General features: G+C 42.2%; 63 protein-coding genes, 1 other RNA gene and 1 pseudogene. 34 read left to right on the top strand and 31 right to left on the bottom strand.

Translation table 11 applies throughout. The annotated features are described in order from the left end of the window. Window positions 1-14 precede the first annotated feature (14 nt). The 6 genes from priA to nrdR all read left to right on the top strand — a co-directional run bounded on the left by priA (window position 15) and on the right by nrdR (window position 4,989). The gene (gene priA, locus HZC34_00425; protein ID MBI5700300.1) at window positions 15-2,054 is read left to right on the top strand and encodes a primosomal protein N'; all 2,040 of its coding nucleotides are present in this window, start codon (window positions 15-17) and stop codon (window positions 2,052-2,054) included. Window positions 2,055-2,109: 55 nt separating this feature from the next. Next, window positions 2,110-2,568 (top strand): nucleotidyltransferase domain-containing protein, encoded by a 459-nt coding sequence (locus HZC34_00420; GenBank protein ID MBI5700299.1) that lies wholly within the window; start codon window positions 2,110-2,112, stop codon window positions 2,566-2,568. Next, window positions 2,552-2,983, top strand: coding sequence for a DUF86 domain-containing protein (locus HZC34_00415; GenBank protein MBI5700298.1), 432 nt, complete (start codon window positions 2,552-2,554; stop codon window positions 2,981-2,983). Before HZC34_00420 ends, HZC34_00415 begins: the two co-directional genes overlap by 17 nt. Window positions 2,984-2,988: 5 nt before the next feature. Next, a complete protein-coding gene (def, locus tag HZC34_00410; protein MBI5700297.1) occupies window positions 2,989-3,489 on the top strand; it encodes a peptide deformylase in 501 nt (166 codons plus the stop codon). 109 nt (window positions 3,490-3,598) lie between these two features. After that, a complete protein-coding gene (locus HZC34_00405) occupies window positions 3,599-4,540 on the top strand; it encodes a methionyl-tRNA formyltransferase (GenBank protein ID MBI5700296.1) in 942 nt (313 codons plus the stop codon). Continuing rightward, on the top strand, window positions 4,540-4,989 hold the full coding sequence (gene nrdR / locus HZC34_00400) for a transcriptional repressor NrdR (protein MBI5700295.1): 450 nt from the start codon (window positions 4,540-4,542) through the stop codon (window positions 4,987-4,989). The genes HZC34_00405 and nrdR overlap by 1 nt, the downstream gene beginning before the upstream one ends. A gap of 1 nt (window position 4,990) precedes the next feature. Here nrdR and HZC34_00395 read toward each other — a convergent pair whose 3' ends face one another. Beyond that, window positions 4,991-6,493 (bottom strand): phosphodiester glycosidase family protein, encoded by a 1,503-nt coding sequence (locus HZC34_00395; protein MBI5700294.1) that lies wholly within the window; start codon window positions 6,491-6,493, stop codon window positions 4,991-4,993. A gap of 37 nt (window positions 6,494-6,530) precedes the next feature. Between HZC34_00395 and HZC34_00390 the strand changes: the two genes are divergently transcribed. Then, on the top strand, window positions 6,531-8,084 hold the full coding sequence (locus tag HZC34_00390; protein MBI5700293.1) for a sodium-dependent transporter: 1,554 nt from the start codon (window positions 6,531-6,533) through the stop codon (window positions 8,082-8,084). 78 nt (window positions 8,085-8,162) lie between these two features. Here HZC34_00390 and ispH read toward each other — a convergent pair whose 3' ends face one another. Continuing rightward, window positions 8,163-9,011, bottom strand: coding sequence for a 4-hydroxy-3-methylbut-2-enyl diphosphate reductase (gene ispH, locus HZC34_00385; protein ID MBI5700292.1), 849 nt, complete (start codon window positions 9,009-9,011; stop codon window positions 8,163-8,165). Between the two features lie 68 nt (window positions 9,012-9,079). On the opposite strand from ispH, the gene HZC34_00380 reads away from it, so the two are divergent. Both HZC34_00380 and glmS read left to right on the top strand, forming a co-directional pair. Beyond that, a complete protein-coding gene (locus HZC34_00380) occupies window positions 9,080-10,420 on the top strand; it encodes a sugar ABC transporter substrate-binding protein (GenBank protein ID MBI5700291.1) in 1,341 nt (446 codons plus the stop codon). A 14-nt stretch (window positions 10,421-10,434) separates the two neighbouring features. Continuing rightward, window positions 10,435-12,273 (top strand): glutamine--fructose-6-phosphate transaminase (isomerizing), encoded by a 1,839-nt coding sequence (gene glmS / locus HZC34_00375; GenBank protein ID MBI5700290.1) that lies wholly within the window; start codon window positions 10,435-10,437, stop codon window positions 12,271-12,273. A gap of 114 nt (window positions 12,274-12,387) precedes the next feature. On the opposite strand, the gene HZC34_00370 is transcribed toward glmS, so the two are convergent. Further along, complete coding sequence (locus HZC34_00370; protein ID MBI5700289.1) at window positions 12,388-12,729, bottom strand: hypothetical protein; 342 nt, start codon at window positions 12,727-12,729, stop codon at window positions 12,388-12,390. Between the two features lie 109 nt (window positions 12,730-12,838). Here HZC34_00370 and HZC34_00365 point away from each other — a divergent pair, with 109 nt between their 5' ends. The 6 genes from HZC34_00365 (at window position 12,839) to HZC34_00340 (ending at window position 19,556) form a co-directional block, all read left to right on the top strand. Continuing rightward, window positions 12,839-13,006: a nucleotidyltransferase domain-containing protein gene (locus HZC34_00365; GenBank protein MBI5700288.1), complete on the top strand. Its 168-nt coding sequence runs from the start codon at window positions 12,839-12,841 to the stop codon at window positions 13,004-13,006. Between the two features lie 20 nt (window positions 13,007-13,026). Beyond that, window positions 13,027-13,179: a hypothetical protein gene (locus HZC34_00360; protein MBI5700287.1), complete on the top strand. Its 153-nt coding sequence runs from the start codon at window positions 13,027-13,029 to the stop codon at window positions 13,177-13,179. A gap of 197 nt (window positions 13,180-13,376) precedes the next feature. After that, window positions 13,377-15,218, top strand: a complete 1,842-nt coding sequence (locus tag HZC34_00355; GenBank protein ID MBI5700286.1) for a beta-galactosidase — start codon at window positions 13,377-13,379, stop codon at window positions 15,216-15,218. Between the two features lie 76 nt (window positions 15,219-15,294). Beyond that, window positions 15,295-16,521 carry an ATP-binding protein gene (locus HZC34_00350; protein MBI5700285.1) on the top strand — a complete coding sequence of 409 codons (1,227 nt, stop codon included), beginning with the start codon at window positions 15,295-15,297 and terminating at the stop codon, window positions 16,519-16,521. A gap of 281 nt (window positions 16,522-16,802) precedes the next feature. Further along, window positions 16,803-17,060 carry a hypothetical protein gene (locus HZC34_00345; protein ID MBI5700284.1) on the top strand — a complete coding sequence of 86 codons (258 nt, stop codon included), beginning with the start codon at window positions 16,803-16,805 and terminating at the stop codon, window positions 17,058-17,060. 81 nt (window positions 17,061-17,141) lie between these two features. Next, window positions 17,142-19,556, top strand: coding sequence for a glycosyl transferase (locus tag HZC34_00340; protein MBI5700283.1), 2,415 nt, complete (start codon window positions 17,142-17,144; stop codon window positions 19,554-19,556). A 16-nt stretch (window positions 19,557-19,572) separates the two neighbouring features. On the opposite strand, the gene dapB is transcribed toward HZC34_00340, so the two are convergent. The 11 genes from dapB to HZC34_00285 are packed head-to-tail and all read right to left on the bottom strand — an operon-like array spanning window position 19,573 to window position 28,019. Further along, window positions 19,573-20,253, bottom strand: coding sequence for a 4-hydroxy-tetrahydrodipicolinate reductase (gene dapB / locus HZC34_00335; protein ID MBI5700282.1), 681 nt, complete (start codon window positions 20,251-20,253; stop codon window positions 19,573-19,575). After that, window positions 20,240-20,701: a dUTP diphosphatase gene (dut, locus tag HZC34_00330; GenBank protein ID MBI5700281.1), complete on the bottom strand. Its 462-nt coding sequence runs from the start codon at window positions 20,699-20,701 to the stop codon at window positions 20,240-20,242. Before dut ends, dapB begins: the two co-directional genes overlap by 14 nt. A gap of 30 nt (window positions 20,702-20,731) precedes the next feature. Continuing rightward, entirely contained in the window at window positions 20,732-21,994 is a 1,263-nt protein-coding gene (locus HZC34_00325; protein MBI5700280.1) for an insulinase family protein, read from the bottom strand. Next, window positions 21,991-22,596, bottom strand: coding sequence for a nicotinate-nucleotide adenylyltransferase (locus tag HZC34_00320; GenBank protein ID MBI5700279.1), 606 nt, complete (start codon window positions 22,594-22,596; stop codon window positions 21,991-21,993). Before HZC34_00320 ends, HZC34_00325 begins: the two co-directional genes overlap by 4 nt. Then, a complete protein-coding gene (locus HZC34_00315; GenBank protein MBI5700278.1) occupies window positions 22,593-23,837 on the bottom strand; it encodes a glutamate-5-semialdehyde dehydrogenase in 1,245 nt (414 codons plus the stop codon). Before HZC34_00315 ends, HZC34_00320 begins: the two co-directional genes overlap by 4 nt. Next, complete coding sequence (proB, locus tag HZC34_00310) at window positions 23,834-24,589, bottom strand: glutamate 5-kinase (protein ID MBI5700277.1); 756 nt, start codon at window positions 24,587-24,589, stop codon at window positions 23,834-23,836. The genes HZC34_00315 and proB overlap by 4 nt, the downstream gene beginning before the upstream one ends. A gap of 46 nt (window positions 24,590-24,635) precedes the next feature. Then, window positions 24,636-24,878: a 50S ribosomal protein L27 gene (gene rpmA, locus HZC34_00305; GenBank protein MBI5700276.1), complete on the bottom strand. Its 243-nt coding sequence runs from the start codon at window positions 24,876-24,878 to the stop codon at window positions 24,636-24,638. Further along, window positions 24,868-25,182, bottom strand: a complete 315-nt coding sequence (rplU, locus tag HZC34_00300; protein MBI5700275.1) for a 50S ribosomal protein L21 — start codon at window positions 25,180-25,182, stop codon at window positions 24,868-24,870. The genes rpmA and rplU overlap by 11 nt, the downstream gene beginning before the upstream one ends. Before the next feature lie 16 nt (window positions 25,183-25,198). Next, entirely contained in the window at window positions 25,199-25,504 is a 306-nt protein-coding gene (locus HZC34_00295; protein MBI5700274.1) for a DUF2344 domain-containing protein, read from the bottom strand. Then, the gene (locus HZC34_00290) at window positions 25,492-27,138 is read right to left on the bottom strand and encodes a radical SAM protein (protein MBI5700273.1); all 1,647 of its coding nucleotides are present in this window, start codon (window positions 27,136-27,138) and stop codon (window positions 25,492-25,494) included. Before HZC34_00290 ends, HZC34_00295 begins: the two co-directional genes overlap by 13 nt. Next, window positions 27,114-28,019 carry a cation transporter gene (locus HZC34_00285; GenBank protein MBI5700272.1) on the bottom strand — a complete coding sequence of 302 codons (906 nt, stop codon included), beginning with the start codon at window positions 28,017-28,019 and terminating at the stop codon, window positions 27,114-27,116. Before HZC34_00285 ends, HZC34_00290 begins: the two co-directional genes overlap by 25 nt. Window positions 28,020-28,199: 180 nt before the next feature. Here HZC34_00285 and HZC34_00280 point away from each other — a divergent pair, with 180 nt between their 5' ends. Next, a complete protein-coding gene (locus HZC34_00280; protein MBI5700271.1) occupies window positions 28,200-29,273 on the top strand; it encodes an anthranilate synthase component I family protein in 1,074 nt (357 codons plus the stop codon). Window positions 29,274-29,354: 81 nt separating this feature from the next. Here HZC34_00280 and HZC34_00275 read toward each other — a convergent pair whose 3' ends face one another. Next, window positions 29,355-30,140 (bottom strand): hypothetical protein, encoded by a 786-nt coding sequence (locus HZC34_00275; GenBank protein ID MBI5700270.1) that lies wholly within the window; start codon window positions 30,138-30,140, stop codon window positions 29,355-29,357. A gap of 41 nt (window positions 30,141-30,181) precedes the next feature. Here HZC34_00275 and HZC34_00270 point away from each other — a divergent pair, with 41 nt between their 5' ends. From HZC34_00270 to HZC34_00250, 5 genes and pseudogenes are all read left to right on the top strand, one after another. Beyond that, on the top strand, window positions 30,182-30,589 hold the full coding sequence (locus HZC34_00270; GenBank protein MBI5700269.1) for a hypothetical protein: 408 nt from the start codon (window positions 30,182-30,184) through the stop codon (window positions 30,587-30,589). Between the two features lie 284 nt (window positions 30,590-30,873). Continuing rightward, complete coding sequence (locus tag HZC34_00265) at window positions 30,874-31,188, top strand: nucleotidyltransferase domain-containing protein (protein ID MBI5700268.1); 315 nt, start codon at window positions 30,874-30,876, stop codon at window positions 31,186-31,188. Then, a complete protein-coding gene (locus HZC34_00260) occupies window positions 31,178-31,552 on the top strand; it encodes a HEPN domain-containing protein (protein ID MBI5700267.1) in 375 nt (124 codons plus the stop codon). Before HZC34_00265 ends, HZC34_00260 begins: the two co-directional genes overlap by 11 nt. 57 nt (window positions 31,553-31,609) lie before the next feature. After that, window positions 31,610-31,789, top strand: coding sequence for a 2-hydroxymuconate tautomerase family protein (locus HZC34_00255; protein MBI5700266.1), 180 nt, complete (start codon window positions 31,610-31,612; stop codon window positions 31,787-31,789). Between the two features lie 454 nt (window positions 31,790-32,243). Next, a pseudogene (locus HZC34_00250) lies at window positions 32,244-32,821 on the top strand (flavin reductase family protein). Here HZC34_00250 and HZC34_00245 read toward each other — a convergent pair. The 3 genes from HZC34_00245 to HZC34_00235 are packed head-to-tail and all read right to left on the bottom strand — an operon-like array spanning window position 32,793 to window position 34,947. Continuing rightward, a complete protein-coding gene (locus HZC34_00245; protein ID MBI5700265.1) occupies window positions 32,793-33,251 on the bottom strand; it encodes a hypothetical protein in 459 nt (152 codons plus the stop codon). The pseudogene HZC34_00250 and the gene HZC34_00245 overlap by 29 nt on opposite strands. Then, window positions 33,209-33,769, bottom strand: a complete 561-nt coding sequence (locus tag HZC34_00240; GenBank protein ID MBI5700264.1) for a hypothetical protein — start codon at window positions 33,767-33,769, stop codon at window positions 33,209-33,211. Before HZC34_00240 ends, HZC34_00245 begins: the two co-directional genes overlap by 43 nt. 11 nt (window positions 33,770-33,780) lie before the next feature. Continuing rightward, a complete protein-coding gene (locus HZC34_00235) occupies window positions 33,781-34,947 on the bottom strand; it encodes an LL-diaminopimelate aminotransferase (GenBank protein ID MBI5700263.1) in 1,167 nt (388 codons plus the stop codon). 111 nt (window positions 34,948-35,058) lie between these two features. On the opposite strand from HZC34_00235, the gene HZC34_00230 reads away from it, so the two are divergent. After that, window positions 35,059-35,931: an ATP phosphoribosyltransferase gene (locus HZC34_00230; GenBank protein ID MBI5700262.1), complete on the top strand. Its 873-nt coding sequence runs from the start codon at window positions 35,059-35,061 to the stop codon at window positions 35,929-35,931. Here HZC34_00230 and HZC34_00225 read toward each other — a convergent pair. Next, a complete protein-coding gene (locus tag HZC34_00225) occupies window positions 35,928-36,518 on the bottom strand; it encodes a YIP1 family protein (GenBank protein ID MBI5700261.1) in 591 nt (196 codons plus the stop codon). The genes HZC34_00230 and HZC34_00225 overlap by 4 nt on opposite strands. Before the next feature lie 171 nt (window positions 36,519-36,689). Here HZC34_00225 and HZC34_00220 point away from each other — a divergent pair, with 171 nt between their 5' ends. The 8 genes from HZC34_00220 (at window position 36,690) to thiE (ending at window position 45,652) form a co-directional block, all read left to right on the top strand. Next, window positions 36,690-37,991 (top strand): hypothetical protein, encoded by a 1,302-nt coding sequence (locus HZC34_00220; protein MBI5700260.1) that lies wholly within the window; start codon window positions 36,690-36,692, stop codon window positions 37,989-37,991. Further along, window positions 37,992-39,521 carry an MBL fold metallo-hydrolase gene (locus HZC34_00215; GenBank protein ID MBI5700259.1) on the top strand — a complete coding sequence of 510 codons (1,530 nt, stop codon included), beginning with the start codon at window positions 37,992-37,994 and terminating at the stop codon, window positions 39,519-39,521. Window positions 39,522-39,700: 179 nt separating this feature from the next. Continuing rightward, complete coding sequence (locus tag HZC34_00210) at window positions 39,701-40,615, top strand: NAD-dependent epimerase/dehydratase family protein (GenBank protein MBI5700258.1); 915 nt, start codon at window positions 39,701-39,703, stop codon at window positions 40,613-40,615. A gap of 44 nt (window positions 40,616-40,659) precedes the next feature. Next, window positions 40,660-41,778 (top strand): glycosyltransferase, encoded by a 1,119-nt coding sequence (locus HZC34_00205; protein MBI5700257.1) that lies wholly within the window; start codon window positions 40,660-40,662, stop codon window positions 41,776-41,778. Then, a complete protein-coding gene (locus tag HZC34_00200) occupies window positions 41,735-43,075 on the top strand; it encodes an S-layer homology domain-containing protein (GenBank protein MBI5700256.1) in 1,341 nt (446 codons plus the stop codon). The genes HZC34_00205 and HZC34_00200 overlap by 44 nt, the downstream gene beginning before the upstream one ends. Window positions 43,076-43,138: 63 nt before the next feature. Continuing rightward, window positions 43,139-43,912, top strand: a complete 774-nt coding sequence (locus HZC34_00195; protein ID MBI5700255.1) for a thiazole synthase — start codon at window positions 43,139-43,141, stop codon at window positions 43,910-43,912. Then, the gene (gene thiH, locus HZC34_00190) at window positions 43,909-45,021 is read left to right on the top strand and encodes a 2-iminoacetate synthase ThiH (GenBank protein MBI5700254.1); all 1,113 of its coding nucleotides are present in this window, start codon (window positions 43,909-43,911) and stop codon (window positions 45,019-45,021) included. Before HZC34_00195 ends, thiH begins: the two co-directional genes overlap by 4 nt. Then, the gene (thiE, locus tag HZC34_00185; GenBank protein MBI5700253.1) at window positions 45,005-45,652 is read left to right on the top strand and encodes a thiamine phosphate synthase; all 648 of its coding nucleotides are present in this window, start codon (window positions 45,005-45,007) and stop codon (window positions 45,650-45,652) included. The genes thiH and thiE overlap by 17 nt, the downstream gene beginning before the upstream one ends. A gap of 102 nt (window positions 45,653-45,754) precedes the next feature. On the opposite strand, the gene bioA is transcribed toward thiE, so the two are convergent. Genes bioA through bioB form a run of 5 tightly spaced genes read right to left on the bottom strand, consistent with a single transcriptional unit; the run spans window position 45,755 to window position 50,259 of the window. Further along, the gene (bioA, locus tag HZC34_00180) at window positions 45,755-47,206 is read right to left on the bottom strand and encodes an adenosylmethionine--8-amino-7-oxononanoate transaminase (GenBank protein MBI5700252.1); all 1,452 of its coding nucleotides are present in this window, start codon (window positions 47,204-47,206) and stop codon (window positions 45,755-45,757) included. Further along, on the bottom strand, window positions 47,203-47,805 hold the full coding sequence (gene bioD, locus HZC34_00175) for a dethiobiotin synthase (protein ID MBI5700251.1): 603 nt from the start codon (window positions 47,803-47,805) through the stop codon (window positions 47,203-47,205). Before bioD ends, bioA begins: the two co-directional genes overlap by 4 nt. Further along, window positions 47,766-48,875 (bottom strand): 8-amino-7-oxononanoate synthase, encoded by a 1,110-nt coding sequence (locus tag HZC34_00170; GenBank protein MBI5700250.1) that lies wholly within the window; start codon window positions 48,873-48,875, stop codon window positions 47,766-47,768. Before HZC34_00170 ends, bioD begins: the two co-directional genes overlap by 40 nt. Before the next feature lie 9 nt (window positions 48,876-48,884). After that, a complete protein-coding gene (gene metG / locus HZC34_00165; GenBank protein MBI5700249.1) occupies window positions 48,885-49,226 on the bottom strand; it encodes a methionine--tRNA ligase subunit beta in 342 nt (113 codons plus the stop codon). 43 nt (window positions 49,227-49,269) lie between these two features. Next, entirely contained in the window at window positions 49,270-50,259 is a 990-nt protein-coding gene (bioB, locus tag HZC34_00160) for a biotin synthase BioB (protein MBI5700248.1), read from the bottom strand. Between the two features lie 68 nt (window positions 50,260-50,327). Here bioB and HZC34_00155 point away from each other — a divergent pair, with 68 nt between their 5' ends. The 3 genes from HZC34_00155 (at window position 50,328) to HZC34_00145 (ending at window position 52,473) form a co-directional block, all read left to right on the top strand. Then, window positions 50,328-51,014, top strand: coding sequence for an alpha/beta fold hydrolase (locus HZC34_00155; GenBank protein ID MBI5700247.1), 687 nt, complete (start codon window positions 50,328-50,330; stop codon window positions 51,012-51,014). Then, complete coding sequence (locus HZC34_00150) at window positions 51,011-51,757, top strand: methyltransferase domain-containing protein (protein MBI5700246.1); 747 nt, start codon at window positions 51,011-51,013, stop codon at window positions 51,755-51,757. The genes HZC34_00155 and HZC34_00150 overlap by 4 nt, the downstream gene beginning before the upstream one ends. Window positions 51,758-51,924: 167 nt before the next feature. Next, window positions 51,925-52,473 (top strand): hypothetical protein, encoded by a 549-nt coding sequence (locus HZC34_00145; GenBank protein MBI5700245.1) that lies wholly within the window; start codon window positions 51,925-51,927, stop codon window positions 52,471-52,473. A 119-nt stretch (window positions 52,474-52,592) separates the two neighbouring features. On the opposite strand, the gene ssrA is transcribed toward HZC34_00145, so the two are convergent. The 4 genes from ssrA to smpB all read right to left on the bottom strand — a co-directional run bounded on the left by ssrA (window position 52,593) and on the right by smpB (window position 54,146). Further along, window positions 52,593-53,025: a transfer-messenger RNA gene (ssrA, locus tag HZC34_00140) on the bottom strand. Window positions 53,026-53,029: 4 nt separating this feature from the next. Then, a complete protein-coding gene (locus HZC34_00135; GenBank protein MBI5700244.1) occupies window positions 53,030-53,494 on the bottom strand; it encodes a hypothetical protein in 465 nt (154 codons plus the stop codon). Further along, window positions 53,494-53,694, bottom strand: coding sequence for a hypothetical protein (locus HZC34_00130; GenBank protein MBI5700243.1), 201 nt, complete (start codon window positions 53,692-53,694; stop codon window positions 53,494-53,496). The genes HZC34_00135 and HZC34_00130 overlap by 1 nt, the downstream gene beginning before the upstream one ends. Beyond that, complete coding sequence (smpB, locus tag HZC34_00125) at window positions 53,691-54,146, bottom strand: SsrA-binding protein SmpB (protein ID MBI5700242.1); 456 nt, start codon at window positions 54,144-54,146, stop codon at window positions 53,691-53,693. Before smpB ends, HZC34_00130 begins: the two co-directional genes overlap by 4 nt. A gap of 19 nt (window positions 54,147-54,165) precedes the next feature. On the opposite strand from smpB, the gene lpdA reads away from it, so the two are divergent. After that, window positions 54,166-55,485, top strand: coding sequence for a dihydrolipoyl dehydrogenase (gene lpdA / locus HZC34_00120; protein MBI5700241.1), 1,320 nt, complete (start codon window positions 54,166-54,168; stop codon window positions 55,483-55,485). Between the two features lie 3 nt (window positions 55,486-55,488). Here the strand turns inward: lpdA and HZC34_00115 are convergent, their stop codons facing one another. The 3 genes from HZC34_00115 to HZC34_00105 are packed head-to-tail and all read right to left on the bottom strand — an operon-like array spanning window position 55,489 to window position 56,975. After that, window positions 55,489-55,803: a fructose-bisphosphatase class III gene (locus HZC34_00115; GenBank protein MBI5700240.1), complete on the bottom strand. Its 315-nt coding sequence runs from the start codon at window positions 55,801-55,803 to the stop codon at window positions 55,489-55,491. Beyond that, complete coding sequence (locus HZC34_00110; protein ID MBI5700239.1) at window positions 55,804-56,496, bottom strand: fructose-bisphosphatase class III; 693 nt, start codon at window positions 56,494-56,496, stop codon at window positions 55,804-55,806. Next, window positions 56,493-56,975 carry a fructose-bisphosphatase class III gene (locus HZC34_00105; GenBank protein ID MBI5700238.1) on the bottom strand — a complete coding sequence of 161 codons (483 nt, stop codon included), beginning with the start codon at window positions 56,973-56,975 and terminating at the stop codon, window positions 56,493-56,495. The genes HZC34_00110 and HZC34_00105 overlap by 4 nt, the downstream gene beginning before the upstream one ends. Window positions 56,976-57,198 lie beyond the last annotated feature (223 nt).

Below are 57,198 nucleotides of genomic sequence, written 5' to 3'. Positions count from 1 at the left end.
GGTATACTTAACCCATGTTAGCCGAAATAGTCCTATCAAAAACTCTCCCAAAGCTCGATAAAATATATCACTACGAAATTCCGGGAACTTTGAGTTCAACAATAAAGCTCGGACATCAAGTCCAAGTCCCATTTGGGAATTCTAATAGAATAGGATATGTTGTAGGTTTTGCCGAAAAAAGCGATTTCCCGAACCTAAAAATAATCACAAGCCTAGTATCAGAAAATCCTGTTTTCACAGAAAATGGCCTTAAGCTCGCAAAATTCATTTCAAAATACTATAACTGCTTTTTTACAACAGCTTTAAGGGCGATCCTTCCGCCTTCTGTAAAGAAAAAAGAGGTCGGAAAAAAGGTGAGGGTTAAGAAGCCGGGATTGTTATTGGGTGAAGAAAATTCGGCCAAAAACCCAATATCATTACCTCTAAACAATACGGGCATCCTCCCCCTCACCCAATCCCAACAACTTGCAATAAATACAATCAAAGAATCATTATGCAAACAAAAAGGTGAAACCTTCCTGCTCCATGGCCCAACAGGCACCGGAAAAACGGAAGTCTATTTAAAAGTAGTTGAAGAGGCTTTTAAAAATGGCCAAGGGTCAATTGTTCTTGTTCCAGAAATCGGCTTAATGCCGCAACTAGTCAAAAGTTTCAAAGAAAGATTCTATGACTCGGTTTCTATTATCCATAGCGGGCTAACCGATAAAGAAAGAAATTTTGAATGGGAAAAGATCATTAATGGATCATCGAAAATTGTAATAGGAACTCGTGTCGCCATATTTGCACCCGTAAAAAATCTAAAAGTCCTGATCCTTGATGAAGAATACGAGACAACTTATAAATCCGAACAAAATCCAAGGTATCACGCACGAACGATAGCCGAATTTTTGTCTAAAAACGCGGGAATCGTTTCGGTATTAGGATCCGCCACCCCATCTATCGAAGCATATTTCAAAGCACAAACAGGACAATATAAACTATTGGAATTAATAGAAAAAATAAATACCAATCCGCTCCCTTTGATCGAAATAATCGATATGCGCGAGCAGAAAAAAGGATTGCTGTCCCAAACACTGAAGAAAGAAATAAAAGAAACATTGGAACGCGGTGAAAAAGTAATATTATTTCTGAATAGACGAGGCTTTTTTACATACGCTATGTGCCGCGAGTGCGGATTTACGATCCAATGTCCCACCTGCGCTGTATCTCTTATCTATCATTATAAATCAAACCAGCTTGTATGCGGCCATTGCGGTTTTACATCGGGAATCAATCTAGTTTGCCCAAAATGCCAGAATTCATCGATCGCTTTTCTAGGCATTGGTACACAAAGGATAGAAGAGGAAGTTGGCGAAGTTTTTTGCAAAGCAAAGATCGTTAGGATAGATAGAGATTCGGTAACAAAGAAAGGTTCCCACGAAGAATTATTTGCAGCCTTTAGTGAAGGCGGCGCCAATGTCTTGATCGGAACGCAACTTGTCACAAAAGGAATTGATATTCCAAAGGTAACACTAGTTGGCGTCGTTTCTGCCGATTCGATGCTCAATGTCCCCGACTTCCGCGCCGCCGAACACACATTTGAACAGTTAGTTCAGGTTGCAGGGCGTTCTGGTCGATACAATCCTGGAAAAGTAATTATTCAGACTTGGAATCCTGATCATTACGCGATCAAATTCGCATCAAAACTGGATTATAAGGGATTTTATGATGAGGAAATAAAGAACAGAGAAGGCTTATCCTATCCACCTTTCTCTGAACTGATAAACATCATAATTCATGGTCATGACGAACAGAAAGTTATAAAAGTCTCTAATGATCTTAAAAGGTTTTTACAGAGCAGGGATCCGGGATCTGGGAAATTGGGATATTATCAGATACTCGGTCCCGTTGCGGCATCTATTGCTAAAATACGCGGTGAATATAGGTGGCAGATATTACTCAAAGGGAAAAATTTAGAAGTAATGCGTAATGCGATCAAGGAATCCACTTCAAAGATCATTGCGCCATATGAAATAAGGATAACAATTGATATCGAACCGATGAATCTGCTTTAAATGACCTGCTTTAAATGACCTTCCCAAAGCATATCAATTAAGCTATAATTTATTCATGAGGAAAATAAAACTAATAAACAAGCCCAAACCGGTCGATTTTGAAGAGATCATTCCGAAAATGCAGGCTATTTGCCAAGATCACGGCATCGACTTACTTTATCTTTTTGGAGGAACGGCTAAAGGATGCTCCAGCAGATTAAGCGATATTGATATCGCTTTCTATTCGAAAGTCGATTTAACTGGCAAAGATATTTTGTCGCTTAACAAATCATTTGTTGAAGTCCTAAAACGGGATGATCTCGATCTGGTTGACCTAAAGACAGCCAATCCTTATATCTGCTATATGGCAATTAAGAACGGGAAATTGTTATTTTGCCCAAATAATGGGATCAAAAGCAATATTGAAGCATCTATCCAAAAGAACTTTTTGGATACGATTTATCTAAGGGATAAATTCCATGCATACCAGTACAATGCCATAATGAAAGGGGGATTTTATGTCTCCACTAGATGAAAATGTTATAGACACCAGAATACAAAAAATAAGGTCTGCCTCAAATAAGCTTGCCAGGTTCAAAGAAATGGTCTTTGACGAGTTTAAGAATAATTCGGATAATATCGATATCGCGGAAAGGAACCTTGAAGTTTCGATCGAAGCGATGCTTGATGTCGGAAACCATATAATAGCTTCGCTCGGTTTGGGGAAACCGGAAGATTACTACGATATTATTAAATTACTTGGCGAAAAAGGCGTTATTAGCAAGGATTTTGCCAATAAGATCGCCCCATTAGCGGGGCTCAGGAACAGGATCGTACACGATTATTTGGAGATCGACCATAAATTGCTTTTGCAAAATATAAAAGACCATTTGGCCGATTTTGAATTTTTCTCAAAAGAGATCCTTTCTTTCACAAAAAAACAGGGCTAATTTTAGTGAGCATCTTAAACATTATAAGATACCCGAACCCGATGCTTCGCAAAAAGTGCAAAGCGATCAATAAAGTTGATTCCCGCATTCGAAAGCTGATCAATAATATGATAGAAACCATACACAAAGCGCCGGGAGTCGGGCTTGCGGCGCCTCAAGTTGGCGAAAACATCCAATTGTTTGTTATCGATATCGGCGAAGGGGCATTTACAGTTATAAATCCTAAAATAAAACAAAAAAACAAAGAATTCCAAACTTTTGAAGAAGGCTGCCTTTGTCTTCCGGGAATTGTGGGCCCAGTCGAGCGGCCATCGCAGGTAACGGTTGAGGGAATGGACAAGAACGGGAAACATATGATTATTGAAGCAAGCGGATTTCTTGCAACCGTTCTTCAACACGAGATCGACCACTTGAACGGCGTGGTCTTTATCGATCGTGTAAAAGACAAATCACTCATCAAAGAAGTCTCTAAACGCGAGGAAGAAAAGAAGAAGGAACTCCTATGATTAATGACCAAATCCCAATTACCAAATCCCAACAATGTATTTATTATATAAATAATGCCGAAGGCATACCACGTTGGTCATTGGTCATTGGTCATTGGGATTTTTTTCAATGCGCATAATATTTATGGGAACTCCCGACCCGGCAGCTAAATGCTTACAAGCATTGATCGATGCGCAGGAACAAGTAGTTTGCGTAGTTTCCCAGCCTGACCGCAAAAAAGGACGAGGCCTCCATTCATCCCCCTCGCCTGTTAAACTTTTAGCTGAAAAATATAAAATCCCAACAGAAACACCGGAAACAGTAAAAGATCAAATATTTTTCGATAAAATAAAATCCTTTGCCCCGGAATTAATTGTAGTCGTTGCATACGGGAGAATTCTTCCAAAAGCAATAATTGATCTCCCAAAATACGGGGCAATAAATGTCCACGCATCGCTTTTGCCAAAATACCGCGGCGCGGCGCCTATCCAATGGGCAATGCTCAAAGGCGAAATAAAAACAGGCGTAACTATCATGCATCTTGATGAAACATTAGACACTGGAGACATTCTACTGCAAGATGAAGCCCAAATAGATCCACAAGATAATTCTGAAACTCTTAAAGAAAAGCTTTTTAATATCGGGTCGCAAACTCTATTGAAAGCTATTTCACAAATTAAAAACAACACATCAAAAAGAACCCCGCAAAAACACGCCGATGCGACATACGCGCAACTTATCACAAAAGAAACAGGAGAGATCGATTTTAGGAGATCTGCAACAGAGATCAACAATCAAGTTAGAGCGCTTGTCCCCTGGCCTTGCACGCACACTTACTTTATGGGAAAATCATTAAGGATCCTAAAAGCAAACCCTGTACCGCTTGAGAAAAAGTTTGAGCCCGGATATGTAATGCTAGTTGGTGGGAATATTGTAATTGCTTGCGGTTCTGGCGCGCTTCAACTTGAAACAGTCCAATACGAAGGCGGAAAAGTTTTAAGCGCGTTGGATTTCGTTAACGGCCACAATTCAATTTTAACAAATATTCTTCCCGCCGGAGGAAGCGTTTAATGCGTTGCCCGTTCTGCAGTAAAGATAACGATAAAGTGCTTGAATCAAGAATAGTAAACAACGGCGACTCCGTCCGGAGAAGAAGGCAATGCCTTTCGTGCAAACGGCGGTTTACATCATCAGAAAGGATCGAGGAAAAATTGCCGTGGGTTGTAAAACGGGACGGCCAGAGGGAAAAGTACAGCCGCGGTAAACTTCTGTCGGGAGTGCTTCGCGCTTGCCATAAGCTGCCGATACCAATGGATAAGATCGAAAAAATGATAAAAGAAGTGGAAGAGGCGCTCCAGCACCAAGAAAGCCGGGAAGTCAAAAGCTCGCAGATCGGGGATATCACGCTAAAGAAGCTCCAAAATTTGAACCAGATCGCTTATGTGCGATTCGCGTCAGTCTACAAGAAATTCAAAGACGCAAGTGAATTTATTAAGGTTGTAAAAGAAGTGGCAAAATAAATCACTTGATCAATATCGCGTTCGATACACTTCTCTGCGCGCCGTCGACCGGATGGTTCATGACATTGCCGTAAATAGACATCGTGGTCGATCCGCCGCCGTCAAGATTGAGGGCGTCTTGCACTCCAAGCGACTGCATAAAATACGCAAGCTCGGTCAAGCTCATTCCAAGGCTTCTCGATCCGTTCTTCTTTTTCTTGCCTCGCGCGCGGCCGTCCACGGTAACAAACATCAAATGGCCCTTATCGGTTATGCCAATTGCGGTCCTTGCCGCACGGCCGCGCGATATGTCGCGCCTGAATTTTTCTTCATACTTCGAGATGTATATCCTCCCGGACTTGAGGAGCCTCGGACCTCCCCCGACCAAATGTAGCAGTTCACCGTGAATGCTTGTGGAATAAGGGATAACATTAATGACGATCTTTGTTTGATCACCTATCTGCACGGTCCCTGCCAGGTTTTCCGCATACAAAGCTCCAGCCGAAAGCACAAACCCGTTTTCAGGGATCCAAGTATTTCCGCTTCTTGTAGACTTGATCTTGCCGTCTTCTACAACGAGGTCTATGCCTGAAGCGTTTGTTTTTGTGAGCTCGCCATAATCAGGCGTATAAAGTATTATGTCCGATTGTGACGCCCGAGGCTCGTTGACCCCGGTTATCGTATACTTAACGCCGTTGATCTCAAAATATGAATCCAGCATTATGTTGTCTACATAATGTTTTTTGTCCTTAGTTACGACTAGCGCTGTCCTGTCGGAGATCGGATATGAAACAAGCCGGCCGTCGATCATTAAGATGCCAAGGGGATTGGATGTTTTAATGTCAAAATATGTCCCGTTAACTCCTGCAAGGGCGTTATATTCCTTTACAATATCCGAAACGCGGGATTTATAGAATCCGGGCTTTTTTTCTTTGGCCCAAGGGGTTAGAAAGCTTGCGACTGAAGATAGGAAAGATTTTGATGGCCGCCCAAGCGCCGGAAAAATATCCGCCTTCGCGGGATCAACATCCAATAACTGCGCCGTGACATAATCATCGCCATCACCTTTAATAACATAAAAATAGTCCACGCCGTTAGATATTGTTGCCGCTTTCTTTATTTGGGTAAAGGTCCGGTCAAAATCAACAACTATCCTCGAAGGAGATGCTAATGGGTATACTTTGTACGCCACAGGATATGAAAGAGGTATTTTGACCGAAACCCCGTCTGTGCTGCTTTTTGTTTCTATATTTTGTACGACCCAATCATTGACGGAAAGCAGATCGCCTACACTTTGTCCCCTATCGACATTCAATAAATTGATATTCAATTCGCTCTCGGAGGTTATATAGTTGAAAGTTGCCGGGCCATCGATATCGAGCACCACTCTTATCAGGTTGGGATACATTCCGACCCTTACTTCTTCAAGTGTTGCCGTAGCTTGAAATGCTGATACGGGAACTGAACTTAGGCCGCAAAATATAAGGGTCAAAACCAAAAATAATGCTAAATTATAGGATTTCATCTTATAATTTATTATAACATATGGTACAATTTTAAATATGCTGGCAGAGAAAAAACGCCAAAAATGGGGAACAAAACTTGGGATCATACTTGCTGTCGCGGGATCGGCTGTGGGTCTTGGAAATTTCTTAAGATTTCCGGTCCAGGCAGTACAGAACGGCGGCGGCGCTTTCATGATCCCGTATTTCATCTCTTTTCTTCTTCTTGGAATACCCCTTATGTGGATCGAGTGGGCAATTGGGCGGCATGGGGGACTTTTCGGTCACGGAAGCGCCCCATTTGCGCTCAACCGCCTTTGGAAGAACAGGATCGTCAAATACTTAGGAGTAATCGGCGTCTTTGGCCCGATCGTGATATTTATTTACTATACATATATAGAATCTTGGCTTTTGGGCTATGCGTTCTTTGCGATAACAGGGAAGCTTTTTGCGATCGCAACTCCTGAAGGGATGAAAGGTTTCCTTTCGGCATATCAAGGCTTGGCTCCAGGCAGCAATATCACAACCGCATATATATTTTTCATGATAACTTTCATATTAAATTTTTACTTTCTATATAAAGGCATTGAGGGCGGGATCGAACTCCTCTGCAAGATAGCTATGCCGATACTTTTTATTTTTGGAGCGATCGTTGCGGTGAGGGTTTTAACCCTTGGGGTGCCAAATCCCCTGCACCCCGATTGGAGCATCGTGAACGGATTGGGATTTTTATGGAATCCTGATTTCTCGATATTATCGAGCGCAAAAGTTTGGATGGCGGCCGCGGGGCAAATATTCTTCACGTTAAGTGTCGGTATCGGCGCAATATTGACCTATGCGAGTTATTTGAAACGCGGGGATGATATAGTTTTATCCGGGCTTTCAGCTTCGGCCACAAACGAGCTTGCAGAAGTTGTACTCGGCGGATCAATCGCGATCCCTGCAGCATTCGCATTTTTTGGCCAGGTCGGGGCGATGGAAGCCGCAAAAAGCGGGGCTTTTAATCTTGGTTTTGTATCTATCCCGCTTATTTTCGCGCAGATCCAATTCGGGGCGATATTCGCGGTTCTCTGGTTCCTCCTATTATTTTTAGCGGGCATCACGTCATCTGTATCGCTTGCGGAACCAGCAATTGCATTTATTTCCGACGAATTCAATTTGGACAGAAAAAAAGTAGTTTCCAGGCTTGGGATAATTTTATTTTTGCTATGCCAGCTGCCTATTTTCTTTCTGGGATATGGAGTAGTGGACGAGCTTGATTTCTGGGCCGGGACTTTCTGCCTAGTGCTTTTCGGAACGATTGAGACAGTGATATTTGTCTGGATATTCGGTATCGAAAAAGCTTGGGATGAAATGCATCATGGCGCCGAAATGCGGATCCCCGGATTTTACAAGCCAATAATAAAATATGTGACCCCCCTATTTCTTTTTTCAATTTTATGGTTTTGGATAATTCAGGAAGGCATACCGACAATTATGATGCACAATGTTCCCGATGCGCAAAAGCCATACGTATTGACAACAAGGATCGGATTGATATTGTTGTTCCTGTCGATAGCATTTCTTGTGCACATCGCTTGGCACAGGAAAAAAGCTTTGGGAGAGATCGAATGAACATTTATGGCTGGCTATTTATGTCGATATCCTGGATTTTCATAATCGTGTTGACGACCTATTGCTTTTATAGAGTGCTCATTGAGCCTGAAGAAGATTTATAACTTCGTCCATAACCCACTCTGGAGTTGAAGCGCCAGCTGTAATTCCTAATTTTTCTTTATTCTTGAACCAATTCTTGTCCAATTCTTTCGCTGTCTGTATTTGAAAGGTTTCAGTCCCGGTTTTTTTGCACAACTCGGTCAACCTCTTGGTGTTCGCGCTCTTTGTATCGCCAATAACGAGCATTAGATCGACTTTCTTCGCGAGCTCAACCGCCGCACCCTGCCTTTTGCTTGTCGCTCCGCAAATAGTCTTGTGTGCGATGACGTTTTTTGTCCTAACTTTAAGACTTGAAACGACTGAATCAAAATTTGCTTCCGATTGCGTAGTCTGGGCAACGACACCCACCCCATTTATTAAAACGCTATCAGGAATTTGGTTAAGATCTGTTGGCGATTGGACGACAAATGCCTTATTATTCGCCCAACCCAGTATCCCGCGGACCTCGGGATGTTCTTTGTCGCCGATTATGACGATTGTTAGCCCCTTTTCTGATAAATTTTTTGCCAATCGTTGCGCGTTTTTGACCCATGGGCATGTCGTATCGATAAGCTCATACCCCAAAGCCTTGGCGTCTTCATAAGTTTTAGGGGTTACTCCGTGAGCTGAAATAATTAATATGCCTTTTGGCTCAAGAGGTACTTCAGACAAATTGTTTACGGTTTTTACTCCAAGATTCTTTAATTTTTCGACAACTTGAGTGTTATGGACAAGATTCCCTAACATATATACAGGCTTTTTTGCGATCGTTTGCTCTAGCGCTATTTGATACGCTCTTTCAACCCCTTCGCAAAATCCCGCGTGCTCGGCAATTAATATCTCCATATATTAATATTTTCTCAAAAAAATGGTATAATTGCTATAGAGTAATCAAAATAAAAGGAGAAAAAGACGTGAGAAAGTTTATTGCCGTGTTCTGCCTCGTTTTGTTGTCGATGTCCCTTATTTCCTGCGCCCCATCGAAAAAAGAAGGCGGCCCTGTCACTTTAAAATTGTGGATGATGCCAAACTCCCTTGAGCCCCAAAAAGATATGGAAGAGGTTTTGAAAGATTTCGAAGATGTAAACCCGAATATAAAGATCAAAGTTACTGTACTTGACTGGGGAGCCGCGTGGACCAAGATCACAACCGCCGCTACATCAAATGATGTCCCGGATATCGTACAGCTAGGCTCTACTTGGGTCGGATCAATATCCGGCATGGGCGCGCTTTGGGACATGAAAGACAAAGCCGCAGAACTTGGCGGAGAAAAAGCTTTTGTTCCTGCTGCATGGAAAACAAGCGGTATCGTAGGCTCCGGACAAGTGACAGCTGTTCCCTGGATCGTTGACGCACGCGCTCTATTTTACAGAACCGACGTTTTCAAAAAGTTAGGATTAACCGCAAAAGATATTGATACCTGGCAATCGTTTGAAAGCTCTCTTAAGAAAATAAAAGAAGCGAAGCTTACAATAGAAGGATTGGAAATTTTGCCGTTAGGAATGTCCGGTAAGAATGACTGGAACGTTGTTCACAATCTTGCCCCTTGGATCTGGGCTTCAGGCGGAGATTTCCTGGCTCCCGACATGAAAACGTCTCTGTTAAACGACAAAGAAGCGGTTGATGCAATATTGTTCTACGTGAACTTGGCAAAACAAGGACTAGTACCGCCAGAATATTTGGAATTAAACACCGCTCAAGTAAGCTCGAACTTCAATAACGGATCAGTTGCAATGTATTTTGACGGCCCATATGAAGTAAGGACCCTGACAACTCCTCCTGCGCAAGGCGGAGCGTCCGATTCGATAACCGCCAGAAATTTTGCTGTCGTTCCTTATCCTAAGGGACCTAAAGGAAGATATACTTTTGTTGGAGGAAGCAACCTTGCAATATTCAATGCATCCAAGAACAAAGACGCCGCATTCAAAGTTTTGAAATATTTAACGATCGATCCTAAAGCCCAGCTGGCCTATACAAAAGCCTGCGGATTCCTGCCGGCTTATAAAAAAGTATTCGATGACCCTTATTTCTCCGTAGATCCTGCAAGAAAAATATTTAAAGATGCCATAATATATGGAAAAGCCTATCCTTGCATCACAGCTTGGGGAATGCTTGAGCCTATATTGACCAGGAGATTTGGCATTCTTTGGGATTATGTAACTGGATCAAAGGCAGAGATCGATCGAGCCGAGATACAAAATCAGCTTGAACTTGCAAAACGCGAAATGGAAGCGATCCTTTCGCAAGGAAAATAATCAGGTAAGTTAATATGTGCGGAATTTTCGGATATATCGGAACAAAAGAGTCCCTACCCTTCTTGCTCGAAGGCTTAAAGAAGCTCGAGTACAGGGGATACGATTCGGCAGGGGTCGCTACAATTGACGAAGGGCGTCTTTTCGTTACAAAATCCTTAGGCAAAATTGTCGATCTTGAAAAAGAATTGGTTAAACGCCCGATTTCCGGAAATATCGGCATCGGACACACAAGATGGGCGACGCATGGCAGGCCATCCGACGAGAACAGCCATCCGCATACCGATTGCCACAATGAGATCGCCGTCGTACACAACGGCATAATAGAAAATTATCTCCAGTTGAGGCGAAAGCTTAGTGAAGAAGGCCATCGTTTTTTATCGACAACTGATACGGAAGTTGTAGCACACCTTATCGAAAAGCATCTTAAAGCTCGCGGCGCCTCTCTTGAAGACGCGGTCAAAGCCTCGCTAAATGAGATCGAAGGTTCATACGCTTTAGCAGTCGTCTGCCAGAAAGAACCAAATAAAATAGTGACAGCTCGCCACGGAAGCCCGCTTGTAATAGGCGTTCTTGAAGGTGAATATTTCGTTTCGTCAGATATTCCCGCGCTATTGAAATATACAAGCCAAATAATATATATGAATGATTTCGAAGTCGCGACACTCACCCACTACGACATAAAAGTCCAATCGTTAACAGGCGATAAGATAGAAAAAGAAGTGGCCCTTATCTCTTGGGATCCCGAATCCGCTGAAAAAGGCGGTTACGCGCATTTCATGCTAAAAGAGATACACGAACAGCCAAAGGCCATCCGCGATACGATATCGGGCAGGGTCAAGATCGAGTCTTCTTTCATCCACTTCGACGAATTAAATTTCACCGAGGAAGAAGCTAAGAAAGTTAACAGGATAGTATTTACAGCTTGCGGAACGTCGTGGCACGCGGGTCTTATTGGCGAATATTTGGTGGAACAGCTTTTAAGGATACCGTCGGAGGTCGAATACGCCGCCGAGTTCAGATATCGCCACCCGATAGTAGACGAAAATACTTTAGTTATCGCAATATCACAATCCGGCGAAACAGCCGATACTCTTGGCGCAATTTGGGAAGCAAAAGCCCAGGGGGCAAAAGTAATAAGCATCTGTAATGTGGTTGGGTCTAGTGTCGCGCGCGAATCGCATGGCGTTATTTACACTTATGCGGGCCCTGAAATAGGCGTCGCGTCAACAAAAGCTTTCACAACTCAATTGACCGTAATTTACCTGTTCGCGTTGTTTCTTGCTAAAAAGCGAGGATCGATCCCATTATCCGAAGTCCAAAAAATGATATCTGACCTTATGGAAGTCCCCGATAAATTAGAAAGAGTTTTGCTTCGCGAAAAAGATATAGAAAAGATCGCGGGAAAATATTATAAAGCGAACAATGCATTATTTTTGGGACGGGGAAAAGGATTCCCTATAGCGCTTGAAGGAGCTCTCAAGCTTAAAGAAATATCATATATACATGCGGAAGGCTATCCGGCCGCCGAAATGAAGCACGGGCCAATAGCTTTGATCGACAAGCACATGCCGGTGATTGTTTTAGCGCTATCAGGCAGGAGATACGACAAGATTTTGGGAAATGTCGAAGAAGTAAAAGCCAGAGGCGGGATGGTTATAGCTGTCGCGGCCGATGGCGACGATTTGATCACGGAAAAAGCGGATGATATCATTTCAATTCCAACAATTACGGAAGCCTTATCGCCAATACTTGCCGTAATCCCTCTTCAGCTTCTAGCTTATTATATAGCTGTTAAAAGAGGCTGTCACGTAGATCAGCCTCGAAATCTTGCAAAGTCTGTTACTGTAGAATAAGCCTATCGCTCAACAACAAGCCCAGCTTTAGTTTACATTCTATCTTAGGCCCTTCCATTATTCCCCCTCAAATTTCCGAAAGTGTAAAAGACTAAAAGTATAAAGAGTAAATTATTATCTGTCCTCAACAAGACGGACCGCATCGTTGTCATAGCGATCCTCTGGATTGCGGTTGTTTCGGTTGTAGTTGAACAGGTGACGGAGAACATAAGTATCGTCAAAATATTTACTTTCTGTCCACGTCCAGTTGTTTCCTGATAATTTGTTTTTAGCTTTTAACCATTCATCTTCAGTTTGAACCATGAATGTCCTACCGGTTTGGGCGCTCAACCGTTCTGCAAATTTTCTTGAATCCAATAAACTCACATAAGTTAGGGCATCTCCAGCTTTTGAAGGGTTATCAAGAACAGCTTTAAGCTGAGCGGCATTATGTCCGACAAACTTACATCCTTCCATAACTTGTTTGAATAAGCCAACCGTGACTTTACCTAAACCCCTTTAATCTGGTACAATAAGTTACCGGCAAATGTTTTGAGGGATTTCACCTGGGAGGGAAGTATTTTTTATGATCGGCAAATTGAATGATATAGAAGAAGTTGCGCTAAAAGAATTCAGTGGTAATCTTAAATCTTTTGCAAAAAACAATATCAAACAGATACTTTTGTTCGGGTCAAAGGCTCGTGGAGATTTTAATAACGGATCAGATATAGATGTTTTTATCTTGGTAGAGTAGATAAGTCGGATTCAACTCTAATGAAAAAAATAGCTTCATTTGCCACAAAATTACTCCTCAAATATGGGATCTTGCTTTCACCCAAAATAATCGAAGAATCCCATTATTCTTTTTTAAAAGAACTTGGGACCGCTTTTGCAAAAAACATTGAAAGGGAAGGAATAAAAGTATGAATTCTTCCAATCTTAAAATAAGGATCAAATTGGAGATTGAGAAGTCGGAAGAATCGTTTAAAGCTGCAAAAGTACTATTCGATTCCGAGCTTTACAATGCAACCAAATTTATTGCGCGTATTTATGCCTGATAAGAATCTAATTTAGACACAGTAATCTCCTTGCCCCCCCGCCCCTTGACCCTTTATAATATAGCCATGCAATTCGGAGTCACATTTTATCCCGACCAATACCCAAGAGAGATCTGGGATAAAGAATTTTCTGAAATAAAAAAGATAGGCTTTGGCGTTGTCCGTTTCGCAGAAATGGCTTGGGACTTATTGGAAAAAACTGATAACAAATTCACCTTCGAAGACCTCGATCATGCGATGGCGCTATGCGAAAAACACAAACTAAAAGTATTGCTCGGAGTCCCAGTCTCTCAAGCCCCCCAATGGCTAGTGTCAAAGTATCCCGAAATCCTGCATATATCAAACGACGGCTATATCCACCCCGAATATGGGCCGCGTCCAAACGCCTGCAGGGACAATCCAATATATAAAAAATACGCCGAGCGATTAACAAGAAAAATGGCGGAAAGATACGCAAAACACCCTGCCCTTTTCATGTGGCAGATCGATAACGAGCCAAATTATCCGCCGCTTGATCTCACCCATAACAAAGATTATTGCCATTGCGCACAAACCAATAAGAAATTTATAAAATATGCGAAAGCTAAATATAAAACTTTGGACGAATTAAACTATGCCTGGGGCACAAAGTTTTGGACCCAGACTTTCTCCGACTTTGCGCAAATAAAGACTCCAAGGGTCGGCATGTGGGATGCGGGAAACCCTCATATATATCTTGATTGGTTCAAATTCAAATCGGAATCGTTGTCCGAATGGCTAAAGAACCTAAAAGCAATAATAAAAGAATACGATAAAGAAAATAAGATCGGTACAAATAGCTTTACGAGCATAATTAATAGGATCGCCGATCATAGAGTTATTGCCGAAGAGATGGATTGGTTCGGCTGGGATATTTACCCCAAGGGCACAGAAAATTCTATCGAATCCTTAGCCCAAATTGCTGATTATTGGCGTTCGGTTTGCGAATCGACGGGATCAGAATTTATTGTATCGGAACTTCAAGGCGGCCCCAATGTTAGATGGGGCAATGGTGACTGGGTGACAGGCGCTGATATTAAAGATTGGGTCGAAGTCATAAGTGAGCATGGCGCAAAATTGATATTGTTCCACAACTGGAGACCCCCACTTTTTGGATCGGAAACAGGCGGATTTGGAATAATGAAGCCCGACGGAACCAAAACAGAAAGATACGATGCGATAAAAGAGATCATAGCGACACAGAGACACAGTGACACAGAACCACAGAAACATAGCCACACTGCAATCTATTATTCCCGCCAATCAGACCTCGAAACATACCAAGAAGAAGGCCAATCAAGGCCGACACCTCCAACATGGTTCTCGGGCAGAGGCGATCTTGGAATGTTTTACTCGAACAATTCGATCGCAGGTGCTTATCGCCTTACATGGCAGAACAATATTCATGCCGACTTTATTTTCGACAAAGAATTTGAAGAAAAAATACCGCCATACAAAAGATTGCTTCTCGCAAACCCATACCTTTTAAGCGAAAAACAATTCGAAAATATCATGGAATTTGTGAACAACGGCGGATTTTTAATTTCCGAATGCAGGTTCGGGCTAAAAGACGAGCATGGACATTTATACGAAAAACCTCTTCTGGAAAGACTTCTTGAAGTTGAGCATCGATACACGGAGATCATAAAAGATAAATTATTTATTCCAAAATCTAACTCCTACGCATGCGGTTTTCGAGATATAGTTTCGGTTAAAGATAAAAAGTCGGTCGAAGTGATGCAAAAGTTCGAGGACGGCCACCATGCTCTTCTTGAGGCTAAGATCGGAAAAGGGCATGTGATCTATGCGACATTCCAACTGTTCGGAAGTATTTTGAAGTTTGAGAATAAAGATCTTGCGGTTTCACTCCATAAAGCGTTGATTATCTAAGTCGTTTCTGTCGCAGTGCGCCCTTCGCAAGGCTCGCGTACTTGACTAATTTATAGTAGTAGTATAAAATAGCCATATGTACAAAAAAAGACAGCTTGAACATTTAATCCTTAAGCTAAGCCGATTATCTCCCGTTATCCTGCTTGCAGGCCCCAGGCAAGTAGGGAAAACCACTCTACTTGAGCACTTAAGCAAAAAGAGCAAGCACGCATATGTATCACTCGATGAATTTGAATTCCGTTCCGCCGCCAAATCCGATCCGGCTTTGTTCCTTGAGAAAAACCCGCCTCCATTGATCGTTGACGAGATACAATATGCTCCGCAGCTATTGCCCTACATAAAAACCAGGGTTGATCGCGCAAAAGGAAAGCTTTCTTATTGGCTGACCGGCTCACAGCAATTCCATCTGATGAAAGGCGTGTCCGAATCCTTGGCAGGCAGAGTAGCCATCTTAAAATTGAGCGGCATTTCACTTTCAGAAGAAACAGGAAATAAATCTATCGGTTTGCTGAATATCCTTGAGAAAAACAAATTTCCCGTGAGCCTGCCCAAACCTCGGCTCATGGAATTATTCTCGCTTATTATTCGAGGGTCTTTCCCAAAGCTCATTGGAAAAAATATTCTTCCACTAGATACGTTTTACGGCTCCTATATTCAAACATATATTGACCGCGACCTAAGGGATTTGGTTCGGGTTGGCTCTTTATCGAGTTTTGAAAAATTTATCAGGCTTTGCGCAGCCAGAACAGCCCAACTCTTAAATCTTTCCGATCTTGCCCGGAACAGCGACATAACTGTCAACACAGCCAAAGAATGGTTAAGTATTTTAGAGGCTAGCGGCCACGTCTTTTTGCTTCGGCCGTATTATAATAATATTTCTAAACGATTGATCAAATCTCCTAAACTATACTTTCTGGATACGGGACTAGCTTGCTATCTGACTGGCTGGAAAGACCCAAAAACAACAATGAATGGCGCAATGGCAGGAGCGCTATTTGAAACTTTTGTATTTTCTGAAATCATCAAGAGCTTCTGGAATCGAGGACAGGAACCCCCCGTTTGGTATTACCGGACCAAAGAAAAAGAAGAAATTGATATTTTAATTGATGTAAACGGCAAACTTTATCCGATAGAAATAAAACTCTCTTCAAAAATTACGGATAGCGACCTGAAGGGGATCAACAGTTTGAAAAAGACAAAAATGCTACTTGGCAAATCGCTGTTTATTAATTCCAGCGCCTCTCGCTACCCAATCAAAAAAGGGATCGATGCCATTCCTTGGACAATACTAAAATACATTTAACGTCTCCATCCTTCGCAAAGCCACAATTCCAGCCAAATTCACACGATTATCTCCCGCTCTTAATTTCGCAGGATCTCCTGCTAATGTTGCTCTTTGCCTCACCAATTTCCAGTTTGCAGTTTCCCCTGCTCGGACTCTACATTCAAAAGCTGCCATGTTGTTTCCTCATATTTTTCCTAAAAACTCATCTTTGCCCCAAGCCATAATTGGGTGCTATAATGTTATCGACAGGAGTTTTGAGAAATTCCAGGTAATTTATAAATATTTTTGGAGGGCATAAAATGGTAGAAAAAATTAAGAAAGAAAATCTATTAAGGATCCCAAATTTGGTGCTAAAAAGAGTTGGCCTTCATCCGGGTGATTATGTCGAAGTGGCGGACGACGGATACAAAATAATTATCACCCCTAAGTCAGTTGACGAAGCCTTCTCCGATGAGGAACTTCTTAAGCTTGAAAAGCTATCAAAAGGTAAAAAGGGAAAAGCTTTTAAAAATAGCGAAGCATTGTCGCGACATTTAGACAAATTATCCAAAAAATGAAGTATTTTACGTCCCCTCCATTAGAAATATATAATCCTAATCCCATTTTGAAATAATACATGAAAGGAAGATTTAATTAGCATGAAATTCGGACATTTTGACGTAGAAAATAACGAATACGTGATAGAAAGGCCCGATACCCCGACCCCATGGATCAATTATATAGGAAAAGGACAATATGGAGGCATCGTTTCAAATACCGGCGGAGGCTATTCCTTCGACCGCGATCCAAAAAATAAAAGACTTCTAAGATATCGCTATAATTCGATACCGGTAGACCAACCAGGACGATATGTATATATAAAAGATGAATCAAAAGGGTTCTATTGGTCTCCTACATGGCAGCCGACAACACAAATCCCAATTTCCAAATCCCAAATCCCAAACAAATCACAAATCCAAAATGATGAAATAATGAACTATGAATGTCGGCATGGTTTGGGATATACGACAATTACAACAACTTATGAAAACATTGAATCAAAGATCACCTATTTCGTGCCTGGAGATGAAGCGCTCGAACTATGGCATGTAAAGATCAAAAATAAAGACAATAAAGCCCGCAAATTAAAGCTTTTTAGCTACGCCGAATTTTCTTTTTATGATTCCATGAAAGACCAAACGAATGTCGACTGGTGCCAGCAGATAAATCAGGGAACATTCAAGAATAATTCTATATTCTGGACCTCATTCATGAAAACCTTGGGCTATACTTTCTTTTCAACAAACGCAAAAGTTCATAGCTTTGACACGGATCGCGAGAAATTCATCGGAAACTACAAAACTCTTTTAAATCCTATCGCTGTAACAAACGGTACATGCTCCAATTCGGAAGCCTTGCGCGGAAATGGCATTGGATCGCTTTGCATAGAAGTTGAATTAGCCCCTAATGAAGAAAAAGAGATCGTATTTATTCTAGGGACCGCGGAAACTCCTGAAGTCGCACTTCCCATGATCAAAAAATATAGGGATTTGAACACAGTCCATGCTTCATTCGATAATTTAAAGAGGTCGTGGAGCGAATATATCTCCAAAATCGAAGTCAAAACGCCGGATACCGAAGTCAACGTAATGCTGAACACATGGAACCAGTATCAATGCAGATCAACATTCAATTGGTCGCGCTTTGTATCGCTATATCAGCTTGGCGTCAATCGAGGGATGGGCTTCCGTGATACGGCTCAAGATACATTGGGGGTTATGCATGCGATTCCAGAAGAAGCAAAGAATACAATAATCAAATTATTGAAGATCCAATATAAAGAAGGCTATGCCGCCCATCAATTTTATCCATTAACCGGAGAGATTGATATTGGAGATGCGGTTGAAGGCAGCAAAAAGTCGGCAAAATGGTATAGCGACGATCATTTGTGGCCAATACTCGCTACTTGCGCTTACATAAAAGAAACCGGCAATTTTAAATTCCTAGACGAAAAAGTAAAATCCTTGAACGGCGTTGGAACAGTACTTGAACATTTGCAGGCGGCGATCGAATTTTCGGCAACCCACACTGGAGATCATGGCCTAACTCTTGCCGGATGGGCAGACTGGGACGATACGCTAAACCTTGATACAGGAAAAGGCAAAGCAGAATCTGTTTGGAGCTGTATGCTTCTAGGGCGTGCACTTCTTGATATGATCGAACTCTGCCAAGTCATAAAAAAGCCAAAACTTGTAGAAAAATATAAAAAATTACACGAGCAATTCAAATCCGCCGTCAACAAAGACGGCTGGGACGGCAAATGGTATTTGAGAGCTTATACTGACGAAGGAAAAAAAGTAGGCTCCGACCAAAATGAAAAAGCTAAGATATATTTATTAGTCCAAAGCTGGGCTGTAATGGCCGGGTTTGCCGATGAAGAAAAATCAAAATTAGCTTTAGATTCTGCTCACAAAATGCTCAATTCAAAATACGGATTGGTCTTGATCGCGCCCGCATACAACCATTTTGACTTCAAAATTGGCGGAACAACAACATATCCTCCCGGAGCCAAAGAGAATGGAGGGGTTTTCCTCCAGACAAATCCGTGGCAGGTTATAGCTCAAGCAATGGTCGGCAATGGCGACCGCGCATATCAATATGGAACGCAAATATTGCCGTCAAAGAAAAATGATATCGCCGACCTCTATGAAGTTGAGCCATATGTCTATTGCCAGAATATTTTGGGCAAAGAACATCCTCAATTCGGGCTTGGCCGCAATTCATGGCTTACAGGCACTGCCGCCTGGGCATATGTCGCATGGATCCAGTATATATTGGGCGTCCGCGCGGAATATAATGGTTTAAGGATCAATCCATGCATACCGAAAAAATGGAACGGGTTTGAAATTAAAAAACAATTCAGGGGAGCTAATTATTTTATTGTTGTAAGGAACCCGGAAAACGCGGCACATGGAGTTAAACAGCTAATAGTTGACGGTAAAAATATTGACGGAAACTTGGCCCCGATTTTCGAGTCGGGAGATCATCACATCGAAGCTGTCTTAGGGAAATGACCTCGGTTCCGAACTTTTACAAGATGTTTTCCAATCCGTAAACTAGACCTTTTAGGCTTTTGACTTTTCGGATGGCAAGAATAACTCCTGGCATAAATGCCTCGCGATTGATCGTATCGTGGCGTATAGTCAATGTTTGCCCCAATCCCCCAAAAATAACTTCTTGAGAAGCTACAAGCCCCGGGAGTCTAACAGAGTGGATCGGGACCTCACCTCCCCCGCCAATCGTTTCTTTTATCATATGGGCTGTCTTAATAGCTGTCCCTGACGGCTTATCGACTTTTTGCGGATGATGCAGTTCGATTATTTCAACATTCTTTAAATGCTTGGCGGCTTCTTTTGAAAATTGCATCATAAGCACAGCGCCAATGGCAAAGTTTGGAGCGACCAAACAATTAACTTTATTTTTTTCACATAGTTTGGCTATTTCTTTAAGATCATCCGGTTTGAGCCCGGTTGTACCTACAATTGCGTTAGCCCCGGCGTTTAGAATATTTCCAATATTCCCCATTGCCGCATCAGGATGCGTAAAATCCACTACAACTTCAGCATTATATTTTTTTATGGATCCAGATAAATCGTCGGATACATCAAGTTGAGCCACAAGCTCAAGATCGGCTTCTTTCTCAACGGCTTTCACGGTCTCTGATCCCATTTTGCCTTTTGCCCCGTTAACTATAACTTTAATTTTTGCCATGTGACACTCCAGTGTGTCCAAAGCCTCCCGCCCCTCTTTCGGTCGAAGGAAGTTCGGACACTTCTTCAAATTCGATCCTCTCGATCTTATTGATTATCATTTGTGCGACCCTGTCTCCGCGTTTGACGACCAATTGTTCTTTGCTGTGGTTCATTAAGATGACTCCGACTTCGCCGCGATAATCTGCATCAACGGTTCCGGGGGTATTTAAAACTGAAACTCCCCGCTTTAAAGCTAATCCTGACCTTGGTCTTACTTGAGCTTCAAATCCTGACGGGATCGCAATGGATAATCCGGTTGGAATTAGCCTCCAATCGCCGGATCCTATAATTACCTCATCCCCTACCGCGGCATAAAGATCCATGCCTGCCGCGTGTTCGCTCATGTATTTTGGAAGAGGCAACCCTTCAAAATGAGGCAATTTCTTAACTTGTACTTTCAAATTCATGATGAATATTATAGCCTTTTTGCCGTATTTTTAACAGCTTAAAGTTTTGACCGGGGATTCGGTAATATCGCCTAGGATCGTTAAGGTCAGATATTTGTCTACGAAATACTCTGTTGCAAGCCTTATGATATCGTCCAGTGTTACTTTATCGACTTTTTCGAATATTTCTTCAACAGTAATTGTTCTGCCGTGGTAATATTCGGACTTTGCAATATAGCTCATACGGGCAGAAGAGGACTCGAGCCCTAAAACTAAACCGCCTTTGATATGTTCTTTTGCGCGGGTTAGTTCTTCTTTTGACATCCCCTCTTTCTTCATCTTAGAGAGCTGCTTTAATATCAATTCGATCACTTGTTCAAGATTCTTTTTCTCGGTTCCCGAATAAACATAGAATATGCCAAAATCACGCATCGGTTGTGAGGTTGAGTAAATAGAATAAGCAAGCCCCCTCTTTTCACGGATCTCTTGGAAAAGCCAGGAGCTCATTGACCCGCCTAAGATCGTCTCTAAGATCGAAAATGCGTACCTGTCTTCGTCTATTTGGGATATCCCTTTTGTGCCCAAACAAAGATGGACCTGCTCTGTCTTCTTATGTTTAACTTTTATTTCGCCTTTTATCTGTGGCAGGCCAAGCTTTTGTGAAACTTTATTTCCCGAAAAATCTTTAAATAATTTTTCCGCCAAACCCAAAACTTCTTTATGGGTAATATCCCCCGCGGCAGAAATAAGCACATTGTCGGGACGATAAAGCCTGTTGCGATAAGTTGAAAATGAACCTTGTTTGAAGCTTGAAACGCTTTCTTTGTTTCCCAATGTCGGCTTGCCCGCCGGATGGCCATGGAGTATCGTTTGCGCGAAAAGATCATGTATAAGCTCGTCCGGAGTATCTTCATACATATTGATCTCTTCAAGGATCACGCTCTTTTCCATATTAATATCACTGTCGCGAAGAGCCGGATTCAAGAAAATATCCGTAAGAACATTTACCGCGACATCCAGATGCCTTTCGAGAACGACTGCATAGTAAACTGTATTTTCCTTGCTCGTATAAGCGTTAAGCCTTCCGCCAACCGCATCAAGTTCGGACGCAACTTGGAAAGCGGATCTTGTCGGCGTCCCTTTAAAAGCCATGTGTTCTATAAAATGAGTAAGGCCTTCCTCTCCTTGCAATTCATCGGCAGAACCGGCTCCAACAACGATCCCTAAAGCAGCCGAGCGAAGGCTTGGGATGCTCTCGGATAGAACTTTTAACCCGTTTGGCAAAATTGTTTTTTCGGATTGCGGTATGTTCATTTATACAACTTATTATCCTTAATATATTTTAATACCTTTGGAGGGAGCACGCCCGCGACCGATTTGCCTTCTTTTATCCTTTTCCTGATATTCGACGATGAAATATCTTCTTTTAATTCCATTAAATGTATCTTGTCGACTTCTTTTTGAAGCGGCGGGAATTTAACGAGCCTTTTAAAGGTCCTGATCTTTGTCCCCGGCCTGGTCCCCACAATAAATTCGCATAATTTGAAAAGTTCGAGCGGTTTTTTCCAATCCAAGATCTCGTTTATGGAATCAAGGCCCATTATATAAAAAAGTTTAACTTTTGACTTGTATTTCAAAACTAATCCGTTAAAAGTGTCGACAGCATACGATATGCCTTTTCGATCGAGCTCGATCCTTGAAATGGAATATTTGGGAGTTTTACCGATCGCGATCAGAACCATATTAAAGCGATGCTCTTTGTCTATAACATCTTTTGGATCTTTGTGAGGTGGATTTGCCGATGGAATAAATATGATTTCATCTAGAGCGAATTCTACAAGTGCCGCTTTTGCCAATGCCAAATGACCATTATGCGGAGGATTGAACGTCCCGCCCATTATTCCTATGCGCTTCATCTTGTCTGGCCGGTGCCGCTGACTACATATTTATAAGTTGTAAGTTCCGGAAGCCCCATCGGGCCTCTTGCGTGAAGCTTTTGAGTAGAAATTCCTATCTCCGCACCGAAACCGAATTCTCCCCCGTCGGTAAACCTTGTTGACGCGTTGACATAAACAGCCGCCGAATCAATATAGGATGTAAAGTAATCTGCAGCTTTTCTGTCTTTTGTGATAATTGTTTCGGAATGCTTAGTGCTGAATTTATTTATATGTGAAACCGCTTCTTCATAGTTTTTTACAACTTTAACAGCAAGTATCAAACCCAAAAATTCGGTTGCCCAATCTTCATCTGTTGCAGGCTTTACCGTTTGATCTATTTCTAACACTTTGGCGTCTCCTCGCAGCTCAACATGAGCTTCACGAAGCTTGGCAAAAACCATGGGCAGGAACTTGCTGGCTATCGCTTCATCGACTAATAGTGTTTCGATTGCGTTGCAAACAGATGGACGAGAAACTTTGGCATTGAGAACAATATTTACGGCCATCTTAAGATCGGCTGACTTTTCTACATATGCGTGGCAATTGCCCTCGCCAGTTTCGATAGTCGGGATCCTTGAACGCCTGATGACATTTTGTATCAAGCCTTTCCCGCCGCGCGGTATCAAGACATCAATATAGTCGCGAAGCTCCATCATCTCTTCAGCGGAATCACGATTCGTATTTTCTATGAGTTGGATCGATCCGTCCGGTATCCCCGCGTCATACGCAGCTTCTCGAACAACTTTTGTAAGCATGATATTGGAATTAATAGCGTCCGATCCTCCGCGAAGCACCACCGCATTCCCGGCCTTAAGACATAGCGCCACAGAATCCACAGTGACATTGGGCCTGGCCTCGTAGATTATTCCGATAACACCCAGCGGAACCCTGACTTTCTTGATCTTTAATCCATTAGACCTTCGCCATTCAGACAGAACTTCGCCAACTGGATCAGGTAGATTTTTTACGATGAATAGGGATTCCACGATCGATTTTATCCTGTCGCCATCAAGAGACAGCCTGTCCAAAAGCGAACGGGAGAGTTCTTTTTTCTCCCCGGCTTCAAGATCGATAGAATTTGCGTCCAAAATGGATTTTGCATTCTTATTCAGTGCATCGGCAATTTTTTCTAAAGCATAATTCTTGACCTTGGTTGGAACATTTCCAAGCTTTATAGATGCTATTTTTGCAGCTTTTGCTTTTGCTTCAACTTCGCTCATATAAATTTTGTCCCAACTTTTTCACCGGCGGCGATTTTTTGTATGACGCCGGTTGTTCTCCCATGCGCGATGATAACAGGAATGCCGGCTTTTTTGCATATTTTGGCCGCTTGGATCTTTGTTTTCATGCCGCCTATCCCAAGTTGAGTGCTTGGATGCCCGGCGGCATCTTCAACCTCATTATTGATATCGTCTATTTGTTCGACTTTATAGGGGATGCCTTCATCGGAACTCAAATAAAAGCCGTCGACATCGGTAAGCAGGACTAGGAGGTCAGCTTCGATCATAACAGAAACCAAAGCAGAAAGCGTGTCGTTGTCCCCCACTTTTATTTCTTCGACCGCGACGGCATCATTTTCGTTTATTACGGGAACAACGCCTTCCTTGAGAAGCATATGAAGGCAATTTTTCGCATTGAACTTTCTTTCACCGCCCGACAATTCGTCGCGGGTCAAAAGTACTTGAGCGACGGTAACGCCAAATGCTTCAAAGGCTTTATCGTATTGGCGCATTAGTATCGCTTGGCCTACAGCCGCGGCGGATTGTTTTTCGGGGATCGTTTTTGGTTTGGTCTTAAGCCCTAACCTCTCCGATCCTGTAACAATTGAGCCCGATGTAACGATGATGACTTTCTTCTTGAGGTCGGCTACTTCTTTTACGATGCGCTTTAGGTTTGGAAGGTCTAGTTTGCCTTTTTCGTTGGTTAAAGTCGAGCTTCCGATCTTAATTACGATTGTGTCGTATCTAGCCATAGTCAGGCTATTATATAATGACAAATGTCAAATGACAAATGTCAAATTATGCTTGAGGAAGAACTGAAACTTTGTTGCCTGAAAACGTTACAAATCCTTCGGCTGTGGCAAAAAGAGTATGGTCGGAACCAAGTCCTACATTTTTACCCGGATATATGTGTGTTCCTCTCTGCCTGAGGATTATGCCGCCTGAAAGGATGTGTTGTCCGCCGTAAACCTTGGTGCCTAATCGTTGTCCATTTGAATCGCGGCCGTTACGGGATGTCCCGCCGCCCTTTTTATGTGCCATGAGAAGAAACCTCCTGAATTTCAACTTTCATTAGATTTTGTCTGTGCCCTTTTTTGCGATGATAATTGACTTTGTGCTTATACTTGTAGTTTATGACCTTCTCGTCCTTGAAAGTTTCAAGAACCTTGCCCGAAACTATGGCTCCCTTAACATAAGGGGCTCCAACTTCGATCTTATCGTCGGCCGATACCAAAAGTACATGCTCGAAATCGACGCTATCCGATACCGGCAGCAATTCTATCTCGATCACATCGCCTTTTTGGACCCTATATTGTTTATTTCCCGTTTCAATGATTGCGTACATAACAGTGTTAATTATACTATAAGTTCTTAATACCGTCAATAATAAGTATCCTGATCCCCTTTGGGGCGGCCTCATTTAGCCTTTCTTTTAAGAGCTCTAATTGTGTTTCGAAAGTCAATTCCGCTTCGCAGGCATCGGATGTTTCCCCCACTTTTAATGCCCTAGTCTTGTATGATATCTTCATGCGTGGATTGAAGCCTTGTGAATATAAAATTGGAAGATCGGCTCGCCTTATCGTCCGCTCAAGAGCGCGGATCAAATCAAGGTGAGATATGAATTTAATTGATTCATCTTTTGTATATATTATCTTTACAATGAACAAGAAATATTCCCCCAAGGAAGCGCTTCACCCTCTGCCCTTTCCCTTAGATATTCATCCATGGAGATCCCGCAATTCTTAAATGCCTGTTCCCATTGTTCGAATTTGAAATTCTCCGACCAAGCATCAAGGCGCGCGCCAAGATTCCAAGCTTGCTCGATCACCTTCGACAACCTTTTGTCTCCCCGCGAAAAAACACCCTCAATAATTGAAGTTTTGGCGTCATGCCATCTCAATTCCAAACCTCTTCCACGAACATTTTGTCTCAATATTTGTTGGCGCTCAAGGATCTCAGGAAGCGAGATCTGCTTCTCTCTTTCAAAAGGAGTATGCGGCTTCGGAATAAATGTTGAGACAGCGGCCGTGACATGGGCCTTATGCGAATATTCAAGCCCTATCTGGATTACTTTTTTTGCAAGGTTCGCTATCGCATATAGGTCGTCGACTTTCTCCGTCGGAAGTCCTATCATAAAATATAGCTTAATGCTTGTTATCCCTTCCGAGAACGCGACCCTAGCACCCGACAATATTTGCTCTTCGGTCAAGTTTTTCCTTATATGTCCCCTCAGCCTATCGGTCCCTGCTTCAGGGGCGACCGTCACAGAAGTTGGACGTACCCTTTGGATCTCTTTCATGAGCTTTACACCGAGAGAATCCAATCGGAGCGATGGCAATGCGACATTAATTTTCTTTGGAGCGAGTTCGGTCGAAAGTATTCTCGCAATAGGTTCGATCTCCGAATAATCTGATGAAGATAGAGATATTAAAGAAAGTTCTTCGTATCCGGTATTTTGAATGATCTCCCGCGCCAGGCGCAAAACAGTTTCCGCTTTCCTCTCCCTGACGGGCCTGTAATCGCAAAAGGCACTGCAGAATTTACACCCGTGCTTGCATCCTCTCATAACTTCGATGACCGCCCTGTCATGGATCGTTTCAAGGAATGGAACTATAGGTTTTATGGGGTACGGCGCCGAATCAAGGTCTTTTACGTATCTTTTTTTAGTCTTATTTCCGATCGAAGGGACGTAAACCCCTTGGATTTCTGAAAGCTTTTTTAATCTCGTTACTCGTCCCTCGTTGCCCGTTACTACTTGTACTATTTCAAGGATCACTTCCTCCGCTTCCCCTATAACAAAAAAATCGACAAAGTCCTCGATAGGCATGGGATTGAAGGTACTGGGCCCTCCCGCAAAAACAAGCGGATCGGTGTCTGATCGATCTTTGCCAAAAATTGAGATGTTCGAAAGTTTAAGTATCGTGATGATGTTCGTATAAGTTAATTCATGCCCAACGGAAAGGCCAAGCATGTCAAAATCCCCCAAAGGCCGACAGGATTCCAATGAGAAAAGTGGTAAGCCGTTAGCTGTCAGCTGTTCGGCCAAATCATTTGCGGGACAGAAAAATCTTTCGCACAAAACATCATCATGGAAATTAAGAATATGATAGAGAATTTGGATGCCAAGATTTGACATGCCGACCTCGTATAGATCGGGGTAGCCAATGGCGATCTTTATTGCCGTCTTGTCCCAATCTTTATGGATCGAATTCAATTCGTTGCCGATATAGCGCGCCGGACGCCGGACCAATGGGAGTATCTGATCGATCTTTTCCTTTAATGCTTGTGGGGTCTGCTGCAAATCATTCCTCCCTCACATGATTCGCACTCGGGCTGCAAAGTCGCATGTTCAATATTGAATTTATCATGGAGCATATCCTCGATCTTGTCCAAAATTCCGCTGCACTCCGAAAGCTTTGCGTCTTCAAGGTCAATATGCGCTGACAGCGCGTGATAGCCGGATGTAATGGTCCATATGTGCAGGTCGTGGATATTTTTTACGCCTTCGATCTCTTTGATGCTTTTTATAACATTTGGAAGTTCTATGCTTTCCGGAACAGCTTCGAGAAGAATGGAAATAGATTCCGTTAGAATATCGTATGCGCCGCGCAAGATCAAAAGACCTATTATTATGCTTAATATAGGATCGATCGCAGTGAAGCCCGTGAACATGATGATCAGACCGCCAATTATGACGCCTATTGAAGACAAAGTATCAGATGCGACATGCCGAAATGCGCCCTTAATATTTAAATTTTCTTTACTGTGGGGGGAAAGGATATATATTGAAAATAGGTTTGCGAGAAGACCCACCAAGGCAACGATCATCATTAAATTGCTGTTTATTTCATGAGGAGAATAAAACCGGCGAAAAGCGCCCCAAAAGATCGCGATCGCGATTAGAACCAAAATTACGCCATTTGCCAGTGCAGAGAGTATCTCTAGGCGATAATACCCATAAGTTTTTTCAACATTGCCTGATACTTTTCTTGCGACCCAAAATGCCAAGAGAGCAAAAGCAAGCGAGAAAACATCGGTCAGCATGTGGCCCGAATCGGAAAGCAGCGCCAAACTGTTCGAAAACACCCCCCCCAAGAATTCGACGAACATTATAATGGCTGTAACCGACAGAGTGATTATTAAAGAACTTTGGCTTTTTGCCTCGTGCTCGTGGCTATGCATGAGCTAATTTTAACACCATTGTGGTATAATTCAAACAAGTCATGCTATAGGCCGCGGCCATCCAGACCCCAAATTATGCTATGCGAGATAAACTTCGATAAACAAAACTTAATATTCGATAAGCCCATCGGCTTAATACAAACTTATAAGCTTTCCGAGATAGAAAATTGCTTTGAAGAGATGGAACGATCAATTTCGAAGGGCTTTTACTTGGCGGGCTTTTTGTCATACGAAGCCGGGTATGCCTTCGAGAAAGTCCTTCAGAAAAAAGAAGTATTCGATTTTCCGCTGCTATGCTTCGGAATATACAACGGTTACGGCAAAGGCAACGAGGCCCGTTTCGGCAACGTTAAAACGGATGTCGGCCGAAAGACGTTACCCCTAGACGATACGGGCATCGTCACCCAAACCGATCCCCCTTTCAATCTATCACAACCCCAATATCATGACAAGATCAACAAAATAAAAGAATACATAGCCAAAGGCGACACATACCAAATAACCTTCTGCGTAAAAAAGAGGTTCGATCATAAAGGCGATACATATGCTCTTTACAAAAAGCTTCTAAATTACCAACCTGTCCCCTATCCAGCATATATCAAGCATGAAGACTTCGATCTTTTATCGCTGTCCCCCGAAATGTTCCTAAAAAAGACAAATAGAGAAATAATCGTTAAACCTATGAAGGGAACACTTCTTAGGGATGGATCGTTTATAAATAATATTTACGGGAAGACATGGCTGCATCGCGACCCAAAGAATCGAGCCGAGAATATAATGATAACCGACCTTTTGAGGAATGACTTGGGAAGAATTTGCGATAAAGGCTCGGTTAAAACAACAAAACTTTGCGAAGTTGCAAAATATCGGACAGTTTACCAGATGACTTCAACTGTTAAAGGGAATACTAATAAAGAAATCCCAATTTATGATGTATTCAAAGCGCTTTTTCCATCAGGATCCGTAACGGGCGCCCCAAAGATCCGCGCAATGGAAATTATAAGAGAATTGGAAGAAGAAGAAAGAAATATCTATACCGGCGCAATTGGATATTCTACCCCAAATAGAGATATGTTCTTCAACGTCCCGATCCGGACAATATTAATACAACATTGTTGGGATTTTGAAGTTGGAAGTTGGGATTTCTCGGATGAGATGGGCATCGGCGGCGGTATTACATGGTACTCAACACCCGAAGGAGAATATGATGAGTGTGTAATCAAGGCTCGATTTTTAGATGTGGCAAATATTTAGCATAAAGATCATGCGCTTGGAAGAAGAGATGGGATTATTTGGACATTACCCCGATCCAATAATATCTAGCCGCTCCTCGCATCAGGGGCGATATGGCTCCTCTTTGTTAAGAAGATACGGAAGAATCCTCTCTGCAAATAAATTCGGATGTTTTTCATGAATAATCCTTGCATTAGCAAAAAAGCTATCACGCCCTAAACCCTTGATGAGCCTTTTGCAGTCTTCATCTGATATGCCGCCAATGAGCTTGTTGAGATTGGCTTTTGATAAACCTCCAACGAGATCGTTGAGACGGAATTCAATGTATCTTCTAACGAAGAGCTCGTCGAGGTCTTCTCTTGTTAAACTTTTTAAGAGCTTCGCGAGTGTTGCTTTCATCGCGGGTTCTAAACGTCCTGCTTCTAATAATATGGAAAAAAGACTATCGTCAACTCCGATTTGATCTGGAACAATTATTCCTGCTTGCTTCAGGAGCTTGCTAAATTCAACTGTAGTCTGATCAGCCGCATTTTCGCCTCTCTTTCCTATTTCTTGAAGGACTTTCTTCCGCTGATCTCCATTCCCGTTTTGGAGAACATCAATATCCGCTATCCTAATTAATCTAAAAAAATTAGAATTTTGATCATGGCGATAGTTTTGGGAAAATAGATATCCACCTTCATTTTTTATAGCAGTTCGTTCTGTTAATCCATATAGCGATCGCCGCCAAGTAGGCAATTCGCCTGTTGCCATTTTTCTTTTTGTATCCCCCTCTCTTACGCGAACAGGAAAATTCAACAATTCTTTGCTGCGCATATACAATGTTGTGCCGTAGACATTCCAGCTGTCGGTCACTCTAAGGAATACATAGAATGCTGTTTTTGACATATTCTCCTGAAGTAGTAAACTATTGATATAGGAGGAATCTAATGCTTAAAACATCTGCTAAAGAAAAAACATTCTTCGACGATTTCATTTTCCGCAATTTCATTCCCAAAGACCATAAACTGGTTAAAATTAAAGATTTTTTAAATCTTGACTTCATCCCTGCATTAGTAAAAGACGCGTATAATAATGAAAACCCTGCCGGCCGCAACCCCATTGATCCCAAAATCATTTTCATGGCATGTCTTCTGGAATTCATTGAAGCATTCAATCAAGTGATAAAACAATTAAAAGAGGCGGGTTTGATCTCCGGGCAGCTCCAGTCCCAAGCTGCCGCTGACATGAGAGCCGATATCGCTTTGCTTAACGTTTTCCAAAGGAAAGATGAGTATAGTGTTTTTGTTTCTCACACACAACTTGAAAGACAAACCGCTGTATCGTTTAACGCTTAGCCTGCTGGCGGCCTTGGCGCCGCCCAAGGGAGGGGTGCGTCCTGATAATGGTTAATTATTCAGAATGACTCAAAAATCTTAGGAAAGGAGGGAAAAAGAAAAGAGAAAAACAAAAAAGGACTGAAATTCAGCCCCTAAAATCCTTATTAACTGCTATATTTTTTATCTTGCAAATTTTTCGGAGCTCTCATGAATGATTTTCGTCAAATAATAGGTGCAATTCCATTTTGAAGCCTGATTTTATTCAAATTGACACTGAAGTACGTGATTGATAGAATTATAATATGGTTACAAAAACAAAAGTTGATCAGGCTATTAGATCGATCAAAGATTCCGTCGATCCTGACGAGATCTATTTATTTGGAAGCTATATTTCCGGCAAGATCAAAGAAAATAGCGATCTGGATATTTGTATAATTAAAGATGGCGTGGCCGATAAGCACTCTCTGCTTTCCAAGGCAAAAAAATCCATCTTTAACATCGAAATGCCCACTGATATACTTTTTTTCAGTAAAGAAGCTTTTGTTAAGCGGCAAAATTTATGGGGAACCATTCAGTACGAGATCTTTCATAAGGGCAAAAAAGTATATGAAAGATGAAAGACAGCTTGTTGCGGACGAATGGCTTCAGTTCGCAAAAGATGACCTGGAATCCGCAAAGATCATCCTGAAAGAATCGGATAATTATCATATTACCGTTTATCACACACACCAATCCATTGAAAAGCTCTTCAAATGGTTTTTATTGAAAAACAAACAAAGATTCCCTTTCATTCATGATCTAAAAGAACTTTTTCGGTCTATAAACAACATCAAGAAACTCTCGTTACAATTTGATGACATAACATATATCGATGATTTTTATCCTCAACTTCGATATCCTACCGGAGAAAATATTACAAAAGAAGAAGCCGAAAAAAGCCTGATAATTGTAGAAAAAGTGTTCAAAGAACTGACGATTTAATTGATAATTATTTTTATTCATTCTATCCAATATTCATTAATATATTAGGAGGGATAAATGCCAATAGTCAAGATCGGTATGTGGGCCGGAAGAACCGCTGAAATGAAAAAGAAACTCATTGAAAATGTGACAAAAACTGTTTGCGATACGCTTGAATGCAAAACTGAAGCCGTTATAATAGTTATCGAAGATATTCCCAAAGAAAACTGGGGCCAAGCAGGAAAACAAGGCGAATAATTAATGAGATTTGATCATGAAGAGACTGGTTAGGAAGCGAACGTTTTCCGACGGTTTTTGAACATAAGACACCTCCATAGAAATGATACAACCATTGTAGCAAATGGCTAAAAAGCTAAAATTGAAATGGGCTAGCCGACTGGGGCGGGCTTTCTTTTTTGGACAAAAATCCTAAAAATATTTTTTTATCGCCACAAAGAACATCTGACGATTGCTTAATGGCTAGATAAAATGGGGGTTGAGCCCGTGGGGCTTGACAAGTTATAATGGCATTAGTGAAGGAAGTTGGGAATTTCCCAAATTTAGGTCCGAGGGCACTGTTCCTAACTAGTCTCAAGATAACCGAAATTCCGACAACTTGGCATGACAGGGCCGCCGGTAAATCCAATTTCAAGCTTTGGGCCTGGCTTCCAAGTTATTTAAGATGGTATTTCTATCTATTGGGAGGGTCGAAATGAGCAAGATCGTTTGGAAACCCGGAACAATGGTCTATCCCCTACCCGCGATACTTGTTTCCTGCGGCAATTCACCAGATACTCATAATTTAATAACGATATCTTGGACCGGAACCATTTGCTCTGATCCTGCGATGACTTATGTGTCAATACGGCCTACGAGATATTCCTATGAAATAATCAAGAGGACGAGAGAATTTGTTATTAATCTTACAACCGAGCAACTTGCGTTTGCGACAGACCTTTGCGGCGTTAAATCCGAAAGGGATATAGATAAATTCGCACTGGCAAAATTGACCAAAAAAAAGCTCTCCATGTTAAGGCTCCACTAGTCGCAGAAAGCCCTATAAATATCGAATGCAGAGTCACAGAAATAAAACCGTTGGGTTCCCACGATATGTTCATGGCCGAGGTCTTATGCGTTCATGCGGATAAAAAATATTTTGACAAAGATGATAAATTTGACTTCAAGGCAGCAGATCCTATTTGTTATTCACATGGGAAATACTATACGCTTGGCAAATATTTGGGCCACTTCGGATATTCGGTCAAGAAAAAGACAACAAAGAGGAATTAATACGCCCCTCGGTCCTCACTGGCGATTGCGCCTTTTGCCTCAATAGAACAAATTGTGTCATCAAGAAGAAGATAAAGATTATTACAAAGAAAACCCTAAGCCTGCCGCGATCAAATATCTTTCCGAATATGTCCAGTATCTTTGGAAATATAGCGCCGAGCAATATCGTCAAAAAGAACATCGGAATATAATGGTATCTTCCCCAATTAAGGAACGCCTCGGGCTCAAGCGATGCCCTGCCTAAAGCCAAAACAAGATAGCAGGCAAATATTGAGATAAGTGAAAATGACGCGATTGGATTTTTTGAAAATACAGCGATCCTATCCGACTTTTTATTCAAGAAGAAATACAGCAAAAGAAGAAATCCGAATAGAAGCGAGATGGTCGTTAACAAAACTGCAAACCCTGTTGTATATGGAAAAACAAGCATGCTATATCCCATGTTCTTGAGAAAAAGACCGACTTTTTGTTCCCATTCCTTTCGGATAAATGGAAGAGCAATAAAGTTAAAAGCAAAAAGAAGAACATAATGGCTTGGCTTGTATTCACGAACCAATGAAGGATTTCATAGTAAGTGGTATTCAGCGCGAAAAAGAGCGTGAGCAGGAATGGCAGGAACTTTTTTTTATCAAAGATCAGCTTAAGCAGGAAGAATATCAGGATTGCGTTAATAACGTGCATTATTATCACCAAACCCATATATGGCACGATGTTCGCTCCGAAGATCTTATACATCGAGAAGAAAACGCCCTTAAACATCGGCATAAAGTGTTCGTTGTGCGGCTTTAGAAAATAACCGATGCTTGGCGTCCCGGCTTTAAAAGTATCAATAAAAGAATAATCATCATAGAAGAATTCGTTGTCGAACATGATCGGCGCCCAAAAAACAACAATTAGAACGACAAGGCATACTATTTGAAACAGAGTGCTTGAGAAAGCTTTTTTCATTTTTTTATATCCTAGAATCTGATCTCGTTTTTCTTCATTCGGGCGATAGCCTCCGATATCCGCTCTTTTGGAAGAGTTATCGCAAAACGCACATAACCCTCGCCTGCCGTCCCATAGCCACTTCCCGGAACAACCAAAATCCCCGATTTATCCAAAAGTTTTTCGGTGAATGAAGCTGACGTTTCATCTTTCGGCACAGGCGCCCAAACATAAAATGTGGCTTTAGGCTTAAAGATCTTCCAACCCAAAGAATTCAATCCGTCGATAAGAACATTTCGTCTTTCTTCGAAAACTTTTGCATTTTCAATAACGCATGTTTGATCTCCATTCAATGCCTCGATCGCCGCAAATTGAATAGCTTTAAAAACCCCGCTATCGACATTTGATTTAATGGTTGCCAGAGCTGAAACGGCCTCCGAATTCCCCGCAGCCATCCCGATGCGCCATCCGGTCATATTATAAGTTTTTGAAAGCGAATGGAATTCGATAGTACAATCTTTTGCGCCCGGGACTTCGAGAACGCTATGCGGTTTATACCCATCGTATCCCATTTCGGAATATGCAAGGTCGGATACAAGCAAAATATTGTTTTTCTTGGCAAATTGGACACATCTTTTAAAGAAATCAAGGTCGGCAACGGCGCCGGTCGGATTGTTCGGGTAATTAATAAAAAGCAGTTTGGATTTTTTTACGATATTCCGAGAAATGGAATCCAGATCGGGTATGAAACAATTTTTTTCGGTCAGCGGAAGCATATAGGGCTCTCCACCGGCTAGAGTTGTCCCAATTTTATATACAGGATATGCTGGATCGGGAACTAAAGTTACATCCCCTTGATCTACAAAGGCAAAAAACAAATGGGAAAGCCCTTCTTTTGATCCTATAAGAGAGCAAACTTCGGTTTTTGCATCCAAAGTTACGCCAAATCGTTTTTTATACCATCCGGCAACCGCTTCCCTGTACGATAATTCGCCTTTTGAGGTTGGATAATTTCCGGATTCCTTTAGCTCAAGGACATCATGCATCTTTTTAAAAATATGTTTCGGGGTTGGAAGATCTGGATCGCCGATACCGAAATCGATAACATCAACTCCCGATTCCAAGAGTTGCGCTTTCTTTTCTTCGATCTTAACAAATAAATATGGGGGTATCTTTTCGAGCCTTTTTGATTTACGCATTGGCAAGAATTATAGCATATGATAAAATCTATTAAAACTAGGGAGGTCCCGACGCTTCGGTCGGGATCCCGCAACACATTAGATTTATATAATTAGGAGGCGGGAAAACAAATGTCAAAACTAAAACTCGGCATTCCAAAAGGAAGCCTTCAAGAAACAACGATCTATCTATTAAAAAAAGCTGGATTTACGGTCAAAACAAGCGAGCGGTCGTATTATCCGCAGATCGATGATCCCGAGATCGAATGCATGCTGATAAGGGCCCAGGAAATGCCACGCTATGTTGAAACAGGCATCCTCGACATAGGCATTACTGGGATCGATTGGGTCTATGAATCGGGAAGAAAAGTGGTAAAAGTTTCAGACCTGATATACGCCAAGCAAGGCTTGAGAAAAGTTAGATGGGTCCTTGCGGCTCCGGAAGGTTCAAAGATCAAGAGCATAAAAGACCTCAAGGGAAAAACGATCGCGACCGAGCTTGTGAATTTTGTAAAAAAATACTGCAAAAAGAATAAAGTTAACGCGAAGGTCGAATATTCTTGGGGAGCAACGGAAGCCAAGCCCCCTCGCCTTGCAGATGCGATCGTTGAATTAACAGAGACCGGAAACTCTCTTCGCGCAAACGATCTAAAAATACTTGAAACGGTGCTTGAATCGAACACAGTCATTATCAGCAATAAGAAAACCCTGTCCGACCATTGGAAAAAACAAAAAATTGAAAACATCGTCCTTCTCTTGGAAGGCGCATTGAATGCCGAAACAAAGGTCGGCTTAAAGATGAATGTTCCGGCAACCAGGCTTAAGAACATACTGTCGCTGCTACCGGCCCTTCAAACCCCGACAGTATCAAAGCTTGCCGATCCTTCATGGGTTGACTTGGATACGATAATTGAAGAAGCTATAGTTCGCGATTTAATACCTAAACTTAAGAAAGCCGGGGCGACAGGAATAGTCGAATATCCGCTTAATAAAGTTATTCTTTAAAGAAGTTCGGAGTAGATAGGTCCCAAGAATTGGTCGGTTAAGCTGAAGAATATTATAGTTATAACTATTGCCGCTATCAACACCGTGACCACGAACTGCATTTCTTTTTCTTTCTGGACCTTTAACAGCAAAGGCAGCCCAACAAAAAAAGTCACCGCGCCGTAAAAACCCAATATCTTTAAAAACTTTAGGAAAGGGAATATATAAAAGATATTCGCCAGAATTGGAGCGGTCGCAGAGTATCCTATTAACTTGTGGTATGTTTCCCACTTGCCGTCGATGTTGAAATAATGGCAGAAAAAACTGACCATTGCGGTTGAAAGAGCTATTGCGATCGCTGTCAGTATATAAAAAACTAAGGCGGAAAAAAATGCCGAGAGAAAAGACATTCTAAAATATCCATAAGGCCCGGGGAGCCCGACGATCCCATAACCTAGAAATAACGCTAAAGCCGGAACAATTGTAATGACCGCCAAGAAATTGATCACATTTTTAGGATCGTCATTTTCGGCCGCAATTTTTAGCCATTCTTCTTTTGGGTGTAAAAGCAGATTGCGGGCCCTTTCAATAATTACGATTAAATTCATTTCGCACCTCATAAATAATTTCAAATGACAAATTATTTTAATCCCAGCATTTGATATTTGCCATTGGACATTTGTCATTACACGGGAAAAAATATGCTGATTTGTTAATATTATCATCGTGTCCTTGCTTTGGCAACCCGCATTTGTTAAAATCGGATTAAGGAGCGTGCTATGAAAATAAAATACTTTGCCGCATTGGTACTTGTCTTCTTTGTTTCAAATTGTGCTTTCGGTGCGTTAAATGATACCAGATCGATAGGATACGGTGCAAGGCCTATGGGAATGGGCGGAGCGTACACTGCACTAGCCAACGATGCGAATGCCGCTTACTGGAATCCTGCCGGTTTTGCGCTGAATCCCGGGTTAGATATCACAGGATCAATGGTTGCAACCAACCGCAACCAATCGATCGGGGATAACATCGGCGCGCTCAAGGTATGCTTTGAAACGGAAGTTAACCCTTTTGCTTGGGTATTGGGGCTTGGCCTTGCGGCAAGCGTCGCGTTTGACGCCACAAAATATCTTGCGAATAATGGGATCATCAAGAAAAACTGGGGAAGATCGGAAGAAACAACCAAAAAAGAAGAATCCGTTGCAGAAAAAGTATTAGAAAAAGGGACAGAAAAAACCGAAGCTGTCGTGAAAAAATTCAAACAAGAGGCAAAAACATCGGCCAAAGAAGCGTTAAAGAACACTATGGGCGCGATCAAAAGCCTAGGTAAAGAGATAATTAAAGACGAGATAACCGATCATGAAAAAGAAAGGATTAGGGCGAGGCAAGCTTATGTTATTTCCAGGGGAACATATATTTCACCTTGGTATGACGGGAACCCTTACTACCATTACAATTCGTCCAGAAGAACATACTGGGATAACGGGATAAAAGATTCCGAAGGCAAGGCGGAATTTGCCGGAGGCATCACATGGGTTACCGATAAAAATCCTCCGCTCAACCAAAATACGAATTTTTACTCGTTCTCCCTTGCTACAGGATACCAGCAGTTCGTTGCGCTTGGCGGCAATGTGAACTTGTATGACATCACAATCCCAAACCCAAGCAATACCAAGGGCTATGGTGCAGGCCTTGACCTCGGGCTGATACTCAAGCCTGTCGATCAGCTGGCTTTTGGCGCGACTGTAAAAGAAATACTTACAACCGACGTCAAATTCGACAATGGGGCAATGATCAGGTACCCGATGAGCATTAACTGCGGCGTAGCTATTGTCCCCGTGCCTGAACTAACGATATCAGGCGACGTGCACAACTTATTCAAGCAAGGATCGCTACCCCAAACATACCACTTCGGGGCCGAAGCAAGGCCTGTTGCCGGGATTGCGGTAAGAGCTGGACTTTATGACCAGAGCAAGACCGCGGGTTTAAGCCTCATGGTAAACCAGATCATTATCGATTACACATATCTTGGCGGGGCGTTCGACAAGACCCAATTGGTAGGGCTTACTTGGAAAATTTAGGTGTTCCAGCTATTAAAGATCTATTTAGAAGAAAATAATCCTAATAGCTGGGAAAACCTTTCAAAGCTCCCGAACAATACAAGAAGAGAGTGGCTAAAAAAGAACTTCCAAGCCCTTCTTGAGACTTTAGGCAAACTCCATCCTGAAAAGGGGAACGATTTTTCGTCGTGGAATCTCCTCGGCCAAACATGCATAAACGACAACCTCTACCACGAAGCCGAGATCATATACGACATGCTATTTAAGAAAATGAGGGAATCCCACGGCAACATTGGCCTCCCATCTTATTACCGTGCAATCAGCCGTTTTCTCCAGGGAAGATTCAAAGAAGCTTATGATGATTTTAAGACCGCCAAGCAGTATGACCTGCATGTTAAAACGCCCAATTCCCCGTCGCTTAGGGCCCTATCATACATGGAAGAAACCATTTTCCCGACAAAAGAGATCATAAGGAAAAACCAGGACAAGCTCATCAAGGATTTGAATGCCGCAAGGCAGGTCGAATACAAGATCGGAGCGAACGTCCTGCGGACTTTGCACAAATGGAATTCGGCTTCTCCCTTATTCTCGCAGGGATTGTCGCAGGGCGGCGGTTATCTACTGACGCTCCGCAACGGGCGCGGGGAAGTCAAAAGCATCGCGATCGACCCTGGATACGATTTTTTTGATATCTTCAGGAGCATAGGGCTTTCGATCGTCGATATCGACGCGATAATAATAACCCACGACCATGACGACCACACGGAAAGCGTCGAAGGCATCCTCTCCCTCCTTGCAAAGTTCAACGATCATAACCAGGAAAAAAAATCAAAAGTCCTGGATATCTTCGGATCAGCCGGCGTTCTCCTGAAATTCCACGGCCTGTTGTCGGCAACCGACCCATACGGCAATAAGGAGATCAATTACAAACTGCTTGTGCCTGGCAACAACGTTACCGAGATCGAAGGGCAATCCATGCAGGAAAAGTACGGGTTCGCGATCCATGTGAAGCAAGCGTACCACAAAGAAAGGTGGACAAACGAAGAATCCTCGATAGGCCTTACTATAGACACCTCGATAAAGGATAAGAACGGCAATAATTTAAAGATCGGCATCACCGGCGATACAAGATATATGGAAGGAATAGGCCGCGAATACAGCGATTGCCAGGTAATACTGTTAAATATCGGCTCTGTTGAAAAAGAAGAAGGCAAATATTTGTCGCAGCATTTGGGACTGCTCGGATGCATAAATCTGTTAAAAGAAGCGAGGCTCGGCAAGCCGCTGCTGGCGATCTTGACCGAATTCGGGGAAGAATTTACAGGCAAGCGCGAAGTAATAAGCCACATCATCGAAAATTGGGCCCAGCCCCTAAACGCCGTAAAACCCCTGAACTCTTTAAGGGTCATTCCTGCGGACGTCAACCTTGAAATTAAGCTCCAGGACCTGACGATCCGCGAATCGGACACAAATGTCTTCTTCCCCTACCAGATGATCAAAGTGTCGGAAACAAATGACGACATGATCAGATATAAATTCAATGTCGGTTAAATTATAAAGAAATTGCAGAACGAATAACAGAAAAATCGCGAATGGGATTAACGTCTCTAATTTTGCGAATATTTCGGAAAGTCCCGAATCACTCAAATATTTGAGAAATTCGTGATAACTCCGGAAATTCGTTTTATTTGCGACGCCACTCCCATTCGAATTTATGCTAAAATAGCTTCATGAGGATATTAGTCACGGGCGGAGCAGGATTCATCGGGTCAAATATTGTCGATGCTTACCTTGAAGCAGATCACACAGTCGGCATCATAGACAATCTATCAACAGGCAAAAGGGAAAATATTAACGATAAGGCGGAATTTTTCGAAGCTGACCTTAGAGAGGCAAAAATCCATGAAATAGTTGCTCAATTCAAGCCGGATGTCATAAACCATCTTGCGGCACAGATCGATGTTAGAAAATCTGTAACAGATCCTATCTATAACGCGGAAGTAAACGAAATCGGGACCCTAAATCTTCTTGATGCAGCGATAAAAAACAAAGTCGCAAAAGTTATTTTCTCGTCAACAGGCGGCGCAATTTATGGAGAAGTTGAAAAAAAGTCGGGAGCAGATGAAAATCATCCACAAGAGCCAATTTCTCCATACGCGATCACAAAACGCTCGATTGAAATGTATCTTCACGCATTCCATGTCCTTTATGGATTAAATTATACGGTTTTGCGCTACGGGAATGTCTATGGCCCAAGACAGGATCCGTTAGGCGAAGCCGGAGTTATTGCAATATTCTGCGGGAAAATGCTCAAGGGCGAAGCCCCTATGATATTTGGCGACGGGAACCAGGAAAGAGACTATATTTATGTAAAAGATGTGGCCGACGCGAACCTGATCGCACTTGAAAAAGGCGAGAACAATATCTATAACGTTGGGACAGGAAAAGGGGTTTCAGTAAACGAGCTTTTCCAAACACTAAAAGAATTGCTAAAATTTAATAAAGATGCGATCTATGCCCCGGCCCGCGCAGGCGAATTGTTCCGAAGTGTTCTCAATTGCAAAAAGATCAAGAAAGAATTCGGCTTCAAATCAAAACATAATATCAAAAAGGGGTTAAAATTAACTCTCAAATGGTATAAATAGATTATGGGAGGAACCGCGACTTTAGTCGCAGGAGGGACCCATTCATGAAGAAAAAAATACTTTATCTTTTCTCCGACACGGGCGGCGGGCATAGGGCCGGAGCAAAGGCTCTCATGAATTCGGTGGAGCTTGTTAAGCCAAATACTTTTGAACAGGAAATGATCGATGTATTCTCCGAATTAAGCGGATTTCTCAATATTTTCGCAAAACTCTACTCCCCTGTCATCAAATACACCCCGCAAATGTGGGGAATGCTCTATTATTTCCTCGATGACGAAAAGAAACTCCAACAACTTGAACAGATCTCCAGACCATTTATTTTAAAAGAGCTCACAAAACTTATAAAAAAGGGGAAACCGGATATCATCGTATCCGTACACCCGATGGTCAACCACTTGACGGCTCAAGCTATAAAAGACAGCGGCCTTAAGATCCCGTTTGTCGTGGTTGTAATGGATCCCGTGACCTTGCATAGGGCATGGATAACGCCTGATGTCGACATATGCATTGTTGCCACAGAAGACGCAAAGCAGCTGGCTATGAAATATGGGATGCCGCAGAAAAAAATCAAAGTGCGCGGAATGCCTATCGATCCTAAATTCTCAAAGGGTCCTCAAGACAAAGCGCCACTAAGGAAACAAGACGGTTTGGACCCGAAAAAATTCACTGTCTTGCTTATGGGCGGAGGCGAAGGCGCCGGCGGCATGTACGAAATAATAGAAGAGATAGAAAGATCGTATTTGAATGTCCAACTTATCATAATTTCGGGCCGCAATAAAAAGCTGGAAGAAAAACTGATCAAAAAACAAAAAGATTGCAGGGTAAAAATGAAGATCTACGGTTTTACGGACCAAGTGCCCAAGATCATGTCGCAATCGGACCTCATCATCACAAAAGCAGGGCCGGGGACAATTGCCGAAGCTCTTGCAATGAACTTGCCGATCATTGTAACCTCATGGCTTCCAGGACAAGAGGAAGGTAATGTACAGTTTGTCGTTAAAAACAATGTGGGACGCGTAACAAAGGATCCAAAAGTCGTATTGGATATTATAAAAGAACTGCAGGCCCCGGCTGAATACAAAAAGATCCAAAACAATATTAAAAAGGCAAGGCGCCCAAATGCGGCAATCGATATCGCTTCTGATATTATTCATTCTCTGTAATTTAAGTTTTGCTGATGAATTCAAGTTCAAAGATATCCCCGACAAGCATTGGGCCGAATCGGCCGTATATAAGCTCGTAAAAGAAGGTGTAACGTCGGGGTACCCCGATAACACTTTCCGCGGACTCAAATATATGACTCGCGAACAGCTTGCTGTTTTTCTTTCGAACCTCGTGAAGAACAAAGAGAATTACCTGGGGCTTGAAAAGATACTCGAAGAATTAAAGGCCGAAACGGCCGACCTGAAATATGAAACTGAAAACCCCCAAAAACCAAAGATAAAAGGCGCATATGATCAGGAAATATTATGGCCGTCGATAATTAATGGGGGATTAAAATTGTCTATTTTTGAAAAATTAGGACGATCGGGAGATGTTTCGGTCAACTTTGACACTATGGATTCTGGATTCGGGGCAGCGCCAAAGAGCTTGACGCTTGATCTGTTCGATATCGACAGCCATTTTAGGTCGGGAGAAAGGACATATCATGTCTTTTTCGGCCCCGGCCCTATTGTTCATCGCGATCTTGTTACCCCGTTTGACGATCTAGCGGTCTTTAATAGGATAAAAAAAGGAGTTGGGGTACAAGCTACCTATAAAAATTTAGACATACAGGTGGAATACATCGCCCACTCGGTCAAGCTTTCCGGCGCGGTATCGGCAGACCAGATAGTCGCGACAATATCGGGAGTCACAAAGCCTCTGCCGCTTTTTGGCAAGACTTTGGTATCCCTAAGCCCCAGCTATTTCTCCAACAACGAAGCCGCCGATTGGCGTGGAGATGTTTATTTATTCGCGACCCCAACCCCGTTTGTAAGTTTGGATCTTTTGCTTGGGATCGGCAATTTTAGGTCAAGGGCTGGATTGATGCTGCGGTCCGGGATCAATATCAAGAAAGAAAATATGGAAGTAACGCTTTCGGCTTCGAAAGTTGGAAGCGATTTTAGGCAGCCTATCGAAAAATTCAATCTAATTTACCTGAACAATTTCAACAAAATGATATTGGACGCCACATATAATTTGGATATAAGTTTTAGCCATAAGATAACCGATAAATTCGGTTTTTATGCAAAAGAAAATATGGCCCTGAACGGGGCATTTAAATATGGCAAGGAATATCCGGGGACCACTTGGTCGTCCGAGCTTGGAATAATTTATAAATTAAACCAAACCGCGCTAAGCTCATTCTATAAGTCGCTGGCCGCGCCATCGGGTATCAGCTCGATTAATCAAACATTGGCGACGACCGTGCCCGAGCTTTCAAGCTTTGTCGGAGTCAAGGCTTCAATATCGTTATAAAGTTATGGAAGAATCGGCCATTTTTTGGTATAATACGCCCATAAACAAGGGGAACCCTCTCAAATGGCGCAAGACCAACTCACAATCGCAAATAAAACTTTCGGATCACGCCTTATTGTTGGAACAGGCAAATTTCCTTCAAATAATGCTCTCAAGTCCGCTTTGGATGCATCTGAAGCCGAGATCGTGACCGTTGCCTTAAGAAGGATCGATCTGAACGGAAAATTCGATAATATTTTGGACGCTATCGACAAAGACAAATATACTCTACTCCCGAATACTTCCGGCGCAAGGACCGCCGAAGAGGCAATTAGGATTGCAAGGCTTGCAAAAGCGACAGGCGCCGGGAACTGGATAAAACTTGAAGTCACATCCGATCAAAGCTATCTATTCCCCGATCCAATAGAAACACTAAAAGCGACAGAAGAATTGGTAAAAGAAGGCTTTGTTGTCCTTCCATATATTAATGCCGACCCGGTTTTGGCAAAAAGACTTGAAGACGCGGGAGCATCAACAGTTATGCCGCTCGGGTCCCCGATCGGATCTCACCAAGGGCTAAAGGCCAAGAACGCGATCGAAATAATAATCGAACAGGCAAATGTGCCTGTGATCGTTGACGCGGGAATTGGATCGCCATCACACGCGGCCGAAGCTATGGAGATGGGCGCCGATGCGGTAATGATAAATACCGCAATATCTATCGCATCAGATCCAGCCGCTATGGCTGAAGCTTTCAAATTGGCCGTAAAAGCAGGAAGGCTCGCATACTTGGTCGGATTAAGCGCGCCAAAGCATAATGCCGCAGCCTCAAGCCCGCTTACAGGATTTTTACGATGACATTTATAGAAATAATTGAAAAGATCGATCCAAAAACACTTCTTGCGAATACGAAAGAATGCAGCGAGAATGCGGTTCGCAAGGTCCTTGGCAAAGACAAACTGGACATAAATGATTTCGTCGTATTGCTTTGCGATTCGGCTTCAAAAATTGTTGAGGAATTGGCACAGAAAGCGAATATCCAAACGCTTAAAAATTTTGGCAGAACGATCACAATGTATGCCCCGCTATATATAAACAACGAATGCGATAATCATTGCGAGTACTGCGGTTTCAGCGAAAAACTTGAAGGGAAAAGGATTTCGCTTTCAGTTGCGGAAGTAATTGCCGAAGCGAATATATTATATGAAAAAGGTTTCAGGCATGTTCTTCTGGTTTCAGGAGAGAAGAAAGACAAAATCACCCAAGAATATCTAAAAGAAATCATTGCAAAGCTTCACAAGCAATTCGATTCTATAGCAATAGAGATCTTTCCGCTCGAAGAAGAAGAATATCTTGAGCTTTTCAATGCGGGAGCCGATTCGCTGACTCTTTATCAGGAAGCTTATGACCGGGATGTTTACAAGAAATTCCACCTATCAGGGCCAAAATCAGATTACAATTTTAGATTATTAACACCCGAAAGAGCGGGCCGTGCGGGTTTTTCAAGGATCAGTATTGGAACTTTGCTTGGGCTATCCCATTGGAAGGAAGAAGCAATATATTTAGCGAGCCACGCCCAATATTTAAAGAAAGTTTTCTGGAAATCCCATATATCGGTTTCGTTCCCGAGATTAAAATCGTCCGCGGCGAATTTCAAGGTTCCATTTGAAGTATCGGACAGGGAACTTGTTCAACTGATCTGCGCTTTAAGATTGTTCTTGCCAACGATCGGGCTAACTTTATCGACCAGAGAAGATCAAGCGCTACGAGATAATTTGATACCTCTTGGGATCACCCAAATGAGCGCGGAGTCAAAAACAAACCCCGGCGGATACGGCAATATCGGGGATGCCGAAAAACAATTCGAAGTTTCCGACAAGAGAAGCCTTCAGGATGTCGCCGCATCAATTTCAAATAAGGGCTACGAGCCCGTATATAAGGATTGGGATCGTGAATTTATCGGATAGGAAAAAATTATTTAAAAAAGTCGATATTTATCCCGTCATTACGACGGAGTTTTGTGCGGGCAGGCTCGCAACCGATATATTAAAAGAAGTTCTTGAAGGCGGGGCAAAGGTCGTCCAGCTTAGGGAAAAGGAGATCCTCGATAAGGATTATTATAAATTGGCGTCGGATTTCAGAAGTATTACAAACCAGTATAAAGCATTGCTTATAATAAACGACCGCATAGACATCGCGAAGGATATTGGCGCAGATGGAGTGCATTTAGGGCAAAACGACCTGTCGATCGATACCGCTCGAAGCATATCATCGGACCTGCTGATCGGGGCATCAACGCATAGCCTGGAGCAAGCTCTTGAAGCCGAGAGTAATGGCGCCGATTATGTCAACTTCGGCCCGATCTTTAAGACAAGGACAAAATCATCGGTTAGGCCGATAGGCTTTAAAGATATCAAGATTTTGAAAAAAAAGCTAAAGATCCCCTTCACTGTTATGGGCGGGATAAAGCTCGACAATGCAAACCTAGTCCTCAAAGCCGGAGCAAGAAAGCTGGAAGTCGTCACAGCGCTTACGAAAACTAAAGACGTTAAAGCCGAGACCAAAGCCTTCATCGATAAGATAAGAAGATTCAAATAAAGAAATCTCTTAACTCACCCCCTAGCCCCCTCTCTTAATAATAGAGGGGGAACCGAAATAAAAACCATTCTTTTAGTCCCCTCTCTTTTTAAGAGAGGGGATTTAGGAGTGAGTTATTTTTTCTATCGATGCGAAAGTTACATCAAGCAATTTTTTCAATTCTTTAAGAGAAATACTTAGCGGCGGCATTAATACGATAACATTCCCAAGAGGCCGCAATATCACTCCTCTTTTTCTTGCTTCAAGGATCACCTTATGTCCTATCCTATCCTTCGAAAAAAATTCTTCTCTGGTATTTTTGTCGGGAACCAATTCTATGCCAGCCATCATTCCTATCTGACGAATATCACCCACACTATCCAATTTATAAAAGTCTTTAAGTCTTTTGCTCATGTAATTGATAATGACTCTCATTTTCAATAAGATTTTTTCCGATTTAAATAGGTCAAGAGAGGCTAATGCCGCCGCACAAGCAACAGGGTTTCCGGTATAAGTATGGCCATGAAAGAAGGTCTTGTTTTCTTCAGGTCGTCCCAGGAAAGCATTGAATATTTTCTTTGAGGTCAGCGTTGCGGCAAGAGGCAAATAACCGCCCGTTAGCCCTTTCGCAACGCACATTATATCGGGAGAGACCCCTTCATGCTCGCAAGCGAACATTTTACCCGTTCTACCAAATCCGGTTGCCACTTCATCGCAGATCAAAAGAATGTCATATTTTGTGCAAAGCCGTCTAATAGCTTTTAAATATCCTTTTGGCATAGTGAGCATACCGGCAGCAGCTTGGACCATCGGCTCAACGATCATCGCCGCGATCTCTTGATGATGTTTCTTCATAATATTTTCAGCATCTTTTAAACATTTGAAATTTGGTAATTCGGGATTGTTTCGGAATTCGGAATTAGAAATTAATTTGTCATTTAACATTGGACATTGGTCATTATCGCGACAGCGATAGCAGTACGGCGACTGCGCTTTAAACGTCTTAAAAAGAAGCGGCTTGTATATCCTATGGAATAAGTCCATCCCTCCTACTGATACTGATCCGATAGTATCGCCATGGTATGCATTAACTAAAGTGAGAAATTTTGTTTTGTAGTTACCCCCTCTCATTCTCCCCCTTGATAAGGGGGAGAAGTCCCGAGCTTGTCGAGGGACAGAGGGGGTTTGCCGAAAATATTGGAACGCTATCTTTAATGCGATCTCAACCGCCGTAGACCCCGAATCCGAATAGAATATTTTATCCAATCCTTTTGGAGTTATTTGAACAAGCCTTTCAGCCAACTCGATCGCCGGGACATTAGAAATCCCGAGCATTGTCGAATGTGCGACTTTATTTAATTGTTTTTCGATCGCCAGATTTATCTCTTTTTTTTTGTGGCCGTGGACCGTTACCCATAAAGAAGAAACCCCATCCAAATATTTATTCCCATCCACATCAAAAAGATAGACCCCTTCGCCTCTTTCAATAATTAACTGGTCATTTTCTATCCAATCTTTCATCTGGGTGAACGGATGCCATATATATTTTTTGTCTTTGGCCGATAATTTCTTCATTTGATCCTTGCAAGAATCGGCAAACCAGTTAATTCTTCAATGGTCCTCGCATTTGTCTTTTCCGACAGGTCTTTCCCGCTAAATCTATTTAAAATAATGCCTATAATATTAATTTTTCTAAGCCGGAGCGTTTCAACGGTCATGAGAGTATGGTTTATTGTTCCGAGTCCCGCTCTTGCAACAATTATAGCCGGGATATTCATGTCTTTTATAAGATCTGCGATATAATAATTTTGTTTTATGGGGGCAAGTACGCCTCCGACGCCTTCCACAAGAACTAGATCATGAAGTTTTAAAAGATTTTTATATGCTTTCATTATGATTTTGATATTGATATTGATTCTCATTATCATTTTCCTGCTTGCGTTTAACGGAGATAACGGAAATTTTAGTTTGATAGGATTGATAAGATCCAGCGGATCTTTTATATTAAGCCGTTTTTTGAGATATATTGCATCATTATCTTTTGATGCGCCGCAAGAAATTGGTTTCATGACGCCAACATTAAGCCCTTGATCCGTAAAAAGCTTAAATAAAACTTCTGTGAAGTAGGTTTTTCCTACTTCTGTATCAGTTCCAGTAATGAAGATGCCAGGCAATCTAGTTCCTCCTTCGTATGTTTTGCCGAGATCGTTATTCTTATTCTGCTTTCGCCCGTAGGAACAGTTGGCGGCCTTATCCCTGAAACGAAAAGTCCGCGCTCAAATAGTTTAGTGGATATTTCCATGGTTTTATTCGCATCGCCGATAATAATTGGAATAATTGGGGTCAAGGCATTTTTATCGATAGTCGCTATGTTGCTGTGTAGCTTTGTAGCTATGTCTGGGGAATTCTCGATCACCTCAAACGCCGCGATCGATGCCGCGCAAACAGAAGCAGGCAGCGCTGTTGTATATATAAAACTTCGCGCTTTATTTCTTAAGTAATCAATTAGTTCGCGGCTACCTGCCACAAATCCCCCAAGAGATCCAATCGCTTTAGATAAAGTCCCCATCATGATATCAGGACGACCTTCGATATTTACAACTCCTGTCGCATGGGCATAATCTGCCATTGTGATGGCATCATATTTTTTACCAAGATCAATAATCTCTTTTAACGGCGCTATATCCCCGTCCATACTGAAGACTGCGTCCGAAACGATCAAGCGTCTTCTAAACTTACGCGATCTCTTTAGGATGGTTACTAGGTCGCTATGGTCCTTTGTCGCTGTGTTTCTATGTTTATACACCTGAAGTTTTGCTTTCGAGAGCTTGCAGGCATCAATAATAGAAGCGTGATTCAAGCGGTCGATGATCACCGTGTCATTTTCATCGACAAGCGAAGTAATCGCTCCGATAATTGCCATATATCCGGTCGGAAAAACGATCGCCGCTTCACTTTTCTTGAATTCAGCGATTTTCTTTTCCAATTGCTCGTGAATAATAGTGTTTCCCGATACCAACCTTGAAGCCCCCGCCCCTATTCCAAATTCCTCGATCACTTTTTTTGCCGCGGCTTTAACTAATGGATGTTGAGACAACCCCAGATAATCGTTCGAGCAGAAATTAATAAGTTCTTTCCCGGAAATAGTGATCTTTGAGCCATCGATCTTTTCGATAGTTCTTAATTCTCTGAATAATCGGGAATTTTTGAGAGCTCCTAATTCTTGGCCGATGAACTCAAACATTGCTTGATGCTATGAAACCTTCGCACCGGGAAGGATATCGCTTACAGGCGTTGTAAATACAAGCTTTGAGCGGTCTTCGTTATGGGCGCAGAGTATCATTCCGCGGCTTTCGACGCCTTTAATGACTCTCGGTTCAAGATTTGCAAGAACAAGAACTTTTTTCCCGATAAGCTCCTCTTTCGGATAGTAAGCTTTAACTCCTGCAACCAATTCTCGCGTTTCAAAACCAAGATCGACTGTCAACCTATAAAGCTTATCCGCGCCCGGGATGTCTTCAGCAGTTTTTATCTCCCCGATCCTTATATCAAGCTTCTGGAAGTCTGCAAATGAAATTTTCTCTTCATTGATCATATAGTAATTATACTTGAAACAATAGACCAAAACAAATCAGATATTAATGCCTAACCATTAACCCCAAATCAGCTATCATCTTCAGATCTTTTTCGGGAGACTGCCCGCTTGTTGTCAAATAATTTCCGACCAAGGTCGCATTTGCCCCCGCGATGAACATTAAAGGCTGAAGATCGCGCAAAGAAAGTTCTCTTCCACCGAACAACCCAACATCAGCCTTAGGAAAAATAAATCTATATGTTGCAATAAGCCTTAAAACTTCAAGTGGCGCCATTGGTTTATAATTTTCTGCGGCGGGCGTGCCTGCAATCGGATTTAAAATATTAATCGGGACCGATTCGACATCAAGTTCCAATAAAGTAAAGGCCAGTTCTACTCTCTGCTTTAGAGTCTCCCCCAACCCAAATATTCCACCCGAACATATTTCAAGCCCGGCTTCTTTTGCATGCTTTAAAGTATTTAAACGCTCTTCATATGTGTGGGTAGTACACACATTATCGAAGAAACTCTCGGCTGTTTCTAAATTATGATGTAATCTTTTTAAGCCCTTGGCTTTTAGACTATTTATTTGGGGCACTGTTAGCGTCCCCATAGAGACACAACGGTTTAGATCGGTTTGGCTAGTGATAGTTTCAAGCGCCGCGCCAACGCTTTGCAGTTCTTTGTCCGATATTATTGATTTACCTGAAGTTACAACGCTAAAACAAGTCGCTCCTATCTTTTCTTCGGCAGTTTTTGCGGATTCGAATATCTCATCTTTGGACATGAGCGGGTAAGTATCGGCTTTTGTCTTAAAATGCGCCGATTGCGCACAGAAAGAACAATTTTCGGAACATTTTCCGGATTTTGCGTTAACGATCGCGCAAAGCTTAACTTTATTGCCATGAAATGCCTTGCGGATATTGTTTGCGGCGGCAATTAGATCGAAGGTTTCTTCGTTTGAAGTATTGATCAAAGCGAATGCTTCGTCAAAAGTCAATTTTTTTCCATTTATCACGTCATTTGCGAGTTTCCGAAAGTACATATTTATTATTTTAGCATGAAATTAAGGGCTGAAATCGCCTAAATGATACAAAATTCCTTATCTGCTATAATAACCAGATGAAATCAATTCTCTTTATCCCGGGATTTGCAACCGATTCATCGATTTTTCATCATCAAATAGAAGAGCTTTCAGAGCAATTTGTTATAAATAGATATGACGAAGAACGAAAACCGTTTCCAGTCGCGCAACCGAAAAACGATATCATTCTCGGTTGGTCCATGGGCGCCGCAAAAGCGATCAGATTATATTTGGAGAATAAAGATAAAGTTAAGGCTCTTGTTCTAGTTTCAGGATTTGCCAAATTCTTGAAAAGCGGGGATTTCCCATATGGATTACCCCCATCGCACATGAGAAACCTTGAACGCAAGATCGAAAATGATTTTCAAAAAGGGATCGAATTCTTCTATGATCTACTATTCTTAAATCCTAAATCCGAAATGCGAAATTCTAAACAATGTCTAAATTCTAACATCCAAATTCTAAACAAAGACAAGACAATTAACGATCTTGAATCCCTCAAAAAAGAAGATCTAAGAAAAGACCTGTCTAAGATCGATATTCCTGTCATGATCATCCACGGAAGGCACGATCAAATCGTACCATTTGAGTCTGGAGAATATTTGCATGATAATATTAAGGGCCCAAAGTTCGAAGTGTTTGAAAATTCGGGACACGCGCCGTTTCTCGAAGAACAAGAAAAGTTCGATACAACACTCAGATCGTTTGTTGAGGGAATAATTTGAAAGACGTAAAGAAACAAATCAAGGAAAACTTTTCAAAAAGCTCGAAAAACTACGACAAGATCTCAACATTCCAAAAATCACTCGCTAATAAGCTCTTTCAAAAAACAAAAGGCATTAAAGGGACAGAAATATTAGATTTGGGATGCGGCACCGGATATTTAGTTAGAAAACTTGCAAATAAATATATAAACGCAAAGATTGTTGGGATTGACATAGCGCCCGGCATGATCAAGGAAGCGAAAAATCGGGAACCGCGACGTTTAGTCAGCGGTTTCCCAAATAATATTAGATATCTAGTCCAAGATTGCGAAGAGCTCCCAAAACTTGGGGCTTTCGATCTTATAGTATCGAACGCATCCCTCCAATGGATGGACCTAAAAAAGGTTTCGATTTGCGTAGAAATGAACCTCAAGCCAAACGGCGTGTTCATGTTCAACACGATGGGCCCGAACAACTTAAAAGAATTAAAAGATGCCGGTTTTAGGAAAAATGACTGCCCATCAATAAGCGAGATAAAGAATATTTTCGGCGGTAATTTCAAAAAGATCAGGATCGCAAAATATGAGGTCAAACAAAAATTCAAGGATATTAAAGCCCTGATAAAATATCTAAAAGATATCGGGGCAAATACGCCGACTATGGCTGACAACCCCAATATCAACCGGTCACGATCAACCCTTAAAAAAAGCTCTGCCCCATTTTATACTACATTTGAAGTGATTTTCGGCGCATTCAGGCTATAGGCGAGCGCAACTCTTTATGCAGGCAATAGGAAGAATCTTTTCCCCCGCTCCAACAAAATATGGCTTTAGGCTTTTGCATTTATGATGTATATTGTAACATATCATGCTCGCCTCGCCGCGTCTCACGGTTGGAAACCAATCTTTAAAAGATAACAGAAGGGAAAGATATGAAAATAGTAAAATGGCTTTTGATCGTTGCGGTTGTGATCGGTTTATTATTAGAGGGCTTTCTTTGGTACATGGGGATGCTTACGCCGATAAAAGCTTATGAATCTAAAATGGGACCATATACGGTAGCCTACGAAAGTTATGTTGGGCCATTTTCGAAGATCGGACCTGTCTTTACAAAAGTAAATGCAACATTAAAATCAGCGGGGGTCACTCCGATGTTAGGCTTAGGAATATATTATGATAATCCATCGCAAGTGCCGCAAGACAAACTTCGCAGCGATTGCGGGGCTGTTATTGATGTGAAAGACATCGCAAAACTAGGCAAGACAAATTTGAAGATCAAAAAAATTGAACAAAAAAACTGCATTGTTGCAGAATTCCCTCTTCGCAACATGCTTTCATATATGTTCGGGCCTATGAAAGCCTACACCGCAATGAACAAGTACGCCGCAGATAAGGGGCACAAAGTGGGAAGAACATATGAGATCTACGATGAAGCGAAGGGCAAGATGTTTTTTGTGATGGAGATTTCGACGAAGAAATAAAAAAAGGCGACGAGGGCCCAATATGGCCCAAGGAGTATTTGAGGACTTAGGGCAAAGGGTCGGAATAGCAAAGTAGACATCGGGGGATTGCTTTCGCAACCCCCCTGCCTGTGTTAAAAAAATGGAGCAGAGGGGAATCGAACCCCCGTCCGAAAAGAAAGCTGTACAGGTTGCTACGAGCGTAGCTTCATTTAAATTGTCCCCGGCGGTTGTCCTGAAGCCAGGACGCATCCGGGTGGATCCCGTATATTGTTTCCCGCACCTGCCTACGGAAAAAACAGATTCGGTATCCGATAAAATAATTAGGCTACAACCCTTCCCTATCGGCAAAGACGGATAGCCCGCTTAATTAGCTTGCGCTAAAAGCTGGAACTCCGGCAGGAGCCGAAAAACATTCCGCTAAGAATGTCTTAAGATCTCTTCCGCCTAAAAGTTCCGCAACAGATTTACTTGTTGCATTTGTGTTTTGTCACCTTGTTTTACGAGGTAAGATGACTTCCTCGGCTCGCAACCTAGCACCCCAAGTCTTCCCGTCAAAACCTTTACTGCCCCGTTCTTACTTGATCGCGCGAATTGAATCTTTGATTAAATCGAGGAAACCGGTGACTTGTTCTTGCGATAATTCTTTTTCAAGTATGCTTGCGAATTCTTCCCACGCTTGCGCTTCTTCCATAAGATCTTTGTTCGATTTTATCTCATCCAAAGTATCTTCGATCTCTTTCTGCGTCTTGCGGTTGGCCTCTTCAAGCGCCGACTGCGGATTTGTCATCCCTGTCTCATCTATTGCTTTTTGTATTATCTCTTCAAATGAGAATTCTTTTTCTTTTGCCTCATGGGCGAGCGCCGCCATGCGGACGGCAATTGCCCTTGCATCCAAATTCGGCGCCGATAAGCTTTCTTTGGGCGGAGGAGCAATCTGCTTTGTCTGCGATTCCGGCTTAATTTCTGAGATCTGCTTGCTTTCTTTGGGTGTTATTGGAGGCGGCGGGACAAATGGCTTGTTTCCAGGAATATTTATCATTACACAACCCCCATTCTCTTTAATACGTCAAAAGATAACCCCGTTGCGACTTGGTCGATCTTAGCGGTCTCTTTTTGGGTCAAAGGCCTGCCCTGCATAGCTTCCATCTGCTTTCGCATTTCAGCCTGCGCCGCGCGCAAAACATCCGCGCCGGTATATTTCTTATTATTGATATTTGTAATTTTACCCACGTTCATCATCTGTTCCTTTTTAAAGCTTGCGCTATATCTATATCGACAGCCTTTTCAATTAATTTCGCTTTCTTCTTAAATATTTTTTTCGCCTTGGCAACGCCAATATCAACCTTCGCCCAATCTCCCGAAAAATAAAGCTTAAGGGGTACCAAAGTGAAACCTTTTTCAGATACCATCCCTATTATCTTTCTAAGCTCATTCGAATTCAACAGGAGTTTTCGCGTCCTGTAAGGGTCCGTTTTCTCGCTCGATCGCTCATAGGGATTGACGTGCATATTATAGAGCCAAACTTCGCCCGATTCAACCCTCGCAAAACTATCTTTTAAATTGACACGACCGAGCCTTATCGACTTGACCTCCGACCCCGTAAGAGAGATACCCGCCGAATAGGTATCTATTATCGTAAAATCGTGAAAAGCTTTGCGATTTTCCGTGACTAGCTTGTAATACTTTGCCATTTTATATATTATACATCTTGTGAATAAGAAATATGACATCGTAATATTAGGAGGCGGACCGGGAGGATACGTATCCGCGATCCGCGCGACCCAGCTCGGAGCCTATGTAGCTATTATCGAAAAAGATAAACTCGGCGGCACTTGCCTGAATTATGGGTGTATCCCCACAAAAGCTCTCGTTTATTGCGCGAACTTTTTCGAAAAGATAAAACATGCCGATACTTTTGGCATTACCGCAGAAAATGTTTCGATCGATCTAAAAAAAGTCGTTGATAGAAAAAATAAAGTTGTAGAAAAGCTCGTTAAAGGCGTCGAATTCTTATTGGAAAAGAACAAGATCGAAATTATTAGAGGTGAAGGAAAGGTTATTGAACCAGGCTTTATTAAAGTTGGAAACCGCGAAGTTCATTCGCAGGTTTCCATACTTGCAACCGGTTCCTCCCCTATTTGTTTGCCCGGCCTTTCTTTTGATGGAAGCTGTTTTATGTCATCAGACGATATATTAAATCTTAAAGAAATCCCGCAGAAACTTGATATCGTAGGCGGCGGGGTCATCGGCCTTCACTTCGCGCATATGTTCAATATCCTGGGATCGGAAGTTGCGATCTACGAATCGCTTCCGGATATTTTAAACGGCGTCGACGAAGAAGTAGTGGCTCTCATGAAACGAATATTATCAAGGCGAAAGATCAAAATAGCGGCAAACACAAAATTTGAGAGATCTATGACATGCGGAAAAACGCTTGTTTGCGTTGGACGGACTCCAAGCACAATGGGACTTGAAAGTTTGAATTTAAAAATGGATGGTAAAAGAGTTTCGGTCAACGAAAAGATGGAAACAAGTATTAAAGATGTCTATGCAATTGGCGATCTTGTAAGCCCAAAGCAATTCGCGCATGTAGCTTCAGAACAAGGAGTTATAGCTGTCGAGAATGCTATGGGGAAAAGCAGAACTTTTGATTATAAGTCAGTACCGTATACTATATATACTAATCCAGAGGTTGCAAGCGTTGGCCCAACTGAAAAAGAAGCTGTTAGCCGTGAGCCTGGAGCTGTAAGCATTGGCAAATTCCCTTTTGCTGCTTTAGGAATCGCGCAGGCAATGGGTGAAATCGAAGGTTTTGTAAAAGTAATTGCCGACAAAGATGATCGAATTTTAGGCGTACATATTATCGGCCCCGACGCTAATACAATTATAGGTGCGGCGGCTGTTTGCGTAAAGAATGGATTAAAAGTTGATCAACTTGCGGAAACTATTCAAGCACATCCTAGCTATCCGGAATCTCTTCAAGAAGCGGCTTTGTCGACCCTCAAAAGAAGCCTGCACTCGATCAATTAATTGTTAATACCCTGGTAATGGGACCCTAGTATAAGCAAGGCCTGGATATGAAAGCCAAGCCGCCCCTTCCGATCCCATAACAAGCGCACCACCCCTTCCCCCATATTTGGGAGCCATGCCGCCATCTATATTAATAACTGTTCCTCCAGCCAAAACTTGAGCCATACCATCTTTGCTCGGTTCATGGCCTCTGATAATTACAAAATTATTTGGATCGGGAAAACCAAACGATTGTGCAATATTTCTTCGAGCCCTCGCTAAGGCCTGGTCGTCGCCGGCTTTCTCAAAAACAGAGAAGAAAGGTTCTTTTGGCTCAATCTATGTTCCTGTTTTTTCATCAAGTACAGCTCTTGCCGCGGTTTGCATTTGCCTTGCATAAAGAGGCGATCTTCGATCCCAAGGAAGCAAGCCTAATATCTTAATATCATCTTGGTGCATTTGTAAAAGCGATGAATCATCATGTTCTAATAGCTGTCTCCAAGCTTCAAGCCCTAATTGTATTCTGTCCTTCAAGTGCAAAAGTGCGTCTCTTCCATATTTTCCATCGAATTCCGCCAATTCGCCTTCCGCAGTCAGCGGAACAGTTGCATGAAGGGCTAAAACATCGCATGGATAACCATGCCTGACCCTGTAATTCAAATATAGATCCCCTTCTCCCGCCATCCATTTTACAAATTGGTAAAAAGCGTAATTATTCTTAAACTCTTTTGCAAAATGATCTACGATAGCATGCTCTTCATCCGGAAGATCTTTCAATCCTCCCATTAAATAATAAAAATAATCTTTATCCTGATCACTTAACTCCTGGCCACTGGTTATTCTGCCAAATACATCCCTTTCGGTCGGCGTTAATGCTTCAATAGCATCTTTAATAAATAAAGCCTCTCTGATTCTTATGTCTGATGAGTTCAATACTGTTTCTTGATGTTCGGGAAATCTTACTCTTGCTTCAGCGATAATCTTTAAATATGTTGCAGCGGCTTCTTCGCACTTGTATCGTTTGGATTTCACGTCGATCCGGTGCGAGCCATTGGAAAATTTTTTTCCGCATAATCTGTCAGTGGCTTCATATTAACGCCAAGCGTTGTTGTCAAGAAATCGACTTCGTTGTAGCGCATAAGCCATCTAACAAGTTCAATCGCTTGTGATTCAATACCCATTCCAGCGGCGACCCACATAGCATCGTGGTTGCCTAGCACACGCCTTACACCTAAAGTTTGGAGAACATAGCTCATTTCAACTGGACTTGGCCCACGATCCACTTTATCGCCTAGATCAATACGAAATTTTATAGAAGAAGGGAGAGCCTCAAAAAGATCAAGATATGTTCCAACCGCGCCATGAGAATCCGAGATCATAACCATACCAGGCCTACCGATATAACCCGGGAGAGGAACTGTTCCCTGCCTATTTTGTGCAGTGAGAGCTCTTGCCCTAGCCTGGATATCTGGACCGACGCTCAATCTCCTGGTTTCAACTAGTCCTGACATTATCTTCCTGCCTCCTTCTTATTCATCGACAAAGATAATCAAATATTTCAGTCCGCTAAATCCTTTCCTAGGAAGTTCTACGGACATGGTGACCCCCCTCAGTTTATTAAAATAGGGTATATCAGCGAAGAATATGCTAAAAAGATACAGCAAATACTCAAAAGTCGTGTCATCACACACGAGAAGGAGGCCACCAGTGGTAAGTTTATCATATTGTGAGGTT

This window comes from Candidatus Saganbacteria bacterium (assembly GCA_016223245.1).
Classification (GTDB): domain Bacteria; phylum Margulisbacteria; class WOR-1; order XYC2-FULL-46-14; family XYC2-FULL-37-10; genus JACRPL01.
Note: the sequence above shows the minus strand (reverse complement) of the source record. Positions and strands in the feature narration are given on the sequence as shown.

Bases quoted from the DNA above. Each gene is read 5' to 3' on its own strand.
- HZC34_00405 (MBI5700296.1), top strand. From the start codon at position 3,599: ATGCGCATAATATTTATGGGAACTCCCGACCCGGCAGCTAAATGCTTA.
- HZC34_00365 (MBI5700288.1), top strand. From the start codon at position 12,839: ATGATCGGCAAATTGAATGATATAGAAGAAGTTGCGCTAAAAGAATTC.
- HZC34_00320 (MBI5700279.1), bottom strand. From the start codon at position 22,596: ATGAAGCGCATAGGAATAATGGGCGGGACGTTCAATCCTCCGCATAAT.
- HZC34_00260 (MBI5700267.1), top strand. From the start codon at position 31,178: ATGAAAGATGAAAGACAGCTTGTTGCGGACGAATGGCTTCAGTTCGCA.
- HZC34_00370 (MBI5700289.1), bottom strand. From the start codon at position 12,729: ATGGAAGGATGTAAGTTTGTCGGACATAATGCCGCTCAGCTTAAAGCT.
- rplU (MBI5700275.1), bottom strand. From the start codon at position 25,182: ATGTACGCAATCATTGAAACGGGAAATAAACAATATAGGGTCCAAAAA.
- HZC34_00340 (MBI5700283.1), top strand. From the start codon at position 17,142: ATGAAATTCGGACATTTTGACGTAGAAAATAACGAATACGTGATAGAA.
- HZC34_00395 (MBI5700294.1), bottom strand. From the start codon at position 6,493: ATGAAATCCTATAATTTAGCATTATTTTTGGTTTTGACCCTTATATTT.
- bioA (MBI5700252.1), bottom strand. From the start codon at position 47,206: ATGAAGAAATTATCGGCCAAAGACAAAAAATATATATGGCATCCGTTC.
- HZC34_00265 (MBI5700268.1), top strand. From the start codon at position 30,874: ATGGTTACAAAAACAAAAGTTGATCAGGCTATTAGATCGATCAAAGAT.
- HZC34_00210 (MBI5700258.1), top strand. From the start codon at position 39,701: ATGAGGATATTAGTCACGGGCGGAGCAGGATTCATCGGGTCAAATATT.
- rpmA (MBI5700276.1), bottom strand. From the start codon at position 24,878: ATGGCACATAAAAAGGGCGGCGGGACATCCCGTAACGGCCGCGATTCA.
- HZC34_00390 (MBI5700293.1), top strand. From the start codon at position 6,531: ATGCTGGCAGAGAAAAAACGCCAAAAATGGGGAACAAAACTTGGGATC.
- thiH (MBI5700254.1), top strand. From the start codon at position 43,909: ATGACATTTATAGAAATAATTGAAAAGATCGATCCAAAAACACTTCTT.
- HZC34_00245 (MBI5700265.1), bottom strand. From the start codon at position 33,251: ATGCTTGTTTTTCCATATACAACAGGGTTTGCAGTTTTGTTAACGACC.
- HZC34_00315 (MBI5700278.1), bottom strand. From the start codon at position 23,837: ATGAGCGAAGTTGAAGCAAAAGCAAAAGCTGCAAAAATAGCATCTATA.
- dut (MBI5700281.1), bottom strand. From the start codon at position 20,701: ATGAATTTGAAAGTACAAGTTAAGAAATTGCCTCATTTTGAAGGGTTG.
- priA (MBI5700300.1), top strand. From the start codon at position 15: ATGTTAGCCGAAATAGTCCTATCAAAAACTCTCCCAAAGCTCGATAAA.
- HZC34_00105 (MBI5700238.1), bottom strand. From the start codon at position 56,975: ATGTCAGGACTAGTTGAAACCAGGAGATTGAGCGTCGGTCCAGATATC.
- dapB (MBI5700282.1), bottom strand. From the start codon at position 20,253: ATGGCAAAAATTAAAGTTATAGTTAACGGGGCAAAAGGCAAAATGGGA.
- HZC34_00255 (MBI5700266.1), top strand. From the start codon at position 31,610: ATGCCAATAGTCAAGATCGGTATGTGGGCCGGAAGAACCGCTGAAATG.
- HZC34_00345 (MBI5700284.1), top strand. From the start codon at position 16,803: ATGGTAGAAAAAATTAAGAAAGAAAATCTATTAAGGATCCCAAATTTG.
- HZC34_00230 (MBI5700262.1), top strand. From the start codon at position 35,059: ATGTCAAAACTAAAACTCGGCATTCCAAAAGGAAGCCTTCAAGAAACA.
- metG (MBI5700249.1), bottom strand. From the start codon at position 49,226: ATGATCAATGAAGAGAAAATTTCATTTGCAGACTTCCAGAAGCTTGAT.
- HZC34_00130 (MBI5700243.1), bottom strand. From the start codon at position 53,694: ATGATGAACGTGGGTAAAATTACAAATATCAATAATAAGAAATATACC.
- HZC34_00170 (MBI5700250.1), bottom strand. From the start codon at position 48,875: ATGTTTGAGTTCATCGGCCAAGAATTAGGAGCTCTCAAAAATTCCCGA.
- smpB (MBI5700242.1), bottom strand. From the start codon at position 54,146: ATGGCAAAGTATTACAAGCTAGTCACGGAAAATCGCAAAGCTTTTCAC.
- HZC34_00285 (MBI5700272.1), bottom strand. From the start codon at position 28,019: ATGCATAGCCACGAGCACGAGGCAAAAAGCCAAAGTTCTTTAATAATC.
- HZC34_00240 (MBI5700264.1), bottom strand. From the start codon at position 33,769: ATGAAAAAAGCTTTCTCAAGCACTCTGTTTCAAATAGTATGCCTTGTC.
- HZC34_00220 (MBI5700260.1), top strand. From the start codon at position 36,690: ATGAAAATAAAATACTTTGCCGCATTGGTACTTGTCTTCTTTGTTTCA.
- glmS (MBI5700290.1), top strand. From the start codon at position 10,435: ATGTGCGGAATTTTCGGATATATCGGAACAAAAGAGTCCCTACCCTTC.
- HZC34_00195 (MBI5700255.1), top strand. From the start codon at position 43,139: ATGGCGCAAGACCAACTCACAATCGCAAATAAAACTTTCGGATCACGC.
- HZC34_00355 (MBI5700286.1), top strand. From the start codon at position 13,377: ATGCAATTCGGAGTCACATTTTATCCCGACCAATACCCAAGAGAGATC.
- HZC34_00350 (MBI5700285.1), top strand. From the start codon at position 15,295: ATGTACAAAAAAAGACAGCTTGAACATTTAATCCTTAAGCTAAGCCGA.
- HZC34_00420 (MBI5700299.1), top strand. From the start codon at position 2,110: ATGAGGAAAATAAAACTAATAAACAAGCCCAAACCGGTCGATTTTGAA.
- proB (MBI5700277.1), bottom strand. From the start codon at position 24,589: ATGGCTAGATACGACACAATCGTAATTAAGATCGGAAGCTCGACTTTA.
- HZC34_00235 (MBI5700263.1), bottom strand. From the start codon at position 34,947: ATGCGTAAATCAAAAAGGCTCGAAAAGATACCCCCATATTTATTTGTT.
- HZC34_00145 (MBI5700245.1), top strand. From the start codon at position 51,925: ATGAAAATAGTAAAATGGCTTTTGATCGTTGCGGTTGTGATCGGTTTA.
- HZC34_00225 (MBI5700261.1), bottom strand. From the start codon at position 36,518: ATGAATTTAATCGTAATTATTGAAAGGGCCCGCAATCTGCTTTTACAC.
- HZC34_00360 (MBI5700287.1), top strand. From the start codon at position 13,027: ATGAAAAAAATAGCTTCATTTGCCACAAAATTACTCCTCAAATATGGG.
- HZC34_00415 (MBI5700298.1), top strand. From the start codon at position 2,552: ATGTCTCCACTAGATGAAAATGTTATAGACACCAGAATACAAAAAATA.
- HZC34_00135 (MBI5700244.1), bottom strand. From the start codon at position 53,494: ATGATAAATATTCCTGGAAACAAGCCATTTGTCCCGCCGCCTCCAATA.
- HZC34_00155 (MBI5700247.1), top strand. From the start codon at position 50,328: ATGAAATCAATTCTCTTTATCCCGGGATTTGCAACCGATTCATCGATT.
- HZC34_00325 (MBI5700280.1), bottom strand. From the start codon at position 21,994: ATGAACATACCGCAATCCGAAAAAACAATTTTGCCAAACGGGTTAAAA.
- HZC34_00280 (MBI5700271.1), top strand. From the start codon at position 28,200: ATGGAACGATCAATTTCGAAGGGCTTTTACTTGGCGGGCTTTTTGTCA.
- HZC34_00270 (MBI5700269.1), top strand. From the start codon at position 30,182: ATGCTTAAAACATCTGCTAAAGAAAAAACATTCTTCGACGATTTCATT.
- nrdR (MBI5700295.1), top strand. From the start codon at position 4,540: ATGCGTTGCCCGTTCTGCAGTAAAGATAACGATAAAGTGCTTGAATCA.
- HZC34_00205 (MBI5700257.1), top strand. From the start codon at position 40,660: ATGAAGAAAAAAATACTTTATCTTTTCTCCGACACGGGCGGCGGGCAT.
- HZC34_00200 (MBI5700256.1), top strand. From the start codon at position 41,735: ATGCGGCAATCGATATCGCTTCTGATATTATTCATTCTCTGTAATTTA.
- ispH (MBI5700292.1), bottom strand. From the start codon at position 9,011: ATGGAGATATTAATTGCCGAGCACGCGGGATTTTGCGAAGGGGTTGAA.
- HZC34_00275 (MBI5700270.1), bottom strand. From the start codon at position 30,140: ATGTCAAAAACAGCATTCTATGTATTCCTTAGAGTGACCGACAGCTGG.